General features: G+C 72.5%; 52 protein-coding genes and 2 tRNA genes (1 of these 54 cut by a window edge). 28 read left to right on the forward strand and 26 right to left on the reverse strand.

Annotation, left to right across the window (positions count from 1 at the left end; all coding sequences use genetic code 11):
• The 4 genes from GJR97_RS08700 to GJR97_RS08715 form a co-directional block, all read right to left on the reverse strand.
• A protein-coding gene (locus tag GJR97_RS08700; protein ID WP_154346082.1) for an FHA domain-containing protein FhaB/FipA crosses the window boundary here: on the reverse strand, positions 1-221 show its 5' end (the start). Its footprint begins 313 nt before the window's first position; the window shows 221 of its 534 coding nt (coding positions 1-221); the start codon lies at positions 219-221; its stop codon lies off the left edge, out of view.
• Positions 218-964 carry a DUF3662 and FHA domain-containing protein gene (locus GJR97_RS08705; protein WP_324613304.1) on the reverse strand — a complete coding sequence of 249 codons (747 nt, stop codon included), beginning with the start codon at positions 962-964 and terminating at the stop codon, positions 218-220. The genes GJR97_RS08700 and GJR97_RS08705 overlap by 4 nt, the downstream gene beginning before the upstream one ends.
• 99 nt (positions 965-1,063) lie before the next feature.
• Positions 1,064-3,586 (reverse strand): glycoside hydrolase family 65 protein, encoded by a 2,523-nt coding sequence (locus tag GJR97_RS08710; protein WP_154346083.1) that lies wholly within the window; start codon positions 3,584-3,586, stop codon positions 1,064-1,066.
• Entirely contained in the window at positions 3,583-4,383 is an 801-nt protein-coding gene (locus tag GJR97_RS08715; protein ID WP_324613353.1) for an HAD family hydrolase, read from the reverse strand. The genes GJR97_RS08710 and GJR97_RS08715 overlap by 4 nt, the downstream gene beginning before the upstream one ends.
• A gap of 282 nt (positions 4,384-4,665) precedes the next feature.
• Between GJR97_RS08715 and GJR97_RS08720 the strand changes: the two genes are divergently transcribed.
• Positions 4,666-4,752 (forward strand) — tRNA-Leu (locus GJR97_RS08720).
• A gap of 94 nt (positions 4,753-4,846) precedes the next feature.
• Here the strand turns inward: GJR97_RS08720 and GJR97_RS08725 are convergent.
• On the reverse strand, positions 4,847-5,386 hold the full coding sequence (locus GJR97_RS08725; protein WP_154346084.1) for a YaeQ family protein: 540 nt from the start codon (positions 5,384-5,386) through the stop codon (positions 4,847-4,849).
• 60 nt (positions 5,387-5,446) lie between these two features.
• On the opposite strand from GJR97_RS08725, the gene GJR97_RS08730 reads away from it, so the two are divergent.
• From GJR97_RS08730 to GJR97_RS08750, 5 genes are all read left to right on the forward strand, one after another.
• Entirely contained in the window at positions 5,447-6,118 is a 672-nt protein-coding gene (locus tag GJR97_RS08730) for a phosphatase PAP2 family protein (protein WP_154346085.1), read from the forward strand.
• 66 nt (positions 6,119-6,184) lie between these two features.
• Positions 6,185-8,056 (forward strand): substrate-binding and vWA domain-containing protein, encoded by a 1,872-nt coding sequence (locus tag GJR97_RS08735; protein ID WP_229276117.1) that lies wholly within the window; start codon positions 6,185-6,187, stop codon positions 8,054-8,056.
• Positions 8,057-8,065: 9 nt separating this feature from the next.
• Positions 8,066-9,121, forward strand: a complete 1,056-nt coding sequence (locus GJR97_RS08740; protein WP_154346086.1) for a hypothetical protein — start codon at positions 8,066-8,068, stop codon at positions 9,119-9,121.
• Between the two features lie 116 nt (positions 9,122-9,237).
• A tRNA-Gly gene (locus GJR97_RS08745) sits at positions 9,238-9,313 on the forward strand.
• Positions 9,314-9,426: 113 nt separating this feature from the next.
• Positions 9,427-10,062 carry a DUF333 domain-containing protein gene (locus GJR97_RS08750; protein WP_154346087.1) on the forward strand — a complete coding sequence of 212 codons (636 nt, stop codon included), beginning with the start codon at positions 9,427-9,429 and terminating at the stop codon, positions 10,060-10,062.
• On the opposite strand, the gene GJR97_RS08755 is transcribed toward GJR97_RS08750, so the two are convergent.
• Positions 10,059-10,403, reverse strand: coding sequence for a YbaK/EbsC family protein (locus GJR97_RS08755; protein ID WP_154346088.1), 345 nt, complete (start codon positions 10,401-10,403; stop codon positions 10,059-10,061). The two genes, GJR97_RS08750 and GJR97_RS08755, sit on opposite strands and share 4 nt — an antisense overlap.
• Positions 10,404-10,521: 118 nt before the next feature.
• Between GJR97_RS08755 and GJR97_RS08760 the strand changes: the two genes are divergently transcribed.
• Positions 10,522-10,809 (forward strand): SHOCT domain-containing protein, encoded by a 288-nt coding sequence (locus tag GJR97_RS08760; RefSeq protein WP_154346089.1) that lies wholly within the window; start codon positions 10,522-10,524, stop codon positions 10,807-10,809.
• A 74-nt stretch (positions 10,810-10,883) separates the two neighbouring features.
• On the forward strand, positions 10,884-11,546 hold the full coding sequence (locus tag GJR97_RS08765) for a DnaJ family domain-containing protein (protein WP_154346090.1): 663 nt from the start codon (positions 10,884-10,886) through the stop codon (positions 11,544-11,546).
• Between the two features lie 42 nt (positions 11,547-11,588).
• On the opposite strand, the gene GJR97_RS08770 is transcribed toward GJR97_RS08765, so the two are convergent.
• Entirely contained in the window at positions 11,589-11,978 is a 390-nt protein-coding gene (locus tag GJR97_RS08770) for a DUF2255 family protein (RefSeq protein ID WP_154346091.1), read from the reverse strand.
• 37 nt (positions 11,979-12,015) lie between these two features.
• A complete protein-coding gene (locus GJR97_RS08775; protein WP_154346092.1) occupies positions 12,016-12,738 on the reverse strand; it encodes an SOS response-associated peptidase in 723 nt (240 codons plus the stop codon).
• Between the two features lie 255 nt (positions 12,739-12,993).
• Here GJR97_RS08775 and GJR97_RS08780 point away from each other — a divergent pair, with 255 nt between their 5' ends.
• Positions 12,994-14,766: an LVIVD repeat-containing protein gene (locus GJR97_RS08780; protein WP_154346093.1), complete on the forward strand. Its 1,773-nt coding sequence runs from the start codon at positions 12,994-12,996 to the stop codon at positions 14,764-14,766.
• Between the two features lie 115 nt (positions 14,767-14,881).
• On the opposite strand, the gene GJR97_RS08785 is transcribed toward GJR97_RS08780, so the two are convergent.
• Positions 14,882-15,535: a DUF305 domain-containing protein gene (locus tag GJR97_RS08785; protein ID WP_154346094.1), complete on the reverse strand. Its 654-nt coding sequence runs from the start codon at positions 15,533-15,535 to the stop codon at positions 14,882-14,884.
• 264 nt (positions 15,536-15,799) lie between these two features.
• On the opposite strand from GJR97_RS08785, the gene GJR97_RS08790 reads away from it, so the two are divergent.
• Genes GJR97_RS08790 through GJR97_RS08805 form a run of 4 tightly spaced genes read left to right on the forward strand, consistent with a single transcriptional unit; the run spans position 15,800 to position 20,695 of the window.
• The gene (locus GJR97_RS08790; protein WP_229276119.1) at positions 15,800-17,080 is read left to right on the forward strand and encodes an ABC transporter substrate-binding protein; all 1,281 of its coding nucleotides are present in this window, start codon (positions 15,800-15,802) and stop codon (positions 17,078-17,080) included.
• Positions 17,077-18,099 (forward strand): carbohydrate ABC transporter permease, encoded by a 1,023-nt coding sequence (locus GJR97_RS08795; RefSeq protein WP_324613305.1) that lies wholly within the window; start codon positions 17,077-17,079, stop codon positions 18,097-18,099. The genes GJR97_RS08790 and GJR97_RS08795 overlap by 4 nt, the downstream gene beginning before the upstream one ends.
• Positions 18,096-19,007, forward strand: a complete 912-nt coding sequence (locus GJR97_RS08800) for a carbohydrate ABC transporter permease (protein WP_154346096.1) — start codon at positions 18,096-18,098, stop codon at positions 19,005-19,007. The genes GJR97_RS08795 and GJR97_RS08800 overlap by 4 nt, the downstream gene beginning before the upstream one ends.
• Positions 19,004-20,695, forward strand: coding sequence for an amylo-alpha-1,6-glucosidase (locus tag GJR97_RS08805; RefSeq protein WP_154346097.1), 1,692 nt, complete (start codon positions 19,004-19,006; stop codon positions 20,693-20,695). The genes GJR97_RS08800 and GJR97_RS08805 overlap by 4 nt, the downstream gene beginning before the upstream one ends.
• A gap of 42 nt (positions 20,696-20,737) precedes the next feature.
• Here GJR97_RS08805 and GJR97_RS08810 read toward each other — a convergent pair whose 3' ends face one another.
• Complete coding sequence (locus tag GJR97_RS08810; protein ID WP_154346098.1) at positions 20,738-21,394, reverse strand: GntR family transcriptional regulator; 657 nt, start codon at positions 21,392-21,394, stop codon at positions 20,738-20,740.
• A 132-nt stretch (positions 21,395-21,526) separates the two neighbouring features.
• Between GJR97_RS08810 and GJR97_RS08815 the strand changes: the two genes are divergently transcribed.
• From GJR97_RS08815 to GJR97_RS08835, 5 genes are read left to right on the forward strand one after another with little or no spacing between them, the layout of a single operon-like run.
• Positions 21,527-23,596: a beta-galactosidase gene (locus GJR97_RS08815; RefSeq protein ID WP_324613306.1), complete on the forward strand. Its 2,070-nt coding sequence runs from the start codon at positions 21,527-21,529 to the stop codon at positions 23,594-23,596.
• Between the two features lie 10 nt (positions 23,597-23,606).
• Positions 23,607-25,034: an aminomethyl-transferring glycine dehydrogenase subunit GcvPA gene (gcvPA, locus tag GJR97_RS08820; protein ID WP_154346099.1), complete on the forward strand. Its 1,428-nt coding sequence runs from the start codon at positions 23,607-23,609 to the stop codon at positions 25,032-25,034.
• The gene (gene gcvPB, locus GJR97_RS08825; protein ID WP_154346100.1) at positions 25,031-26,605 is read left to right on the forward strand and encodes an aminomethyl-transferring glycine dehydrogenase subunit GcvPB; all 1,575 of its coding nucleotides are present in this window, start codon (positions 25,031-25,033) and stop codon (positions 26,603-26,605) included. The genes gcvPA and gcvPB overlap by 4 nt, the downstream gene beginning before the upstream one ends.
• A 1-nt stretch (position 26,606) precedes the next feature.
• Positions 26,607-27,743: an ATP-NAD kinase family protein gene (locus GJR97_RS18735; protein ID WP_324613307.1), complete on the forward strand. Its 1,137-nt coding sequence runs from the start codon at positions 26,607-26,609 to the stop codon at positions 27,741-27,743.
• Positions 27,733-28,491 (forward strand): SDR family NAD(P)-dependent oxidoreductase, encoded by a 759-nt coding sequence (locus GJR97_RS08835; protein WP_154346101.1) that lies wholly within the window; start codon positions 27,733-27,735, stop codon positions 28,489-28,491. Before GJR97_RS18735 ends, GJR97_RS08835 begins: the two co-directional genes overlap by 11 nt.
• Before the next feature lie 58 nt (positions 28,492-28,549).
• On the opposite strand, the gene GJR97_RS08840 is transcribed toward GJR97_RS08835, so the two are convergent.
• The 3 genes from GJR97_RS08840 to GJR97_RS08850 all read right to left on the reverse strand — a co-directional run bounded on the left by GJR97_RS08840 (position 28,550) and on the right by GJR97_RS08850 (position 31,033).
• Positions 28,550-28,720 carry a hypothetical protein gene (locus tag GJR97_RS08840; RefSeq protein ID WP_154346102.1) on the reverse strand — a complete coding sequence of 57 codons (171 nt, stop codon included), beginning with the start codon at positions 28,718-28,720 and terminating at the stop codon, positions 28,550-28,552.
• 104 nt (positions 28,721-28,824) lie between these two features.
• Positions 28,825-29,835 (reverse strand): SDR family oxidoreductase, encoded by a 1,011-nt coding sequence (locus tag GJR97_RS08845; RefSeq protein ID WP_154346103.1) that lies wholly within the window; start codon positions 29,833-29,835, stop codon positions 28,825-28,827.
• A gap of 115 nt (positions 29,836-29,950) precedes the next feature.
• Entirely contained in the window at positions 29,951-31,033 is a 1,083-nt protein-coding gene (locus GJR97_RS08850) for an SDR family NAD(P)-dependent oxidoreductase (protein WP_154346104.1), read from the reverse strand.
• A 78-nt stretch (positions 31,034-31,111) separates the two neighbouring features.
• Here GJR97_RS08850 and GJR97_RS08855 point away from each other — a divergent pair, with 78 nt between their 5' ends.
• A complete protein-coding gene (locus GJR97_RS08855; protein WP_154346105.1) occupies positions 31,112-31,699 on the forward strand; it encodes a TetR/AcrR family transcriptional regulator in 588 nt (195 codons plus the stop codon).
• On the opposite strand, the gene ligD is transcribed toward GJR97_RS08855, so the two are convergent.
• The 5 genes from ligD to GJR97_RS08880 form a co-directional block, all read right to left on the reverse strand.
• Positions 31,696-33,006 carry a DNA polymerase domain-containing protein gene (gene ligD, locus GJR97_RS08860; protein ID WP_229276121.1) on the reverse strand — a complete coding sequence of 437 codons (1,311 nt, stop codon included), beginning with the start codon at positions 33,004-33,006 and terminating at the stop codon, positions 31,696-31,698. The two genes, GJR97_RS08855 and ligD, sit on opposite strands and share 4 nt — an antisense overlap.
• A gap of 9 nt (positions 33,007-33,015) precedes the next feature.
• Positions 33,016-34,023, reverse strand: coding sequence for a hypothetical protein (locus tag GJR97_RS08865; protein ID WP_154346106.1), 1,008 nt, complete (start codon positions 34,021-34,023; stop codon positions 33,016-33,018).
• An 86-nt stretch (positions 34,024-34,109) separates the two neighbouring features.
• The gene (locus tag GJR97_RS08870; protein ID WP_195760646.1) at positions 34,110-34,619 is read right to left on the reverse strand and encodes a hypothetical protein; all 510 of its coding nucleotides are present in this window, start codon (positions 34,617-34,619) and stop codon (positions 34,110-34,112) included.
• 67 nt (positions 34,620-34,686) lie between these two features.
• Positions 34,687-35,856 (reverse strand): trans-sulfuration enzyme family protein, encoded by a 1,170-nt coding sequence (locus tag GJR97_RS08875; RefSeq protein ID WP_229276123.1) that lies wholly within the window; start codon positions 35,854-35,856, stop codon positions 34,687-34,689.
• 95 nt (positions 35,857-35,951) lie between these two features.
• Positions 35,952-36,953 carry a TIGR00341 family protein gene (locus GJR97_RS08880; protein WP_324613308.1) on the reverse strand — a complete coding sequence of 334 codons (1,002 nt, stop codon included), beginning with the start codon at positions 36,951-36,953 and terminating at the stop codon, positions 35,952-35,954.
• A 98-nt stretch (positions 36,954-37,051) separates the two neighbouring features.
• Here GJR97_RS08880 and GJR97_RS08885 point away from each other — a divergent pair, with 98 nt between their 5' ends.
• From GJR97_RS08885 to GJR97_RS08900, 4 genes are all read left to right on the forward strand, one after another.
• Positions 37,052-37,969: a DNA-3-methyladenine glycosylase family protein gene (locus GJR97_RS08885; RefSeq protein WP_324613309.1), complete on the forward strand. Its 918-nt coding sequence runs from the start codon at positions 37,052-37,054 to the stop codon at positions 37,967-37,969.
• Positions 37,970-38,103: 134 nt separating this feature from the next.
• Positions 38,104-38,940 (forward strand): universal stress protein, encoded by an 837-nt coding sequence (locus tag GJR97_RS08890; protein ID WP_154346107.1) that lies wholly within the window; start codon positions 38,104-38,106, stop codon positions 38,938-38,940.
• Between the two features lie 3 nt (positions 38,941-38,943).
• Positions 38,944-40,368, forward strand: a complete 1,425-nt coding sequence (locus tag GJR97_RS08895; protein WP_154346108.1) for an MBL fold metallo-hydrolase RNA specificity domain-containing protein — start codon at positions 38,944-38,946, stop codon at positions 40,366-40,368.
• Positions 40,369-40,427: 59 nt separating this feature from the next.
• Complete coding sequence (locus GJR97_RS08900) at positions 40,428-40,853, forward strand: pyridoxamine 5'-phosphate oxidase family protein (RefSeq protein WP_154346109.1); 426 nt, start codon at positions 40,428-40,430, stop codon at positions 40,851-40,853.
• 58 nt (positions 40,854-40,911) lie between these two features.
• Here GJR97_RS08900 and GJR97_RS08905 read toward each other — a convergent pair whose 3' ends face one another.
• Genes GJR97_RS08905 through GJR97_RS08915 form a run of 3 tightly spaced genes read right to left on the reverse strand, consistent with a single transcriptional unit; the run spans position 40,912 to position 45,105 of the window.
• Positions 40,912-41,829 (reverse strand): carbohydrate kinase family protein, encoded by a 918-nt coding sequence (locus tag GJR97_RS08905; RefSeq protein ID WP_229276124.1) that lies wholly within the window; start codon positions 41,827-41,829, stop codon positions 40,912-40,914.
• Positions 41,830-41,873: 44 nt separating this feature from the next.
• The gene (locus GJR97_RS08910; protein ID WP_154346110.1) at positions 41,874-43,115 is read right to left on the reverse strand and encodes an MBL fold metallo-hydrolase; all 1,242 of its coding nucleotides are present in this window, start codon (positions 43,113-43,115) and stop codon (positions 41,874-41,876) included.
• Positions 43,108-45,105 (reverse strand): gluzincin family metallopeptidase, encoded by a 1,998-nt coding sequence (locus GJR97_RS08915; RefSeq protein ID WP_154346111.1) that lies wholly within the window; start codon positions 45,103-45,105, stop codon positions 43,108-43,110. The genes GJR97_RS08910 and GJR97_RS08915 overlap by 8 nt, the downstream gene beginning before the upstream one ends.
• A gap of 152 nt (positions 45,106-45,257) precedes the next feature.
• On the opposite strand from GJR97_RS08915, the gene GJR97_RS08920 reads away from it, so the two are divergent.
• Entirely contained in the window at positions 45,258-47,816 is a 2,559-nt protein-coding gene (locus tag GJR97_RS08920) for an HAD-IC family P-type ATPase (protein ID WP_154346112.1), read from the forward strand.
• Here the strand turns inward: GJR97_RS08920 and GJR97_RS08925 are convergent.
• Entirely contained in the window at positions 47,737-48,177 is a 441-nt protein-coding gene (locus GJR97_RS08925) for a hypothetical protein (protein WP_154346113.1), read from the reverse strand. The two genes, GJR97_RS08920 and GJR97_RS08925, sit on opposite strands and share 80 nt — an antisense overlap.
• An 85-nt stretch (positions 48,178-48,262) precedes the next feature.
• Between GJR97_RS08925 and GJR97_RS08930 the strand changes: the two genes are divergently transcribed.
• Positions 48,263-49,246, forward strand: coding sequence for an acetylxylan esterase (locus GJR97_RS08930; protein WP_154346114.1), 984 nt, complete (start codon positions 48,263-48,265; stop codon positions 49,244-49,246).
• A 15-nt stretch (positions 49,247-49,261) separates the two neighbouring features.
• Here GJR97_RS08930 and GJR97_RS08935 read toward each other — a convergent pair whose 3' ends face one another.
• Together GJR97_RS08935 and GJR97_RS08940 are read right to left on the reverse strand one after the other, a co-directional pair.
• Positions 49,262-49,480, reverse strand: a complete 219-nt coding sequence (locus GJR97_RS08935) for a hypothetical protein (protein ID WP_154346115.1) — start codon at positions 49,478-49,480, stop codon at positions 49,262-49,264.
• A gap of 79 nt (positions 49,481-49,559) precedes the next feature.
• Complete coding sequence (locus GJR97_RS08940) at positions 49,560-51,143, reverse strand: molybdopterin-dependent oxidoreductase (protein ID WP_154346116.1); 1,584 nt, start codon at positions 51,141-51,143, stop codon at positions 49,560-49,562.
• Positions 51,144-51,292: 149 nt separating this feature from the next.
• Between GJR97_RS08940 and GJR97_RS08945 the strand changes: the two genes are divergently transcribed.
• Positions 51,293-52,144, forward strand: coding sequence for a DNA/RNA non-specific endonuclease (locus tag GJR97_RS08945; protein ID WP_154346117.1), 852 nt, complete (start codon positions 51,293-51,295; stop codon positions 52,142-52,144).
• Here the strand turns inward: GJR97_RS08945 and GJR97_RS08950 are convergent.
• Positions 52,107-52,682: an RBBP9/YdeN family alpha/beta hydrolase gene (locus GJR97_RS08950; RefSeq protein WP_324613312.1), complete on the reverse strand. Its 576-nt coding sequence runs from the start codon at positions 52,680-52,682 to the stop codon at positions 52,107-52,109. The genes GJR97_RS08945 and GJR97_RS08950 overlap by 38 nt on opposite strands.
• Positions 52,683-52,757: 75 nt before the next feature.
• Between GJR97_RS08950 and GJR97_RS08955 the strand changes: the two genes are divergently transcribed.
• Entirely contained in the window at positions 52,758-54,302 is a 1,545-nt protein-coding gene (locus GJR97_RS08955; RefSeq protein ID WP_154346118.1) for an FAD-dependent monooxygenase, read from the forward strand.
• A 19-nt stretch (positions 54,303-54,321) separates the two neighbouring features.
• Here the strand turns inward: GJR97_RS08955 and GJR97_RS08960 are convergent, their stop codons facing one another.
• Positions 54,322-54,669 (reverse strand): hypothetical protein, encoded by a 348-nt coding sequence (locus tag GJR97_RS08960; protein WP_154346119.1) that lies wholly within the window; start codon positions 54,667-54,669, stop codon positions 54,322-54,324.
• A gap of 87 nt (positions 54,670-54,756) precedes the next feature.
• Here GJR97_RS08960 and GJR97_RS08965 point away from each other — a divergent pair, with 87 nt between their 5' ends.
• The gene (locus tag GJR97_RS08965) at positions 54,757-55,725 is read left to right on the forward strand and encodes an EamA family transporter (RefSeq protein WP_324613313.1); all 969 of its coding nucleotides are present in this window, start codon (positions 54,757-54,759) and stop codon (positions 55,723-55,725) included.
• Positions 55,726-55,790: the final 65 nt, after the last annotated feature.

Genomic DNA, 55,790 nt, shown 5'->3' on the forward strand with positions numbered 1-55,790 from the left:
CCGCCCGTGGGCGCCGGGGCCGGCTTCGAGACCGCGGCGGTCGGAGCGGTCGCGCTGGCCGACGGGGCGGCGCCTGCGGAGGCGGCCGCGGCATCCGGCTGCAGCTTCCGGACGCGCTGGCCGAACAGGTCGCTGCGCAGCGCGTAGACGATGGCGAACACGAACACCCACAGCAGCAGCAGGAAGCCGAGCTGCAGGACGAGCAGCGTGAGTTCACTCATCGATCGGGCCCCCAGAATCCGCCGTCGTCGCGGCGCGGGGCAGCCGGATCGACGCGGGAGGCCGCGGTGTCGGTCGGGTCGGCTTGGGCGAGCACCCGGAACACGATACGCGAGCGACCGATCGTGATGACCGAGTCGGGCTCGAGCACCGACTCCTTGACCGCGCGGCCGTCGAGCTGCGTGCCGTTCGTGGAGCCGAGGTCGCGCACGCGGGCGCGCTGGCCGTCCCACTGCACCTCGGCGTGGCGGCGCGATGCGCCCGAGTCGTCGAGCGTCAGGTCGGCCTCGCTGCCGCGGCCGATGACCGTGCGGCCCTTGAGGATCGGATGCCGCCGGCCGTCGACGTCGAGCACGGGGGTCCAGGCCACGCGGCCCTTCACGTTCTGCGACTCGACCTGCACCATGCCCTCCGACAGGCCCGGGTCGGCGTGGAGCACGATCGCGATCCCCCCGGCGAACTGGAAGCGCTGGTTCGCAGCGTGCTTCTGCACCAGGTCGGTGAGCTCGTCGATGAGTGCCGGGCCGAGCGAGTCCATGCGCTGGTGGTCGGCGGGAGACATCCGCACGATGAAGCGGTTCGGCACGAGGACCCGGTCGCGGGAGACGACGGCCGCCTTCGTGTCGATCTCGCGCTTCAGTGCCGCCGTGATCTCCACGGGCTGCAGCCCCGAGCGGAAGGTCTTGGCGAACGCGCCGTTGACCGCGCGCTCGAGACCCTTCTCGAAGTTGTCCAGTAGGCCCACAGGTCTCCCGTCCGGTGCGTTTTCGACTCACATGCTAACCGCAGGCCGTGCCAATGCGCCGGGGCCCGGCGCGAACGATGCGGTTCCGAGAGCTTCGACTCAGTCGAAGGCCGCGGCCTGTTCCTCCTCGTCCATGTCGAGCGACAGCGTCGGGATCGACGCCGTGAGCAGCGTGCCGTCGGCACGCCGTGCACCGCGGACGTTCTGCATCGTCGGGGCACCGACGCGCCGCGCGCCGTGGCCGTCGAGGCGCACCGTCACGGGCGTGTCGGCGGTCACGACGACCTCCTCTCCGCGGACCTCGAGCAGCAGCGAGGCGTTCGGCCCGCCCGTCTCGAGCTGGAACCGGATGGCCTCCTCGGTCAGGTCGACCCTCACCCGCGCCCCGCGGATGGTGAGCCGGAACGAGAGCCGCTCCCAGCCGTCGGGGAGCCGCGGGTCGAACGTGAACCGGCCGTTGTGGTCGCGGAAGCCGCCGAAACCGGACACCAGTCCCGCCCAGACGCCGCCCGTGGAGGCGACGTGCACGCCGTCGGCCGCGTTGTGGTGCAGGTCGGCGAGGTCGACGAACAGCGCCGAGCGGAAGTAGCGCAGCGCCAGCTCGTGGTAGCCGACCTCGGACGCGATGATCGACTGGACCACCGCCGACAGCGTCGAGTCGCCCGTGGTGAGCGGGTCGTAGTACTCGAAGTCGGCCAGCTTCTCCTCGGTCGTGAAGCGGTCGCCCTGGAGGTAGAGGGCGAGCACGACGTCGGCCTGCTTCAGCACCTGGAAGCGGTAGATGACGAGCGGGTGGTAGTGCAGCAGCAGGGGGAGCCGGTTGTCGGGCGTGTGCTCGAGGTCCCACAGCTCCTTCTCGAGGAATGCCGCGTCCTGTGGATGCACTCCGAGCATCTCGTCGAACGGGATGTGCATGTACGCCGCGGCGCGGCGCCAGCCGGCGACCTCGGCGGGCGTCACGCCGAGCCGCTCGACGAGGCGCTTGTGCGCGTGCGGGTCGAGCACCTGGAGGTTGTCGACCGCCCCGGCCGCGGCAGCGAGGTTCGCGCGCGCCATGACGTTCGTGTAGAGGTTGTCGTTCACGACGGTCGTGTACTCGTCGGGGCCGGTGACCCCGTGGATGTGGAAGACGTCGTCGGTGTTCGTGCGCCAGAAGCCGAGGTCCTCCCACATGCGGGCCGTCTCGACGAGGATGTCGATCGCGCCGCGCGCGAGGAAGTCCTCGTCGCCCGTCGCGGCCACGTACTGGCAGAGCGCATACGAGATGTCGGCGTCGATGTGGTACTGCGCGGTGCCGGCCGCGTAGTACGCGCTCGACTCCTGGCCGTTGATGGTGCGCCACGGGAACAGGGCCCCGTGCTGGTTCATCTCGAGCGCGCGGGCGCGGGCGGGCTCGAGCATCCGCTGCCGGAAGCGCAGCACGTTCCGCGCCACGATGGGCGCGGTGTAGCTGAGGAACGGCATGACGTAGATCTCGGAGTCCCAGAAGTAGTGGCCGCCGTAGCCGGAGCCCGACACGCCCTTCGCGGCGACGCCGCCGCCGTCGGTGCGCGCCGTGGCCTGGACGAGCTGGAACAGGTTCCATCGCGTCGCCTGCTGGAGTTCGGGCTGCCCGGCGATCTCGACGTCGGAGCGGGCCCAGAAGTCCTCGAGCCAGGAGCGCTGCTGCGCGAACAGCTCGGCCACGCCGATCTCGACTCCCCGGTCGAGCGTGCGCTCGGAGCGGTCGACGAGTTCGCGCGCCGGGACCTTCCTGGCCGTGTGGTAGCTGACGAGCTTCGTGATGCGGATCGGCACGCCCTGCCGCGCGCGGACGCGGTAGATGTGCTTGGCCAGGTCGTCGCCGATCGAGCTGCTCTCGCTGAACTCGTTGTCGGTCGTGATCGAGTGCTGCGCGCCGACCGCGATGGCCATCTTCGAGTTCGTCGTCTGGTAGCCGAGGACGTAGCGGCCGTCCTCCGACTTCTTCTGCACGCGCGGCTGCAGCACGCGCTCGGTGAAGGTCTCGGCCTTGCGCGGGTCGAACGCGCCGGGCGCCTCCGTCACGCCGCCCCGGTACTCGTCGCGTCCGTCCTGGCGGTTCAGGATCTGGCTGGAGATCGTCACCGCCGCGTCGGCGTCGAGGAGCTCGACCTCGTAGTCGATGACGCCGAGGTGGCGGTCGGTGAAGCTCACCATCCGGCGGCTCGTGATGAGCACGCGCTTGCCCGACGGCGTGCGCCACTCGATCCGGCGGCTCAGGACGCCGAGTCGGAAGTCGAGCCGGCGCTCGTACCCCATGATCTCGGCCTCGGTGAGGACGAGCGGCTCGTCGTCCACGTAGAGGCGGAGGACCTTGGCATCCGGCGCGTTCACGATCGTCTGCCCGACGCGCGCGAACCCGAACGCCTCCTCGGCGTGCCGGATCGGCCACGTCTCGTGGAAGCCGTTGATGAACGTGCCGTGCACGTGGCCGTCCCGGCCCTCCTCGACGTTGCCGCGGAGGCCCAGGTAGCCGTTGCCGACTGCGAAGAGGGTCTCGGTGCGACCCATGTCGTCGACGCCGAACTCGGTCTCGACGAGCGCCCACTCGTCGACCGGGAAGATCGTGCGGTTCAGCGGATCGGTGTCGGCGAACCTCATGCGCGGTCCTCCTGTTCTGGTGCGGCTGGTGCTGCGGCAGTCGGGGTCTGCGGGTCGGCTGCGTCGTTGAGGATGGCGGATGTCTCGCCCGCGCGGTCGAGGGCCGGGATGAGCTCGTCGAGCTCGTCGACGATCACGTCGGCCCCGAGCTCGGTGAGCGCCTCGCGTCCGACCCCGCGGTCGACGCCGACGACGAGCGCGAACGGACCGCTCGCGCCGGCCTTGACGCCGGATTCCGCGTCTTCGATCACGGCGCACTCCTCGGGCGCGAGGCCCAGGAGCTCGGCGGCGCGCTCGAACATGTCGGGCGCCGGCTTGCCGACGATGCCCTCGCGGGCTGCGACCGCGCCGTCGACCACGACCTCGAAGCGCTCGGCGAGTCCCGCCGCATCGAGCACCGCGGGCGCGTTCTTGGAGCTCGACACGACCGCGACGTCGCCGCCGGCGCGCTCGATCGCGTCGAGCAGCGCGACGCTCGCCGGATACGGCTCGACGCCCTCCTCGGCGAGGGTCGCGTTGAAGGCCTCGTTCTTCCGATTGCCGAGCCCGTGCACGGTCTCCTCGGTCGGCGCGTCCGACACCTCGCCCTCGGGCAGGCGGATGCCGCGGCTCTCCAGCAGCGACCGGACGCCGTCGTAGCGCGGCTTGCCGTCGATGTAGGCGAAGTAGTCGGCGTCGCGGTACGGCTCGGCCCCGTGCTGCTCGAGGAACGGCGCGAACAGGCGCGCCCACGCGTGCATGTGCACGACCGCGGTCGGCGTCAGCACCCCGTCGAGGTCGAACAACCAGCCGCGGATGCCGCCGAGGTCGACGTCGTGGGGATCGACGGGCGCGTGCGCGTCGCGGGGGTGGGTCACGGGCGATCCTTTCGATCGGGGGCGGGTCGGGCGCCGGTGCCGTGGTGCAAGGCTAAGCCCGCAGTCGTCGGCGGCGCGAGATGCGGTCCCACTTCCGAGCGGATGCCAAGGGACTCCGGTGGCCGCTCGAGCCCCGTCGCTCGCGGCATCCGGACGATTCGGGCGCGTCGAGGACCTGTGTTAGTCTCGGTTGGCTGGTTCGCACCTCGTGCGAAGCGGTATGCGCAAGTGGCGGAATAGGCAGACGCGCACGGTTCAGGTCCGTGTGCCCGTGAGGGCGTGGGGGTTCAACTCCCCCCTTGCGCACCACCGAGGAACGGCTCGATCCATATGGGATCGGGCCGTTTTCGCGTTCCCGTCGCGACCGGGTGGCACGCCGTCTCGGGCGAGCACCGTCCGCCGGCTAGCCCGCCCGCTGCTCGTGGATTCCCGTGCTGAAGCTCGACCCGTTGAGCTCGAGGTACGCATGCCGCTCAGTGATCGAGATGGTCATCGCGTTCCGGCGCTCCAGCACCCCCGCGACATCGTCGACGAATCCCGGATCGAAGCTGACCAGCGGGATCTCCTCGGCGCGATGGATCCGCTTCCCCGCCCATGCCGCGGCGACCTTCGATGGATCGCGGTGCGTGTACACCGCTGCGCGGTCGGCGAGCTTGGCCCCGCGGTGGAGCCGTTCGGCGTCCGGCGCGCCGACCTCGATCCACGCGACCATGCGCCCGGTGTCGTCGCGCACGAGCACCGCGGGCTCGTCGGTGGCGGCGATCCCCTCGCTGAACGCGATGCCCGGCTCGTACTCGAGGCAGTAGGCGAGCAGGCGGGTCACCATGAACGCGTCCGTCTCGGAGGGGTGCCGTGCCACGCGGAGGGTCAGGCTCTCGTAGCGGCCGCGGTCGACATCCGCCAGCTGCACATCGAACGTGTGGATCGTCGCACCGAGGGCCATGGTCCCCGAGCCTACGGGCGCGGCAGGGGAATCCTTCCGCCGCGCGATTATGCTGCGGGCATGCGCCCGTTCCTCCGCTCGTTCGTGCTGCCGGCGCTCGGAGCGATCGCGGTCCTCGCGGCGGCCGGTCGGGCAGTGCGGCGCATCGGTGGCGTCGACCCCGTCGAGGACCGGGCGGTGCGCGCACTCCAGGCGAGGTCCGGCCACCGGCCGGACGACGCCGACCCCGAGGCGCGGGTCGAGCCGCCGGGGCCCCGTGAGCCGCTCGATCGGGTCACGCGCCCACTCTCGTGGTACTCGGGGGTGCCGCAGACGATCGCGAACGGCGCGATCTGGTGCGGCGTGACCTGGCTGCTCACGCGCGATCGGCGCTCCGCCGTCGCCCCCGGCGCCGCGCTCGCGCTCGAGACCGCCTGCTTCGTGGCATCCGCCGCCCTCGTCGGGAGGCCGCGACCCCGGGCCGTGTGGCGCCCCGAGCAGCCGCACGCCACGTCGTCGTTCCCATCCGGACACACCGCGGCATCCGTCGCGCTGCACACCACGCTCGCCGACCTGCTCGACCGGTACGGAGTCCGGGGCGCCCGCGTCCTCGGACCCCTGCTCCGGTACGGGATCCCCGGTGCCGTCGCGTTCTCGCGCGTGCACCGCGGGCAGCACCACATCACCGACACGGTCGCGGGCGCCGTGCTCGGGCGGTGGAGCGCAGGAGTCGTGCGGCGGGCGCTGCTCTGACGTCTCGGCCGGCGCGAGCGTCCCGACCGTGATGCGATCGATATTCGCGCGACCTACCCTGTTCACATGGCACCCGTTCCGCGGCGCACGGCCGCTCGACCCGCGATCACGTCGACGACTCGCCGGGGGGTTCGCGGCGGGCTCGCGGTGGCCGTCGTCGCCGCGATGACGGTGACCCTGAGCGCGTGCACCTTCGGCCAGGACGACGTCGACCGCGGCCCGATCGACGGCGGCGACTTCGCCGACGACGGCTGCACGAGCCTCGTCGTCGCGACCTCGTCGGAGAAGGTGAACATGCTCGACGCCCTGGCCGCGGCGTTCAAGGAATCGCCGGAGCACGCGGCGCTCGACGAGTGCGCGACGGTGCGGCCGGTCAACGTGTCGTCGGGCGACGCGACCCGGTTCCTCACCGCGGGCGGCGACTGGCCCGAGGAGGACACGCGTCGTTGGCCGACCCTGTGGTCGCCCGCGTCCACGGTCTGGACCGAGCGGGTCGCGGCCGCGTCATCCGCCTCGCTCGTCGGCGACCCGGTGTCGTTCACCCACACGCCGATCATCTTCGCGATGCCCGAGACGATGGCGAAGGCACTCGGCTGGCCGGACGCCGAGATCGGCATCTCGGACTTCGAGCGACTGTGCTCCGACCCCGCCGGCTGGAGCAGCGCGGGCAAGCCGATCTGGGGTTCGTTCAAGATCTCGAAGACCAACCCGAACACGTCGACCACGGGCCTCTCGGCGATCCTGATGCAGTCGTACGAGGCGACCGGCAAGACGGCCGACCTCACCGCGGGCGACGTCGCGGCCGCCGAGGAGTTCTCGCGGGTGTTCGAGGAGTGCGTCATCCACTACGGCGACACCACCGGCAAGGTGCTGACGACGCTCTACGACGAGACGCAGAACGGCGCCGGCGGTTCCGGCTACGTCTCGGCCGTGGCGCTCGAGGAGACCTCGATGCTCAACTACAACCAGGGCAACCCGGACTCGCACACCGTCCAACCCGGGGAGACGCTGACGCCGCCGAAGGAGAAGCTCGTCGCGATCTACCCGTCGGGCGGGTCGATGTGGTCGGACAACCCCATCACCGTGCTCGGCGCCGACTGGGTGACCGAGGTGCAGCGCACGGCGGGGGAGGCGTTCGTCGACTTCCTCGACACCGAGCCGGCCCAGCGCATCCTGCCGGAGTACGGATTCCGTCCGCTCGACGAGTCGGTGCCGCTCGGCGACCTGTTCACCGAGCAGTACGGCGTCGATCCCGCGGGGCCCGCGATCACGCTGCCGCGTCCGGCCGTCGACGTCGTGTCGGCGGCGCTCGACCAGTGGACGCAGATCCGCAAGCCGTCGTCCGTGCTCGAGCTGATCGACGTCTCAGGATCTATGGACGACGGGATCGGGGACGGCCGGTCGAAGCTCGACGGCGCGATCGACGGCGCCCAGACGACGCTGGGCCACTTCCGCTCGACCGACGAGGTCGGCATGTGGGCGTTCACCACCGGCGTGGACTCCACGGCGGGCGAGAACCTGATCGTGCTGCGGGACGTCTCGGCGCTCGGGTCCGATCGCGAGACCTTGAGCGCGTCGATCGACGACCTGCGCTACGCGAATCGCGAGGGCACGCCGCTGTACGACGCGATCGCCGTCGCCTACGACGAGATGACAGCGCGCGCCGAGCCGGGTCGCATCAACGCGATCGTCGTGCTCTCGGACGGACAGGACACCGACTCGTCGATCTCGATCGACTCGCTGATCGCGAAGATCGGCGGATCCTCGCGGGAGGGCGGCGACGCGGCCCCGGTGCGGATCTTCCCGATCGCGTACGGCGAGGGCGCGGACACGGGCTCGCTGCAGCGGATCGCCGAGGCGACCGGCGGCCAGTGGTTCGACGCCTCGGATGCCGCGAAGATCGACCTCGTGTTCGCCTCGGTCATCAACAACTTCTAGGGGCGGCCGATGGATGCCCGGTTCTTCGCCGCCGCCGACGGATACGTCGACGACGCATCCGACGCGCTGCAGACGTCGCCGGTCTACGTCTCGACCGAGGTGGGCGGTGCGTCGGCCCTTCGGGACGCGCTGCTGGCGCAGGTCGGGGACGACTCGATCGGGGTCGCGGTGTTCTCCGACAACGCCGCGCTCGAGGCACCCGGGCCCGAGATCCTGACCCGCCTCGCCGAGACGACGGAGTACGACACGATCATCGTCGCGGTCGGCGACGACCTGTCGGCGGGTTCGTACGTGCTCGACGAGGGCGAGGCGATGCAGATCGCCAACCAGGCGGAGTCCGGGGCCGACAGCCTCGAGGTCGCGCTCGCCGAGACCGTTCAGGGCGTGCAGGCCGCTGCCGAGCCCGCCCCCCTGGTCGGCGGCGGAGACGGCGGCGGTGGGATCGTCCTGGGGCTCGTGCTCGGCGCGGCCGTACTCGTCGCGGGTGCCGGAGCGGCGATCGGGGCGATCCGTGCACGCCGGCGCCGCGCCCGCGGTGCCGGCGACGGGCGGCTCCCCGATCCGATCCGACGGCATGTGGCGACCCTGCGGTCGCTCGCCGCCGAGTACGCGCAGGTCGGTGCGCGCGGCAACGCCGGCGCGGCGCAGACCGCGAACGACGTCGCGAGGATCGCCGTCAACGTCGAGGAGCTGTTCGCGAGGCTCGACCGCGCGGGCGGCGGCCAGCGCGGGATCGCCGCCATCGAGTACGACGACAAGCTCCGCAAGCTCACCGCTGCGCTCGACCGCGACTACCTGCTCGACATCCTCACCCACCCGCACCTCTGGGACGACCCCGACGAGCGCGTGCGGGAGGTGCGCGACGCGGTCGTCGCCGTCTCGGACGAGCTCGTGCAGAACATCAAGCAGGTCAACGCCCGGCGCGGGCTGCACTTCCAGGTGTCGCTCGACGGCCTCATCGGCGGGCGCAAGGAGTTGCGGGAGTGGGAGCGCGCATTCGAGCGTGCGGCGGGCGAGCGCGCGGCTGGCGACGGCGAGGGTCCCCCGCCGGGGGCGTCCCGCTGAGGCGCCCGCAGGCACGGGTGGCCGGACGGCGTCGGCGGTCATCGACCGGGCCGCAGGTCATGTAGGCTCGACCAGCCGGGCGCGAGCGCGGCACCGGAGCGGCGGAGCCGCCCCATGCGGATGTAGCGCAGTTGGTAGCGCGTCACCTTGCCAAGGTGAAGGTCGCGGGTTCGAACCCCGTCATCCGCTCCACGTCGATGCCCCGCCCGATCGTCGTCGTTCGCGACGCCGCGGAGCCCGTTCGTCGATCGCGCCGTCTAGTCTGGGGCGGGTCGACACGCCCGCGAACTGGGAACGAGGTGCGCATGGGACGGATCAGCCGGATGATCGGCGTCGGCCTGCTCGCCGGGGCGAGCCTCGGGCTGGCCGCCTGCTCGGAATCCCCGGCGCCTCCGACGGCGAGCGACCCCGCGACATCCGCCGCCGACATGGCCGAGGCCGCCGCGTACTGCGAGCAGGAGGGCGGCGAGGTGCAGCAGCGCCAGCCGGCCTGGCGGACGAACCTGGATGAGGACGACTGGGTGCCCCTCGGCGACCCGATCGCGGTCTGCCGCTTCCAGACGCTCGAGGACGAGGCCGACTCGAGGATCTACGTCGACCTCGTCACGATCTCCTCGGACGAGCCCACGCTCGCCGCGCTCGCCTACCTGTCGCGGACCGGGATCCCCGACGATCCGCCCGGCAACCCCGCCTCCGCGCTCTGCTCCTCCCTCGGCGGGACCACGAGCTTCGGCCCGAGCGCCGGCGGCGGGGGACTCACGGCGGCGGACGACCCCGACGATCCCGTCGTGGCGCCGTGCACGTTCGCCGACGGGTCGTTCATCGACGAGTGGGGCATCGCGTACTACGCCGAGGGGACCGTGCGCGGCATCGACCTCTCCAGCGTGTTCCGCTTCGACGGGTCGACGCTGCCGGAGGTGTTCCGAACCCCGTCGCGCTAGGCCTGCGCCAGCGACAGCACTTCCGCACGCGGGAGGCCGGCGAGGAACGGACCGGGCACGAGCAGCTTCGACCCGCGTATGCCGCTGCCGACGATCAGGCGCTCGTGCGTCGCGACCGTCTCGTCGACGAGGATCGACCAGTCGGCGGGCAGGCCGATCGGCGTGATCCCGCCGTACTCCTGCTCGCAGAACGCCGCCGTGTCGGCCAGGCCCGGATCGATGTCGGCGACGAGCACGTCGGCGGCCGCGGCATCCGTCGCCTGCAGGGTCGCCAGCGTCGGCGGGGCGAGCAGGTCGGGCGCGTCGAGGGCGGGTCCGAATTCGAGCGTGCCGAAGCGCATGGTGCTCAGGCTACGACGGATGCCGGGCCGAACGACCCTGTGCCACGGGACGCGATGCGGTTGGCTGGGAGCACGTGCCGGCTCGTGGAAGTCGGATGTCGATGGGGAGGTGGCGTCGATGATGTGGGACTACGGCTTCGGCGGATGGTGGATGTGGCTCCCGGGCCTGCTCTTCGGCGCGCTCGTCATCGGCGGGATCGTCGTCCTCATCGTGCTGCTGGTGCGGGCCGCCGGGTCGGGCGGGAGCGCGTCGGCCGGCGGTGCCGGCGTCGCCGCCGGGTCGCACCCGGATCGGGCGAAGCAGATCCTCGAGGAGCGGCTCGCCCGCGGCGAGATCACGCCGAACGAGTTCCGTGACGTGATGGCGACCCTCGACGAGGCACGCGGCGGAGGTCATCAGGGGTAGCACGCGGCCTGCGCCGTTGCGACGGATCGACCTACCATCGATGCACCGGCCGGATCGGACGGAGGCGACGGCAGATGGTGGACGATCCGCGACGCGACGCGTGGCACTACCGCCTCGAGCGCTGGGAGCGCGAGGCGGCGCGTGCGCGAGGCGAGACCGCCGACGAGGCGGCCTCCGGTGCCGAACCGGCGGATGCCCCGGGGCCGGCGGAGTCCGTCGAGCCGAAGTCGGAGCGTCCCGCCGACCGGTCGACGGCCGGGTCCCTCGCCGCGGAGCGTGCGGCCTACGTCGAGGTCGTGATCCAGCAGGCGATCCGGCGCGGCGAGTTCGACGACCTGCCCGGGGCGGGCAAGCCCCTCGAAGGGCTGGGTCGCCACGACCCCGACTGGTGGATCCGCCGCAAGATCGAGACCGAGCGACTGACCGGGCTCGGGCCGCCCGCGCTCACGCTCCGCGTCGAGTCGGCCGAGTTGCACGACCGCGTCGACCGCATGCATCGCGAGCAGGACGTGCGCGACGCGCTCGCGGAGTTCAACGCACGCGTGGTCGAGGCGCGTCGCCAGTTGCTCGGCGGCCCGCCGGTCGTCACGCCGACGCGCGACGTGGACGCCGAGGTCGAGGCGTGGCGCGCCCGCCGCGAGCAGCGGCATCGGCTGGCCGCCCGGGAGGCGGAGCGGCGGCGGGTCGAGGAGGACGCCGAACGGCGGGCGCGCCGGCGCTGGTGGCGGCGCGGCTGAAGCGCAGCCGGGAGCCGGGCGGCCCCGAGGCTGCTGCCGCGCTCAGTCGAGGGCGTCGAGTCGGAGGGTCACCCCGCGGACGTCCTCGCCGAGCACGGTCGCCGTGACGTGCGCTGCGTGGTGCGGGCCGTACTTCCGCGTGTACTCGGCGTCGAGCGCCTGGTGCAGGGCGGTGTCATCGGCCGGCACCGGGACGAAGGCGACGTCGCGGATCACCCCGGCCGACTTGATGCGACCGACTCCGGCCTCCTTGGCGCGTTTGTACCATCCGTTCTCCGGCCCGTAGGCGGAGCGGATGAAGAGCTCGTCGCCGACGCGGGCGATCCACACGGTCGTGAACGGGCGAAGCGATCCGTCGTCGCGCACCGAGGCGACCTCGAGTTGGTCGGCGGCGCCCACGCGGTCGAGTTGGTCGTCGGTCCAGTCGTTCATGTTCGGTCCTCTCTCTTACGGGAGCGGGCGGCTGAGCTCACCGCAGCGTCGGCTCGCCGCCGAGCGGCTCGATGAGCGTCGGGTCCTGCGGGTCGATGCGGCGGTGGTTGTTCACGCGGGGGTCGACCTCGTGCTCGGAGATCGTCGGCGCGACGCGATCGGACTGCGCGATGAGGAAGTCGACCATCGCCGACGCGTCGGCGGGGGAGAGCTTCTCGGGATCGAGGTAGCGGTCGATCGCATCGAGCGGGAGGTACACGGGCATCCGGTCGTGCACCTCGCCGGAGGCGTCGCGCGCCTCACGCGTGATGATCGACGTCGACACCTCCCAGGTGCCGTCGTCGAGCCTGCGCGCGGTCGAGATGCCCGCTGCGGCGAGCAGTTCGCCCGGGCCGTGCAGGTAGTGCGCGCGCTTCTTCCCGGGCTCGCCCGTCCACTCGAAGTAGCCGCGCATCGGCACGATGCACCGCCCCGAGGCGAACGCGCCCTTCCAGAGCCCGTTCGTCGCAACGGTCTCGAGGCGGCTGTTGAACTGCGGCCGCTTCGACTCCTTCATGAAGGCGGGGTGGAAGTCCCACCGGGCGGGCTCCAGCCGCCGGACGAACTCGCCCGTGTCGGAGCGGGCGCGCTCGCGCACGATGGGCACCGTGTCGGTCGGCGCGAGGCTGTACGACGGTCGCCAGTCGGTGAAGTCGTTCTCGGCGTCGAAGACCGCGGTGAGGTCGTCGGCCTGCTGCGACACCACGAAGCGTCCGCACATGTGGATCCCTCCCGATCCGGATGGATCGAGCCTACGTGGGCCCGACGACGGCGTGAACCCGGCTCCGGTTCGGATCGGGCCGATCGGCCCCCGAAAACGAATCCTGTTCTAAATGCGTTCGCATCGGTAGCGTGAGAGCAGAGATCGGCCCGTCCGGGCCGGCGAGCCGCACGACGACGTGCGGCTCGTCCTTCGGAGGGTGCCGTTCATGCATGTGAAGCACGATTCGTGAAGCGAAGAGAGAGGGCACCACCGATGAGATCCTCACCCAGACCCGTGCCGTGGCGCAGACGAGCGCTCGCGGCATCCGGAGCACTGCTGCTCGGGGCGTCGCTGATGACGGCCACCGCTGCAGCAGCCGGAGACGACCCGCGCGAGGGCCTCGGCGGGGGCCTGTACGACGCCGAGATCGCCGCGAGCGGTGTCGAGCTCCTGGAAAGCCTGCCCATCCCGGCGGGCTTCGTCATCAACTCCGACCTGGCGTTCACCGGCGACAAGGCCGTCGTCGGCAGCTTCTCCGGCTTCCAGGTCTTCGACATCTCGGATCCGGCCGCGCCGGTGCTCGAGACGGCATTCGTGTGTCCCGGCGGACAGGGCGACGTGTCGATCCACGGCGACCTGATGTTCATGTCGGTCGAGGCGAGCAACGGCCGCATCGACTGCGGAACGCAGGGCACCTCCGGCTCCGTGGACCCCGATCGCTTCCGCGGGGTCCGCATCTTCGACATCAGCGACCTCTCGAACCCGGTGCAGCTGCCGGGCGTGCAGACGTGTCGCGGGTCGCACACGCACACGATCGTGACCGACCCGGATGACGCGGAGAACGTGTACATCTACAACTCGGGCACCTCCGGCGTTCGTTCGCCCCTCGAACTCGAGGGCTGCGAGAACGCGGCGCTGACCACCGACCCGGTCACCGAGGGCAACCCCACGCAGTGGCGCATCGACGTCATCCAGGTGCCGCTCGCGGCGCCCGAGACGGCGGCGATCGTCAGCCAGCCGCGCATCTTCACCGATGTCGAGACCGGCGCGTACAACGGACTGCAGAACACCCTGCCGGGCACGGAGCTGCACCCGAGCGGGAGCTTCTACGGCCCGACGCCGAACACCAACACGTGCCACGACGTGACGGCGTTCCCCGAGATCGGGCTCCTCGCGGGCGCCTGCCAGGGCAACGGCATCCTCGTCGACATCAGCGACCCGGTGAACCCGGTTCGCATCGACGCGGTCGCGGACCCGAACTTCTCGTACTGGCACTCGGCGACGTTCAGCAACGACGGCTCGAAGGTGATCTTCACCGACGAGTGGGGCGGCGGCACCGGAGCCCGATGCCTCGCCGAGCACGAGCCGTCCTGGGGTGCGAACGCGCTGTTCGACATCGTCGACGGCGAGCTCGAGTTCGCGAGCTACTACAAGCTCCCGGCCGCGCAGACGACCGCCGAGAACTGCGTCGCGCACAACGGCTCGATCATCCCGGTCCCCGGCCGAGACGTCATGGTCCAGGCCTGGTACCAGGGCGGTGTGTCGATCTTCGACTTCACCGACACGGCGAACCCGGTCGAGATCGCGTACCTCGACCGAGGCCCGATCAACCCGAACCAGCTCGCGCTCGGCGGCTACTGGTCGACCTACTGGTACAACGGCAACGTGCTCGGCAGTGAGATCGCACGCGGCTTCGACTCCCTGGCACTCGCGGAGACCGGCATGATGTCGGCCAACGAGATCGCCGCAGCGGGCGAGATCGAGCTCGACGTGTTCAACGCGCAGACGCAGGCGATGCTCGTCCACGCGCCGAGCTTCGCGGTCGCCGGGTCGTACGTCGACCAGGCGGAACGGTCGGGCGACCTCGACGCCAAGCAGCTCGAACAGGTCCGCAAGCACCTGGCCGAGGCTGCCGCGCTCGAGGCCGACGGATCGAGCAGCAAGGCCGTGGCCGCGCAGCTCGACAACGCCGTCAAGAAGTCGGGCGCCTCGTCCGACTCGGCGGTCGTGCAGGCGATCCTCGCCCTGAAGGCGACCCTCAGTTGATCCCGGTGGAGGGGAGGCCGGACGGGCTCCCCTCCACCGCAACGATGCCCGGCGGTCTCGAGGGACCGCCGGGCATCGTCGTGCGTCGTGGGCGGCAACGCCGGGCCGTGGTGCGCTACGAGTCCAGTGCGGCGAGCATCTGCTGCATCCGGGCGATCTCGATGCCCTGGTCGCCCTCGACGTCGTTGGCGAACCGGCCCATCGAGATCTCCATCGCACCGCCGGCCGCGCGGAGGTCGGCGACCATCTCGAGCGCGCCGTTGTGGTGCTGGATCATGTACTCCAGGAACAGTCGCTCGAAGTCCTCGCCGGTCGCACCCTCGAGCTCCGCGAGCTGGTCCTCGGTGAGCATGCCGGGCATCGACCCGGCCGCATGGCTCATGTGATCGCCCTCGAGCGGCGTGCCGCGGTCACGCAGCCAGTTCGCCATCAGCTCGATCTCGTCCTCCTGGCCGACCCGCATCCGCTCGGCCAACAGCCGCAGATCGCGATCGCTCGTGCGTTCGTCGACCCACTCGGTCATCGTGATGGCCTGATCGTGGTGCACGATCATCATCTGCATGAACGCGATGTCGGCGTCCGTGTGCTCCGGCTGCTCGATGTCGGCCGCCTCCTCGGGCGACAGCGTGCGGTTCTCCTCGCCCGGCGCGCCGAGCTGGACCACCGGGCTGGTCGGCGCGGGGGTGTCGTCGCCCGGCGTGCAGGCCGTCAGGCCGAGCGCGAGCAGGAGTGCTGCCGCAACACCGTAGGACCGAGCCGAAGCCGTCATCCGAGTACCTCATCCACGTCGAAGGGAACGTCACGCGTGCGGCAGGGGCGCCCCGCCGCGCTGCGGGTCACGTCAGGCTAACCCGGAACTCCGGCGCACGCGACCGGCGGGTCCGAGGCCATTCGCCCGCAGTCGCTCGCACGACCGTTGTCGATTCGAGACTTGACCAGAACTGCGTTCTGTATACAAAATACTGAGTGCCGGGATGCTCCCGGCGATCAACGATGACGGAAGAGGTGGGGCGCCATGCGCCGTGCGAACTCAATGACGAGACGTCTGCTCGCGGTCGGAGCGGCCGGCGCGATGACGGTGGGCCTCGCGGCCTGCAGCGGTGGCGGGGGAGGCGCCGACGAGGACACCGTCGTGTGGTCGACCTGGGGCACCCCAGAGGAACTCACGCGCTTCGAGGAGTTCAACGAGGAGTTCATGCAGCGGCACCCGGACATCACGGTCGAGCTGCAGCCGGTGGCCAGCTACGGCGACTACCACTCGAAGCTGCTCGCTCAGCTCACGAGCGGCACGGCACCCGACGTCTTCTACATCGGCGACGACAAGATCGGCCAGTTCGTCGACGCCGGCGTGCTCCTCCCGCTCACGGACCTCATGGAGTCCGACGCGAGCCTGACCGACCCCGACGACTTCTTCCCCGGGCTCTTCGGCGCCGCCGAGACCGACGGCGAGATCTACGCCGCTCCGAACGACTCCAACCCCGACGTCCTCTGGTACGACATGCAGGCCCTCGAGGCTGCGGGCATCACCGAGGACCCGGCGACACTCGCAGAGAACGGCGAGTGGACCACCGAGAAGTACCTCGAGATGAACGACGCGCTCGCCGAGGCGGGTCTCGTCGGTTCGATGTTCTGGAACTACTGGGCCACGCACTACAGCTGGATCTCCGCGCAGGGCGGCACGGCGTACGACGAGTCCGGCACGTTCGTCGGCAACGACGATACGGCGACGGTCGACGCGGTCGAGACGCTCGGCGACTACTTCCAGGACGGCACCTTCGTCGTCGCCGACACCATGCCGGAGGGCGCCGGCGCCGACAGCGTCTTCGTGACGCACGAGGCCGGATTCTTCGCCCAGGGCCGCTACACGATCGGCACCGTCTCGAGCGCGGGCGAGCAGGACAGCTACGACATCGTGCGCTGGCCGACGCCCGACGGCCAGGCCGCGCCCACCGGCGTCGCCACGTCGTACCTCGCCATCAACGGCAAGACGGATGCCCCGGACGCCGCATTCACGTTCTGGACCGAGTTCCTCTCGGCCGAGGGACAGGTCTTCCGCCTCTCCGGCGGCGGGAACGCCGTGCCGTCCATCGCCGGCGCCGACGAGGTCGTCCTCGAGGACGGCTACCCCGCCCACGCGCAGACCTTCCTCGACATGCGCGACATCGGGTTCGAGGACTACGCGCCCGAGGCCCGCATCCCCGGCCTCTCCACGGACATCAGCGACCTGTTCCTGAAGCTCTACGAGGGCAAGTCCGACGCGCAGTCCACCCTCGACGAGGTCGCAGCCCTCGTCGCGGAGAAGACCGCGGAGTGAGCTCACCCATGGTGATCACCTCGGGCGGCGCGACCGGGACCCCGGTCGCGCCACCCGCGCCCTCGGCGGAACGCGGGGCTCCGCTGGGAGCTCCGCCCCGCCGTGCTGCGCCCCTCGGTCCCCGCCGCGAGGCCGCCTGGCGACGTCGCGACCGCCGATGGGGCTACGTCTTCGTCGGGCCGCAGCTGATCGGCATGGCGGTGTTCGTGCTGCTGCCGTTCGTGGCGAGCCTGGTGCTCGCGTTCGCGTCGTGGGACGGCCTCACCGAGCTCGAGTGGGTCGGCTTCGCCAACTTCACCGCGCAGCTGCAGGACGAGCTGCTGCTGCGCTCGATCGTGAACACCCTGCTCATCGCGCTCATCACGGTGCCGGTCGGGCTCGGCCTCGCGGTCGTCGTCGCCGTCGCGCTCGAGAAGCTGCGCACCCGCACGCTCTACCTGATCCTGTTCTTCGCGCCGGTCGTGACGAGCACCGTCGCCGTCGCCATGATCTGGCAGCAGCTGTTCCGCGCCGACGGCGTGCTGAGCGGCGCGATCGCGAACGTCGTCGGCATCGACCCTCCGGACTGGCTCGGCGACCCCCGCCTCGCGCTCATCGCCGTGTGCATCGTCTCGATCTGGTCGTCGCTCGGCCTCAACGTGATCATCTTCCTGGCCGGCCTGCAGAACATCTCGCCGTCGGTCATCGAGGCGGCGCGCATCGACGGCGCGGGCGCGTGGCGGCTCTTCCGCAGCATCCGCCTGCCGCTGCTCTCGCCGATCGTGTTCTTCTCCTCGATCGTCGCCTTCATCTCGTCGCTGCAGACGTTCGACACCGTATTCGTGCTCACCGCGAACGCCGGCCCGGACAACGCGACGCGGACGATCGTCTACCACATCTACGACCTGGGCTTCGGGCGGTTCGAGTTCGGACCCTCCAGCGCCGCCTCCGTGATCCTGCTGCTGCTGACGCTCGTCATCACCGCGATCCAGTTCGGCGCGCAGAAGAAGTTCGTGCACTACGAGGACGCCGACGCATGACCGCCGCAGACATCGAGACGACGCTCGTCGGCCGCCCCGACCTGGAGCGCCCGCGTCGCGGGCCCGCCGCCGGTCGCAGCAGGCGCGCAGTCGGCCGGGTCGCCATCCACGTCGCCCTCGTCGTCGCGGGCCTCGCGATGGTGTTCCCGTTCCTGTGGATGCTGCTGACCTCGTTCAAGACGCTGCCGCAGCTGCTGCAGGACCCCCTGAGCTTCTGGCCCGACCCGTGGACGATCGACAAGTACGTCGACGCGTGGAACGCCGTGCCCTTCGGCCAGGCCTACCTGAACAGCATCTACATCTGCGTGCTGGCCGTCGTCGGCACACTCGTCACCGCGGCCATGGCCGGGTACGCGTTCGCGCGCATCCGCTTCCGCGGCAGCCGGGTGCTGTTCATCCTGTTCCTCGCGACGCAGATGATCCCGAAGCAGGTCACGCTCATCCCCTTCTACCTGCTCATGGCGAAGTTCGGGTGGGTCGACTCGCACCTCTCGCTCATCGTCCCGGCGATGCTGGTGAACCCGTTCGCGGTCTTCCTCATGCGGCAGTTCGTGCTCAGCCTGCCGAAGGAGCTCGAGGAGGCGGCGCTCGTCGACGGCGCGGGTCGCTGGCGGACGTTCTGGAGCATCATCCTGCCCAACCTTAAGCCGGGCCTCGGCGCGCTCAGCATCATCGTGGCGCTCGACGTCTGGAACAGCTTCCTGTTCCCGCTCGTGCTGCTGAACTCGCCCGACCTGTTCACGGTGCCGCTCCTGCTCGCGAGCTTCAGGGGACAGTTCGGCTCGGTCGACTACGGCCTGGTGATGGCGGCGTCGGCGCTCGCCACCATCCCGATGCTGGTCGCGTTCGTCATCGGGCAGCGTCGCATCCTCAACAGCATGGCCGCGTCCGGCCTGGGCGGCCGATGAGCGGGGCGGATGCCGCGGTGCTCGCCGACCTCGCGGGGGAGCACCTCGACCTGGTCCGGGCGCCGTTCACGCTGCCGCGTTCGCGCCTGATGGCGTTCCGCGCGGCGGCCGGGCCGGACGGCGCGCTCCGCGTGCACACGTCCGAGTACGAGCGGGGCCTCGAGGAGTGCCGCGTGCTCGACGCGCTGCTCGTGCGCGGGTCGGACGGCGAGGTCCTGCCGGTGACGCGGGTGCGGCCGCACGAGATCGTGCTCGCCGACGGGGCCGCGGGCGTCACCTTCGCCGGCACCGATGCACTCGCCGTGGGCGTCGCGCCCGGCGTCGAGGCGAGCGTCGAGTGGGACGCGGGGCAGGGGCCGCAGTCGCTCCGGGTCGGCGGGCGGCACGCGGCATCCGTCGTCTTCGACGTGGACGCCGACCGCACGGTCGAGTTCGCACGGTCGGCCGAGTACGCGTCCTTCCGAAGCGCGACCGAGTCGACCTGGCTCGACTGGTTCGATCGCTGCCCGGTCGTGCGCGACGACCTGCAGGCGATGGCGGCGTTCTGCTGGTGGGTGCTCGGCGCGAACATCGTCGAGCTCCCGCAGCTCGGCGACGCGCGCGCCGTCGTGCCCTCGAAGATCGGGTACGTCGGGCTCTGGCAGTGGGACGCGTACTTCATCGCCGTGGGGCTGCGGCATGGCGACCCCGCGCTCGCGCGGGAGCAGCTCGACCTCGCGCTCCGGTTCCCGACCGCCGACGGCCAGCTGCCCGACGTCGTGCACGAGCTCGGCGTGCTCGCCTCGAGCGACGACCTGCCCGCATCGGATCGCGAGACGCTTCGCCGCGCCGGCTCGGCGGTCGCCGACCCGGCCGCGCCCGTGCCGCTCACCAAGCCCCCGCTCACGGCATGGGCCCTGCGCAAGGTGCTCGAGGCCGAGCCCGCCGACGACTGGGCACGCGGGCACCTCGAGGTCGTCCGACGCTCGCAGGACTGGTGGTTCGCCCACTCCGACCTCGACGGCGACGGGCTGCCCGAGTACGGGCACCCCTACTCGTCGGGACTCGACGACAGCCCCGTCTTCGACGGACCGCTCCCGACGACCTCGCCCGACCTCGCCGCGTTCCTCGTGCGCCAGGACCTCGAGCTCGCCGACCTGGTCGAGCGGCTCGAGGGCGACGCAGCGGCCGCGGCGCGTCACCGCGAGCGTGCCGCGCGCACGCTCGACCTGCTGCTCGGCCTGTGGGACGACGAGCGCGGACTCTTCCGCGCGCGGGCGGCCGGCGAGCCCGTCGCGAGCGACACGATCGTCGGGCTCATGCCGCTGCTGACCGGCGGACTGCCCGACCGGATCAGGGACCGCCTCGTCGGGGCGCTCGACGAGCCCGATCGGTTCGCGACGCCATGGGCGATCCCCACGGTCGCCGTCGGCGACCCCGCCTTCTCGCCCGCGCGGATGTGGCGCGGACCCGTCTGGGTCAACGCGAATGCGCTCGTGGCCGAGGGCCTCGCGGCATCCGGACGCCCCGATCGCGCCCGCGACCTCGCCGAGGCGACCGTGCGGCTCGTGCAGCACGGCGGCGGCCCCCATGAGTACTTCGACCCGTTCACGGGCCAGCGCGCTCCGACCGCGACGACCGCGTTCGGCTGGTCGGCGGCGCTGTTCATCGACCTCGCGGTCGCGCTCTCGCGGGGCGACCGCGCCTGAGGACGGAGGCCGCGCATGACGGTCCGTTCGGTTCCGGCCGGGTCAGGCGCTGAAGTAGGGGCTCGACGCGTTGTCGAGGATCCGGCGCATGCCGTTCATCCAGTTCGCCTTCAGGGCCACGGATGCCGCCGGCACGTCGCCGTCGGCGAGGTGGCGGGCGATCTCGGCGTGCTCCGCCGCGACGCGCTCGACCATGACGTCGTTCGGGACGAGCAGCGACTCGTACCGGTGGAACGCGCCCCTGGTGCTCTCGATGACGTCGAGCAGCCGGCGGTTGGGGCAGGCGGAGAGCATGATCGCGTGCCACTCGTCGTCCTTCGTGACGACGAGCGCGTGCTCGACGACCTCCTGGTGGAACTCGGCCGAGATCCGGGTGAGCCGGCGACCGATCTCCCGGAGCTCGTCGCGCGGGCTCAGCTCGAGCGCGAGCGACTCGAGGGCGGCCATGACGGGCGCGAGCTCCTCGAACTCCGTCGCGGAGAGGGGCACGAACCTGAAGCCCTTCCCGTTCTCGCTGGTGATCTGCCCCTCGCTCTCGAGGGCGATCAGCGCTTCGCGGAGCGGCGTGCGGCTCACGCCGAGCTCCGCGGCGAGCTGGACCTCGTTGATGCCCTCGCCCGGGCTCACGAGCCCGGAGCGCATCCGGGCGAGCAGTTCCTCGCGGACTTGGGAACGCAGGTTCTTGCGCTCGATCGCCATCCATCCTCCAGCCGGTCGGCCGACGCCGTAAGCCTAGGGCTTGACCCCGTTCGACTTGCGGCTTAGCGTGTCTGTATACAGAATACAGTGCGCAGGCAGACCTGTACAGAGCCCCGACGGAGAGGACACGACGTGACGGACGCGACCCGGAGGCACCTCCGCCTCGACGCGCTCGCCTACGGCGGCGACTACAACCCCGATCAGTGGCCGGAGGCGGTCTGGCACGACGACGTGCGCCTCATGCGCGAGGCCGGCGTCAACCTCGTCAGCCTCCCCGTGTTCTCGTGGCCGCAGCTCGAGGTCTCGCCCGGCGCGTACGACTGGGCCTGGCTCGACCGGGTCATCGAGGTCCTCTGGGCCGGAGGCATCCGCATCGATCTCGCGACGGCCACCGCGACGCCGCCCGCCTGGCTCGTGCGCCGGCACCCCGAGATGCTCCCGTGGGACGCCGACGGCCGCCGTCTCGAGTTCGGATCCCGCCAGGCGTACTGCCCGAGCTCGCCCGTGTGGCGCGAGCACGTCGCCCGCATGGCGCGCGCCATGGCCGAGCGCTACGGCGAGCACCCGGCGGTCGTGCTCTGGCACGTCTCGAACGAGTACGGCGACCACGTGGCACGCTGCTGGTGCCCCGAGTCGGCCGCGCACTTCCGCCGCTGGCTCGAGGGGCGCTACGGCGACCTCGACGGGCTCAACGAGGCCTGGGGCGTGAACGTCTGGGGCCAGCGCTACACCGCGTGGGACGAGGTCGAGCCGCCCCGCCGAGCGACCGGCCCGGTCAACCCCACGCAGCTGCTCGACTTCGAGCGCTTCTCCTCCGACGCCCTGCTCGAGCTGTTCCGCATCGAGGTCGACGTGCTCCGCGAGGTCACGCCCGACCTGCCGGTGACCACGAACTTCATGAGCCTGTTCCGCGAGCTCGACTACTGGCGCTTCGCCGAGGTCGAGGACCTCGTCACCGACGACGCCTACCCCGACCCGGCCGACCCGCGCGCCCACGTGCCCGCCGCGCTCAACTACGGCCTCATGCGCTCCCTGAAGGGCGGGCAGCCGTGGCTGCTGCTCGAGCAGGCCGCCAGCGCGGTGAGCTGGCGCGACGTCAACGTGCCGAAGGCGCCCGGGCGCATGCGCATCGACAGCCTCCAGGCGATCGCGCACGGTTCCGACGGGGCGATGTTCTTCCAGTGGCGCCAGGCCCGGTACGGCCAGGAGAAGTTCCACTCCGCGATGCTCGGCCATCGGGGCGAGCACTCGCGCACGTTCCGCGAGACGGCAGCCCTCGGCCGCGAGCTCCGGCGGCTCGCGCCCGTGAAGGACACGCGCGTCCGCAGCCGGGTCGCGCTCGTCGTCGACTGGGACGCCTGGTGGGGTTCGACCGCGACCGAGTCGATGCCCTCGCAGTGCCTCGACTGGCTCGCGCAGGCGCGGGCCTGGCACGCGGCGCTGCACGCACTCGGGCACGCGGTGGACACGGTGCGCGCCACCGGCCCGTTCGACGCGTACGACCTCGTGGTCGTCCCGAACCTCTACGTCGCGGATGCCGCGCAGGCGGCCGCGCTCGCCGGGTTCGCCGCCGACGGCGGCACCGTGGTCGTCGGCCCGTTCTCCGGCGTGGTCGACGCGACCGAGAAGGTCCACCCCGGCGGCGCACCCGGCCCCCTGCGACACCTCCTCGGCATCGAGGTCGACGAACCGTGGCCCGTGCCCGACGGGGCGCACGAGCGGGTCGAGCTCGACGGGCGGGCCTACGACGCACCCGTGTGGACGGAGTGGATCGAGCCGGGCGCCGAGGCATCCGTCGTCGCGCGCTTCGCCTCGGGCGCGCTCGCCGGTCGCGCCGCCGTCACGCGACGCGGGCATGGCGACGGCAGCGCCTGGTACGTCGGCACCGCGCTCGCCGAGGACGGCCTCCTCGCCGTCATGCGCCTCGCGCTCGCCGATGCCGGGCTCCCGGCCCGCGAGCGGATCGTCCCCGACGTCGAGGCCGTCACCCGCTCGAGCGCCGACGTCGACTACACGTTCGTGCTGAACCACGGCGCCGCCGTCGCGGTCGTCGACGTTCCGGCGGGCGCCGAGGACCTGCTCGGCGACCCCGGAACGCGCACGGGTCCGCGCCTCGTCGTCCCCGCCCTCGGCGTCGCCGTGCTCGCGACGCCGCGGGCCGACGAGCCGCCCTTCATCACCCTGTCCGAGACCACCGAGTGAGGCACCACCCATGACCGACCCCCACGTGCATCCGTACATCCCCAACACCGCGCCGGAGGTGCGGGCCGAGATGCTCGCCGCCGTCGGCGCGGCGTCCGTCGACGAGTTCTACGCCGACGTGCCCGACGGCCTGCGCCTCGGCCGCGCCCTCGACCTGCCCGAGCCGTTCGCCGCCGAGCAGGACCTCGAGCGGCACGTCTCCGGCCTCCTCGCGCGGAACGTGCCGACCACCGAGCGCCTGAGCTTCCTCGGCCAGGGCACCTACCAGCACGCGGTCCCGGCCGTCGTCGACGAGGTGATCGGGCGCAGCGAGTTCCTCACCGCCTACGCGGGCGAACCGTACGAGGACCACGGCCGCTTCCAGGCGCTGTTCCAGTACCAGTCGCTCATGGGCGAGCTGCTCTCGATGGACGTCGTGAACGTGCCGACGTACGACGGCTTCCAGGCGACGGGGACCGCGCTCGCGATGGCGGGGCGGATGACCGGGCGCCGGCGCGTGCTCGTCGCGAGCGACGTGCTGCCCGCCAAGCTCTCCAAGGTCCGCGACTACGTGCGCGTGCACCTCGACCTCGAGCCGGTCGTCCCGGTCGACGGCACGGCGGATGTCGCGGCCGTGACCGAGCGGCTGGGTGACGACGTCGCCGCGGTCTGGGTCGAGACGCCGAGCCGGACCGGTGCGATCGAGCACCGGCTGCAGGCCCTCGCCGACGCGGCGCACGCCGCGGGAGCCGTCCTCGTCGTCGGCACCGACCCCGTCGGGTACGGCGTGCTCACGCCGCCGGCCGAGCAGGGCGCCGACATCGTCTGCGGCGACATCCAGTCGCTCGGCCTGCACCAGTGGTACGGGGGCGCGCACGCCGGATTCATCGCCGTGCACGACGACCCGCGCTTCGTCATGGAGATGCCCTCGCGGCTCTTCGGCCTCGCCACGACCGACGTGCCCGGCGAGGTCGGCTTCGGCGACGTCGCGTACGACCGCACCTCGTTCGCGCACCGCGAGGAGGGCAAGGAGTGGGTCGGCACCGCAGCCGCGCTCTGGGGCATCGCCGCCGGCGTGCACCTCGCGCTCATGGGCCCGCAGGGCATGCGCGACCTCGGCGAGGTGCTCCTCGCCCGGACCGCGTACGCGCAGCGCGCGCTCGCCGCCATCCCCGGCATCCGCCTCACCGACGGCGCCGCGCACCTGCGCGAGTTCGCGATCGACGTCGCCGGCGCCGGGCTCACCGCGAACGGCATCGTCGACGCCCTCCGGGCCGAGGGCATCGAGCCCGGCGTGCCCGCGGGCGAGCACGAGCTCGTCGTGTGCGTCACCGAGATGACCTCGCAGCGCGACATCGACCGACTCGCCGCCGCCATCACCGGACTCGTCGCGGCCTCGGCCGCCGAGTCCGCCGACACCCTCGACACCGTCGCCATCCCCGAGGAGCACCGCGCATGAGCCTGCCCATCGCCCCCAAGCCCGCCATCCGCCGCTTCCACCAGGCCCGCTGGGACGAGCCGGTGATCTTCGAACTGTCGACGCCGGGGGAGCGCGGCGTCCTCGTCACGCCGATCGAGCCCGGCGTCCGGGACGCCGTCGGCGACGTCGTCGCCGACCTGCCCGAGGGACTCGCGCGACGCACGCCGCCGGCACTGCCCGAGATGGGGCAGATGCGCGTGCTGAAGCACTACCTGCGCCTCTCGCAGGAGAACCTGGGCGCCGACCTCAACGTCGACGTCGGCCAGGGCACGTGCACCATGAAGTACGCCCCGAAGGTCAACGAGCGCATCATCACGACGCCGAAGCTGGCCGCGATGCATCCGCTGCAGGACCCCGCCGACGCGCAGGGCGCGCTCGAGATCATCTGGCGCACCGAGCGGATGATGGCCGAGATCTCCGGCATGGACGAGGTCTCGCTGCACACGCAGGGCGGCTCGGCCGCGATCTGGGCGAACATCGCCATGATCCGCGCCTTCCACGAGGCCAACGGCGAGGGCGAGCAGCGCCGCGAGGTCGTCACGACGATCTTCAGCCACCCGTCGAACGCCGCCGCCGCGAAGGCCGCCGGCTACGACGTGATCACGCTGCACCCCGACGCCGACGGCTACCCCGACCTCGCCGCGCTGAAGCGCGTGCTCTCGTCGCGCACCGCGGCGATCATGGTCACCAACCCGGAGGACACCGGCATCTACAACCCGGCGATCCGCGAGTGGGTGGATGCCGCGCACGGCGTCGGCGCCCTGGCCTCGTACGACCAGGCGAACGCCAACGGCATCCTCGGCATCACGCGGGCGCGCGACGCGGGCTTCGACGTCTGCCACTTCAACGTGCACAAGACGTTCGGCACGCCGCACGGCTCGGGCGGGCCCGGGACGGGCGCGAACGCCGTCAGCGCCGCGCTCGCGCCGTTCCTGCCCGGCCCCCGGGTCGTGCGGGAGGGCGACCGGTACTCCGTCCGGGAGGCCGGGCCGCTGTCGATCGGCGCCATCGGGCCGTTCCACGGCGTCGTGCCGAACATCGTGCGTGCCTACGCGTGGATCATGGCGCTCGGTGCCGACGGCCTGCGCGCGGTCGCCGAGACCGCGGTGCTGAACAACAACTACCTGATGAAGCGGATCCTCGAGATCCCCGGCGCCTCCGCGCCCTACGCCACCGGCCGGCGCCGGATCGAGCAGGTGCGGTACTCCTGGCAGGAGCTGTTCGAGCAGACCGGCGTGGGCTCCGAGGAGATCGGCGTGCGGGCGAGCGACTTCGGCATGCACTACTGGACGAGCCACCACCCGTACGTCGTGCCGCAGCCCTTCACGCTCGAGCCGACCGAGTCCTACTCGAAGGCCGAACTCGACGAGTACGCCGACGTGCTCGCCGAGATCGCGCGCGAGGCGCGCGAGACGCCCGAGGTCGTGCGCACGGCGCCGCACAACCAGACCGTGCACCACACGCACCACGACGACCTCGACGACCCCGACCGGTGGGCGATCACGTGGCGCGCCTACCGCCGGAAGTACCCGGACGCCGTCGGGGCCTGACGTGATCGGCCTCATCGTGAACCCCGTCGCGGGGATCGGCGGCCCGGCGGGGCTCGCCGGCAGCGACGGCGCGGACGTGCAGCGTCGGGCCGCGGAGCGCGGCGCGCGCTCGCGCGCCGCCGAGCGGGCCGAGCGGGCCCTCGCCGTCGTCGCCGCCGGCAGGCCCGACGAGCACGTGGTGACCGCGGCCGGTCCGATGGGGGAGGACGCAGTGCGATCGGCCGGGCTCCGGCCCATCGTCGTGTGGCATCCGCGCGACCCGAGTTCGTCGTCCGACACCACGGATGCGGCGCGGGCGCTCGCGGATGTCGGCGTCGAGCTCGTGCTGTTCGCCGGCGGCGACGGCACCGCCCGGGACGTCGCGGCCGGACTCCCCGAGGCGGCCGTCGCGCTCGGCATCCCCGCGGGCGTCAAGATGTACTCGCCGGTCTTCGCGGTCGGTCCAGGTGCTGCCGGCGCGCTCGCCGCGGCCTGGCTGGACGAGCGCGGCCTGCCGACGGCCGAACGGGAGGTGCTCGACGTCGACGAGGAGCAGTTGCGCCGTGCTCGCGTCGAACCGCGACTCCACGGCACGCTCCGCGTGCCCTATCGGGCCGGTCGCACCCAGGCGCGCAAGGCGGCGACGCCGTCCGACGAGCAGGCCGCGGTCCGGACCGCGGCCAGGGGCGCGGCGTCGCGACTGCGGCCCGGCGTCCGCTACCTGCTCGGACCCGGCGGCACCATGGCCGAGGTCGCGCGCGAACTCGGCGTCGAGAAGACGCCGTTGGGCGTCGACGTCGTGCTCGACGGCAGGGTCGTCGTCGCCGGCGCCTCCGAGCGCGAACTGCTCGACGAGGTCGCGAACGGGCCGGCGCAGGCCGTGGTCTCCATCATCGGCGGGCAGGGGTTCCTCCTCGGCCGAGGCAACCAACAGCTCTCGGCGCGCGTCGTCGAGGCGATCGGCGACGACCCCGTGATGGTCGTCGCCCCCGAGCAGAAGCTCATCGACCTCGGGGGGCGTCCGCTCCTCGTCGACACCGGAGACGCGGCGGTCGACGCGCGGCTCACCGGGTTCGCGAGCGTCGTCACCGGACCGACGACCACGAGCATCTATCCGGTCCATGCACCAGAGAACGAAGGAGCAGTCCATGCGACTTGAGCACAAGCAGGCCATCGTCACCGGAGGAGCGGGCGGCATCGGCCGTGCGACCGCGAAGGCCCTCGCAGCCGAGGGCGCCGCGGTCGCGGTCGTCGACCTGAACGGCGAGGCAGCCGAGGCGGTGGCCGCGGAGATCCGCGACGCGGGGTTCACTGCGATCGCCGTGCAGGCCGACGTCTCGAGCGAGGCGGACATCGAGCGGGTGGTCGAGACGACCGCGGCCGCGTTCGGCGGCGTGAACGTCGTCTTCAACAACGCGGGCATCATCCGTCGAACCACCGCGATCGAGACCTCCGTGGAGGAGTGGGATCGCGTCTTCGGCGTGAACGTCCGCTCGATCTTCCTCATGGCCAAGCACGTCGTGCCGGTCATGGCCGCCGCCGGCGGCGGCTCGATCGTCAACACCGGGTCTGGCTGGGGGCTGAAGGGCGGTGGGCAGGCGATCTCGTACTGCGCCTCGAAGGGGGCGGTCGTCAACATGACGCGCGCGCTCGCCATCGACCACGGTCCGCAGGGCATCCGCGTGAACTCGGTCAACCCGGGCGACGTGAACACCGGCATGCTCCGGGACGAGGCGAGCCAACTCGGCCAGGACGCCGACGCGTTCCTCGCCGAGGCGGCCGACCGGCCGCTGCGCCGCATGGGCGAGCCGCGCGAGATCGCCTCGGCCGTGGTGTGGCTCGCCAGCGACGAGTCGAGCTACGTCACCGGGTCCGCGCTCGTCGTCGACGGCGGCGGGATCGCGTAGCCGTCGACGGGCTTCGACGGGTGCTCGGGGGCTACGCGCCCCGGGCGCCCGCGGACGCTCAGCGCCCCCCGAAGTCCTCCTCGTCGTCCTCGGGGTCGGCGACCTCCTCCATCACGAACTCGACGTCGTCCTCGCCGACGCCCTCCGCCTCGAGCTCCTCCTCGTATTCGACCTCGGCCTCCTGGCCCCGGCTGAACGGGCCCTCGAGCGGATCGACGAAGCTGGTCATGGCATCCCCCTTCGGCTGGCCCTCCCGGTGGTCGGGTGGCCGCGTGCCCTCAGGCTAGACCCGGGACCCTGTGCTGCGGAACGGGGTCGCAGGAACCTCGCACGTCACCGGCGCGGGAGTGCGAGGATCCGCTCGAACGCGGCATCCGTCACCCGGTCGACGACCTGCAGTCCGGGGTGCGCGTCGTGGAACTCGACGATGCGCCGAGCGCCCTCGTCGAACGTGATCGTCGTGCGGAACTCGGGCACGAGCGCCTTCACCTTCGCGTTGTCGAAGACCATCGAGTGCGCCTTGTCCCCGAGGAGACCGGGCCCCCAGTCGGGGTGCAGGGCGGCGATGGTGTCGGACGCCACGTGCACGAGCTCGGCGTCGGGTGCACCCGACGCATCGGCGAGCCAGCGGTAGATCTGGTTCCACGTCGGCGCGTGGTCGCCCGTGATGTGGAACGCGTCGCCGACGGCCATCGGGTTGCCGAGGAGCCCGACGAACGCGACCGCGAAGTCGTCGTGGTGGGTGATCGTCCAGAGGCTCGTGCCGTCGCCGTGGACGACCACGGGTCGCCCGGCGCGCATGCGCGCGAGGTCGGTCCAGTGCCCGAGCGTGGGGATCAGCGTCGCGTCGTACGTGTGCGATGGGCGCACGATCGTCGCGGGGACGCCGCGTTGGCGCACGGCGTCGACGAGCAACTGCTCGCACGCGATCTTGTCGCGCGAGTACTGCCATTCGGGATTCACGAGCGGCGTGGACTCGGTGACCGGCAGGCGGCTCGGCGGCGTCTGGTAGGCCGACGCCGAGCTGATGAAGACGTACTGGCCGATCCGCCCCTCGAAGAGGTCGAGGTCGGCCTGCACGTGCTCGGGCGTGAAGGCGAGGAACTCGCAGACGACGTCGAACTCGAGCGGGTCGGCCGTGCCGCGGCCCAGCGCCGCGCGCACGGTGTCGGGGCGACGGATGTCTCCGACGACCTGCCGCACGTCGGCCGGGAGCGGCCGCAGGCTCGACGAGCCGCCCCGGTTCAGCACGGTCACGTCGTGGCCCACCTCGACCGCGCGTCTCACGCAGGCGGAACTGATGACGCCGCTGCCGCCGATGAACAGGATCCGCTTCGCGCTCATGGCCCCATGGTGTCACCGCACCTCGGGGTCGCGCACGACGGGTGCGGCGCCGGAGCGGGGGTGTCGCCCCGCTCCGGCGCCGCGGTCCGGGTCGCGGCGCTCGGCCGCTGCCGGGTCAGGCAGCCGACCAGCCGCCGTCCGACGCCAGCACGACGCCGTTGATGTTCACGCCGTCGTCGGAGAGCAGGAAGGTGATCGACGCGGCGAGGGCCTCGGCCTCGGCGGCATCCGGAAGCACCGCCATGGCCTGGCGCACGCGCTGCGCGCCGAGCGGCGATGCGAACGTCGCCTCGATGTTCGTGATGGTGGGGCCGGGTGCGACGGCGTTCACGCGGAGGCCGCTCGGGCCGTACATGAACGCGGTCGACTTGGTGAGGCCGACCACGGCGTGCTTCGAGGCGGTGTAGGCGACGCCCGCCGCGGAGCCGCGGAGGGCCGCCTCGGACGCGGTGTTGACGATCGAGCCGTAGCCCTGTGCGAGCATGCCGGGCACGACGGCGCGCATGAGCTTCATGGTGCCGTCGACGTTCACGCGCATGACGCGCTCCCACACGGCGTCGGTGAGCTCGCCGATCGGGGTCATGTCGTCCATGATTCCGGCGATGTTGGCGAGGCCGTCGATGCGGTCGCCTGCGGCGGCGAGGATCTCGGCGATCTTCGCGTCGTCGGTGATGTCGGCGACGAGCGTCACGACGTCGGCGCCGTCGTGCTCGGCCGCGAACTCGTCCAGGCGCTCCTGCGAGACGTCGATGGCGACGACCTTGCCGCCCTCGCGCACGATGCGCGAGGCGGTGGCCCGGCCGATGCCCGAACCGGCGCCGGTGACGATGACGGTCTTGCCGGTGAAGCGGCCCTGGTCGATGCGCTCGACCCACTCGGGGCGCTCGACGGCGTCGTCTGCGGCGTCTCCGGGCTCCGCAGTGTCGGTCGCCTCGGTCGCGGGGGCGGATGCCGCGGGCGCGCCGGCCGGGACGTCGCCCGCAGCGGCGCGCGCGACGAGCTGGTCGACCATCTCCTGCGAGAAGGACCCCTTGCTGAGCTTGATGAGGCGCTTGAGCGCGAGGCGGTGCACCGGACGGAGGACGTCGGGGTCCTGCCCGGCCTGCGAGAGGAGGTCGCGGATGATGGGGCCGCCGACGGGGTCCTCGAGCCAGGTCTTGATCGAGGAGTCGCCGGTGAGGGGCTTGCTGGGGCTCATGAGGGGTTCCTTCTGTTTCTCTCGGTCCGTGTCCGCGGAGGACACCGGACAGCTCTGTCCGGTAGTAATCTAGCACCCATGTCCGAGAGTCCACAGGGAGAAGGTCCCAGGCCGCGCAAGCCGAACCTCGGCCCGAGCGCGGGGCCCGCCAACCGTCGCGCCCTGCTCGCCGCCGCGCGCGAGATCTTCGCCGCCGACGGCCTCTCCGCACCCTTCAGCGCGATCGCCAAGCGCGCCGGCGTCGGGCAGGGCAGCCTCTACCGGCACTTCCCCGACCGCCTCTCGCTCGCGGTCGCCGTCTACGAGGAGAACCTCGACGAGCTCGAGGCCGCGGTCGCCCCGCCCGACGCCGGACTCGACGCACTCCTCCAGGGCGTGATCGCGCAGGCCATCGTGTCGACGGCGCTGATCGACCTCATCACCGCCCACCCGCACGACCCGCGCGTCGAGCGGCTCGGGGGCCGCGTCCGCGACATCGCGGTCGCCGCCGTCGAGCACGAGCGGGCTGCAGGCAGGTTCGGCGAGCACGTCGACGTCGAGGACGTGCTCCTCGCGATCTCGATGCTCGCCGGCCTCGTCGCACGGACCGAGCCGGCCGAGCGCGCCGCAACCGCCGACCGGGCGTGGGAGCTGCTGCACGCGGCGTTCGTGCCGCGCACGGCCTAGGCGCCGGCTCCCTCCGACGCGGCGTCGCCTGCGGGACCGACCCGCCCGCCTCGATCGGGCCCGTCGGAGCCGCCCGGCCACCGCCCGGCCCACGGGTCGTAGTCGGCGAGCAGCGGGCCCTGCTCGGGACGCTGCGCCTCGGGCACGTGCTGGAGGTTCACCCGCACGCGATACCAGAGCGAGCTCGACCCGCGCATGCCGTCGACGAGCACGTCGGCGGGCGCGAGGTGCGCCACGACGACGGGATTCGCCGCCTTCCAGCGTTCGAGCGCATCGAGCGCCTCGGGCTTCGTCTCGGTGCGGGCGACCTCGATGAGCGGCATCGTCGAGACCCGGCGGCCCGATCCGTCGCCGCGCGATGCGCCACGCGGGGCCTTCTCCGCGGGGCCGAGCTCCTCCGCCAGGCGGAGCAGCCCCTCGAGCGACCCGACCGCGTCGTCGATCCCATCGTGCGGGTCGCCGCGCTCGCCGAAGCGCTGGAGCACCGTCGAGACCGTGAACTCCTCTGGTCGCCTCGAGCGCACCTCGTCCCAGTCGAGCGGCGTCGAGACCCGAGCGTCGGGCAGCGGGCGAACCGAGTAGGCGGATGCCACGGTGCGGTCCTTCGCGTTCTGGTTGAAGTCGACGAACACGCTCTCGCCGCGCTCCTCCTTCCACCACCGGGCCGACGCGAGCCCGGGCGCCCGCCGTTCGACCTCGCGCGCGAGCGCCTCGGCGGCGAGCCGCACCTCGCGGAAGTCCCAGCGGGGCTCGATGCGCACGAGCAGGTGGATCCCGCGCGAGCCGGACGTCTTCGGCCAGCCGACGAGCCCGTGGTCTTCGAGCACGTCGCGCGCGACCATCGCGACGTCGACGATCTGCGACCAGTCGACGCCGGGCATCGGGTCGAGGTCCACGCGGAGCTCGTCGGGGTGGTCGAGGTCCTCGGCCCGCACGGGGTGCGGGTTGAGGTCGAGGCATCCGAGGTTCACGACCCAGGCCAGGCCGGCGGCATCCCGCACGACGGCCTCCTCGGCCGAGGTGCCGCGCGCGTACTGCAGCGTGGCGGTGTCGATGAAGCCGGGGTGGTTCTCCGGCACGCGCTTCTGGAAGAACGGCTCGGCGTCGATGCCCTTCACGAACCGCTTGAGCACCATCGGCCGGCCGCCGGCGCCGCGGAGCGCGCCGTCCGCCACGGCGAGGTAGTACTCCACGAGGTCGAGCTTGGTCAGGCCGGGCTCGGGGAAGACGACCCGGCCGGGATGGCTGACGCGGACCTCGTGGCCCCCGACCTCGAGGACCACGGCGTCGTCGCTGCGCGCAGGCATGACACCACGCTAGGGGGTGACGGCCGTCGGGGCGCCCTCCGGTCCGCCGGAGTCCGCGCCCGAGTCGCCGGCCCGGGGCGGGTCCACCCGGTCGCCCGGTTCGTCGTCGTCACGTGCCGAGGCGGTGTCGTCGTCGCGCACCGGGGCGCGTCGCAGCTGCAGGAGGATCGCGGCGGCGAGGCAGGATGCCCCGACGAGCGCGAGCAGCGAGCCGACCGACGAGACGTCGCCGTCGACGGCCGCGAACGCGTCGGCGAGGTTCAGCCCGATCGCGAACCCGGCCCACCAGAGGAAGAACGTCGTCGCGTGGATGAGGAGCAGCCCGACCGTGACCACGTCGTGCGTCGTCACGAGCCCGCGCCGCGAACCCTGGATCGCGACGATCGACCCCGCCACGGTCGCGAGCGTGGCGCCGAGTGCCCAGACGAACGGCCCGCCGTCGATCACCCCGTACTGCTCGACCAGGATCCCGTAGATCTGCGCGAGCGAGAGTTCGGGCACGGCCGCCATCGGATTCCAGACGAGGAGGTGCAACGTGCCGAGCGCGATCACCGCGAGCTCGGCGGCCGCGAGGACCGCGACCGCGATCGCCACGCGATCGGTGCGGCTCGGATCGCCCCGGCGCTCGGACAGGCCGAGCGCGATGATCGCGTAGCCGCCCACGGCGGCCGCGAGGGCGAGCAGGATCAGGAACGGCGAGTCGCCGACGCCGGTGAACTGCACCGCGATGGGAGCTGCGACGGCCGCGACGACGGCGGTCCACCGCCGCCATGCCCGCGGCTCGCCGGCGGTGATGAGCAGCAGCAGGCCGAGCGGGAGCGCGCCCCACACCGCGACGACCTCGATCACGTCGGACAGCGTGCCGACGATGGTGCGCTGGGCCGCCGAGGCGAACCCCGGCACGGCGAGGTCGACCGACACGCTCGTCGCCGCCATCACGACCGCGACCGCGAGGAACGATGCACCGGCGCGGGCGCGCCGTCCGGCGAACACTCCGTTCCGCGGCATCCGGGTCATGACGACCTCATCTCGTGTCCGGCAGCAGGTGCTCCCGTCCCCACCATGGCACGGATCACGGGGCGGCGGAAGCGCCGCGGACGCGCTCAGGTCGAGCGTGCGGTGCCGGCCTCCGGGGCGTGGTCGCGATGCACGCTCGCGTGCGCCCACGGGTGCAGGATGTCGAGTTGCACCATGGTCGCCGCGAGCTCGACGAGCCCCAGGCCGAAGTACACCGCCTGCAGCGGACTGAACGGGATGAACACCATCTGCACGAAGACCCAGACGACCATCCCGAAGCCGGCGACGGCGCACGCGATCATGGCCCAGCGCATGCGCCGCGAGAGCATCACGAACGCGACGACGTGCGTGCCGCCGACCACGATCGCGAGCACCAGCCCGGGGACGAGGAACGACGAGAACGGCGAGCCCTCGAGGTACTCCGGCGGGATGGCGATCACGGTGCCGCCGAAGTCGATCACCCCGCCGAGCACCAACGCCGCGCCGCCGAACACGCTCGTGATGCCCACGAAGATCTGGATCGTGAGCAGCACGCGGCGCGCGATGCCCTGCGTCGTCATCGTCGCCACCCCCTTCGACGTGGGCAGGATCGGCACCAGCCTGCCCGTCCCCCGGCCCGCACGACGGGGCCGAAGGTCATGCGGATGCCTCGGGCCCCCGCCGTCAATAGCCCGCCGCAGCGGGCGGGACCGACCTGGGCGGGGGGTCGGGCGCACCGTCGTCGCCCGGATCGGTCGCACGTGCGAGCGCCTGCTCCAGGTCGCGCGCGAGGTCGTCGACGTGCTCGAGTCCGACCGAGAGGCGGATGAGGCCCTCCGGGATGGTCTGCGCCTCGGCCGGCCAGCGCCGACGGCGTTCGAGCTGCGACTCGACGCCGCCGAGGCTCGTCGAGTGCACCCACACCCGGGTCGACGTGGCGACGCGCTCGGCGGCATCCGCGCCGCCCCCGATCACGATCGAGACGATCGTGCCGAAGCCGGGGTAGCGGACCTCCTCGAGCGCGGGGTGGTCCGCGAAGCGGGCGGCGAGCTCGCGCGCATTCGCCTGCGCGCGTTCGAGTCGCACGGGCAGGGTGCGCAGGCCGCGCAGCGCGAGGAACGCGTCCAGCGGGCCGGGGATCGCGCCGCCGAGGCTCCGGCGGGTCGCGATGCGGTCGCGCAGGTCGTCGTCGCGCGCGATCACCGCGCCCATGACGACGTCGCTGTGGCCCGAGATCGACTTCGTCGCCGAGTGGACGACGAGGTCGGCGCCCGACTCGAGCGGGCGCTGCAGCAGGGGCGTCGCGAACGTGTTGTCGACCGCGAACAGCGCGCCGGCCTCGCGTGCGGCCCGACCGATCGCGTCGAGGTCGGCCACCTCGAGCGCGGGGTTGGTCGGCGACTCGACCCAGACGAGGTCCGCGCCCCTCGCGGCATCCGCCACCGCCTCGGCGTCGCGGACGTCGACGAAGCGCACCGAGACGTCGCGGGTCAGGGCGAGGTCGTCGAGCAGCCCGATCGTGCCCGTGTACGAGTGCCGCGGGGCGACCACGACACCGCCGGTCGGGACGAGCGCGAGGACCGCCGAGATCGCGCCCATGCCCGACGCGAACGCCACGCATCCACCGCCCTCGAGGGCGCCGAGCGCCTCCTCGAACGCGGTCCAGGACGGGTTGCCGTAGCGGCCGTAGGCGGTCGGTCCGCCCTCGTGGAACGTCGACGCGAGGTGCACGGGGGTGCTCATCGGGCCGTCCGGCTCGCGGGACGGCCGACCGGCGTGCACCGCGACGGTCTCCGGGTGCATCCGGTCGTGCGGATCCTCGCCCGTCGGGCGTGCCTGCGGTCGGTCGTGCATGGTGGTCCCTCCTCGACGCTCCATGTCGATCCTCGCTCATCGGCGGCGGCGGTGACGACCTCGCGCACGCCCGTCGCGGGCCCCCGGACGCGGCGTCAATCCCGCTCGACGACGGGATGCACCACGGCGTCGGTGACGTCCACCTCGACCCCGACGAACGAGGGCACCTCCGACTCGAGCGCGTCGCGGAGCGCGGAGACCGGGGGGATCCGGCCGCCGGGCGCCTGCACCGAGATGCGTGCGACGAGGCTCTTCCAGGTGACGCCGTCGACCTCGCCCTCACCGTCGGACAGCCAGTCGTTCGCGGTGGACTGGATGCGCGCCGTCCAGGTCGCCTGGGCGACGATCACGAGGGTGTTCAGTCCGAGGGGGATCAGGGTCAGCACGGTGAGCACCGTCACGATCGTGTACGCGCGCCGACGTCGGCTGGGCAGGGCGAGCGCGTCGCGCGAGTAGCCGGCGAGCGTGAACACGATCGCCCCGGCGATGATGAGCGCGACGACGTTCGAGAAGAACAGCAGGAACGCGCCGAACGCCCCGTCGAGGTCGCCCTGGCCGAGCGTGACGCCGACGACCGCGAGCGGCGGGACCAGCGAGATCGCGATGGCGACGCCCGGCAGGACCGCGCTGAGGTCCTTCCGGCTCATCGCGAAGGCTCCGGCGACGCCCGTGGCGAGCGCCGCGACGAGGTCCATCAGCTGCGGCGACGTGCGGCCGCTGATCTGGGAGTTGCCGCCGAGGTTGGTGCCGGTGGGGAGCACGATCGAGAACGCCGCGCCGATGAGGATCACCGCGGCCACGGCGCCCGAGACCCAGACGACGGATGCCACGACCATTCGCGCCCGTCCGGTCACGATCCCCGCGGCGATGCCGAGGATCGGCGTTCCGAGCGGGGCGATGATCATCGCCCCGATCACGGTGGCCGTCGAGTCGAGGAGCACCCCGGCTGCGGCGATGATGCCCGACAGCACGAGCATGATCACGAAGCCGCTCCGCTTGCCCACCCGATCGCCCGACCCGAGGTCGAGCTGGTCGAGCAGGTCGGTGAGCGGGTTGCGCTGCAGCGTCGGAAGCAGCAGCGCGGTCAACTTCGCCACACCCGGATGATCCCACCGGGCGCGCCCCGCGACAACCGTCCGCGCCGCGGAGGCGGCGCCGATCGGGCGGAGACGGTGGCGGGGCGCACACTGGAGGGGTGAGTCCCGACCACGCGCTCGACTGGCGCGCCCCGCACGAGACCGACGTCGCGCAGACGATCGGCGTGCTGCGGAGGGGTCCCGGCGACCCGACCTTCACGCGCACGCCCGACGGCGCGGTCTGGCGTGCGACGCTGACCGACGCCGGGCCGGCGACGCTGCGGATCGTGCAGCGCGATGTCGACCTGGTCCGCGTCGAGGCATGGGGACCCGGCGCCGGCGCCGCCGTCGACCTCGCCCCCTCGATGCTCGGGGAGCGCGACGACACCACGGGCTTCCGCACGGGCGTCGAGGAGCTCGACGCGGCGCACCGGCGCAACCCGGGGCTGCGCGTTCCGCGCACCGCCCGCGTGATGGAGTCGCTCGTGCCCGCGATCCTCGAGCAGAAGGTGATCACGGTGCAGGCGCACGCGTCCTGGCGCCGGCTGGTGCTCGCGTTCGGCGAGGCGGCGCCCGGCCCCGTGCCCCGCCCCATGCGGGTCGCGCCCTCGGCCGACGGATGGCGCGCCATCCCGGTCTGGGAATGGCACCGGGCCGGCGTCGATCCGAAGCGCGCGGCGGCGATCCAGCGCGCGGCCGCCCGTGCACCCCGCATCGAGGAGGCGGCCGACCTCGCGCTCGCCGATGCCGCCGCCCGACTGACCGTGTTCCCGGGCGTGGGAGCGTGGACGGCCGCGGAGGTCGCGCAGCGCGCGTTCGGCGACGCCGACGCGGTGTCGGTCGGCGACTACCACCTGGCGAACTACGTCGGGCACGCGCTGTTCGGGCGCGACATGACCGACGACGAGATGCTCGAGGCGCTCGCGCCGTGGGCCGGCCAGCGATACCGCGTGATCCGGCTGATGATGGCGGCGGGACTGCGCGGGCGACCGCGGCGAGGGCCGCGGATGTCGTTCGTCGACCACCGCGGGCGGTGAGCGGTGAGCGACGCGCGGCGAGCGCCGGTCAGCGGCGGCCACCGCCCGAGTGACCTTGGGCCCGACGGGGGCGACCGCCCTCCGGGAGGCTGGGTGCAGGCCGTCGGAGTACGGGCACGAAGGGGTGATCGGACGTGTTCACGCAGATCGTCGTCGGATGGGACGGGTCCCCGAACGCGGAGGCAGCGCTGGAGTGGGCGGCGGCACGCGACGACGCGGCACCCCTGCTGATCGTGCACACCGTGCCGGGCGCGGACACGTCGAGCGAGTACCTGCGAGCCACCGGGGACCTTCCCGAGGCGAGGGTCGAGCTGATCGACCGGGCCGAGCGGCTTCGCGTCGAGCATCCCGGACGCACGGTCGACACGCTCACGGTGCACGGCCGCCCCGACAAGGAGCTCGCCACGTACCTCGACGGCAGCTCACTCGTCGTGGTGGGCGGGTCGCAGAGCGGGCACGAGACCGCGTGGACCCTCGGCGCCCGGCTCGCCGGTCGTCGCGGACGCGGTGCCGTCGCCGTCGTCCCGCCCGACTGGGAGGCCGTGGAGCGCCGCGCGGTGGTGGTCGGCGTCGACGGGTCGGATGAGGCGCGGGCGGCGATCCGCGTCGGAGTCGACGAGGCCGCTCGTTCCGGGCGACCGCTCGAGCTCGTCCACGCGTGGGTCGTGCCGACCAGCTGGAACTCGGCCTACGTGGAGTACCTCGGCGACGTCGCCCTCATGGAGGAGATGCGACGCGACGTGCTCGACGAGGCCGTGGAGTTCGCCCGTTCGCTCGGCGGTGCTCCGTCCGGGCGCCTCGAGCGCGGGTCGGCCGCGGCGGTGCTCTCCGAGTACAGCGACACCGCCGGCGTCGTGGTCGTGGGCAGCCACGCGGCGGGCGGCATGGCCCGCTTCCTCCTGGGCTCGGTGAGCCACGACCTGCTGCTGAGCGCCGCCGGTCCGGTCATCGTGGTCAGCGACGTCGGATAGGCCATGGGCCTGCGGAGCATCCGGTTCCTCGGTGCGGCCGACACCGTCACCGGGTCGCGCCACCTCGTCGAGTGCGACGGCGCGCGCGTGCTCGTGGACTGCGGGCTGTTCCAGGGCTACAAGGTGCTCCGCGCGCGCAATCGGCAGCCGTTCCCCGTCGATCCCGCGACGATCGACGCGGTGGTGCTGACGCACGCGCACCTGGACCACTCCGGGTACCTGCCCGCGCTCGTGCGCGACGGGTTCGCCGGTCGCATCCTCGCGAGCCCCGGCACCATCGAGCTCGCCGAGATCATGCTGGCCGACAGCGCGTACCTCATGGAGGAGGAGGCCCGCCACGCGGCATCCCGCCACTGGTCGCGGCACGCCGACCCCCGTCCGCTCTACACGTCGGAGGACGTCCGCCGGACGATGCCTCGGTTCGAACCGCTCGACTTCCACGAGTCGCGCCGCGTCGCCCCCGGGGTCGACGTGCGACTCGTGCACGCCGGGCACATCCTCGGTGCGGCGCAGGTGCGGCTGGAAGTCGACGGGGCGACCGTCCACTTCACCGGCGACCTGGGCCGCCCCGACGACCCGCTCATGCGGCCTCCGGAGCCGCTGGAGTCGACCGACGTGCTCGTCGCGGAGTCGACCTACGGCGACCGGGTGCATTCGGCAGGCGATCCCGAGCGTGCGCTCGGCGACGTCATCCGCCGCGTGACGCGGCGCGGCGGGGTGGTGCTCATCCCCGCCTTCGCGGTCGGCCGCACCGAGAGCGTGCTCCTGCACCTGTCGCGCCTCGCGGATCGCGGCGAGCTGCCCGACGTCCCGATCTACCTGAACAGCCCCATGGCGGTCGACGCCGTCGAGATCTACGAACGGCACCCCGAGGAGCATCGGCTCGGCCCGGACGAACTGCGCCGCATGTACGGCCTCGCGAGGCGGGTCACGTCGGTCGACGATTCCAAGCTGCTGAACCTGCGAGGGGGTCCGCTCGTGATCCTGTCGGCGAGCGGGATGCTGACCGGCGGGCGGATCCTGCACCATCTCGACGCGTACGGCTCCGACCCGCACAACGCGATCGTGCTGACCGGCTTCCAGGCCGGCGGCACGCGCGGGGCCGCGCTCCAGGCGGGTGAGCGCTCGCTCCGCCTGTTCGGCAAGGACCTCCCGATCCGTGCCGAGGTCGTGTCGATCGAGTCGATGTCGGCGCACGCCGACGCGGAGCAGATCCTCGGCTGGATGCGCGCGACGCCCGAACCGCCGGGCATGACGTGGGTCGTCCACGGCGAGGCGCACGCGGCCGACACGTTGCGTGCGCGGATCAGGCGCGAACTCGGGCGGGCGGCCCGCGTGCCCGACCACCACCAGGCCGCCGAGATCGTCCCGAGGTCGGCGCGTGCGGCGCCGATCGACGCGGTCGCGGCGATCGACGCGTCGATCTGACCGAGGCTCGCCGCCGCGATACGCTCCCGACCACCGGACGACACAGGAAAGGAAGGCCCATGGACGAACAGGACGACACGCGTCCCCCCACGCGGCACCTCAGCGAGGAGGAGTGCTGGTCGCGGATCGAGGCCGCGCCGTTCGGGCGCATCGCGGTGTTCGCCGCGGGCGAGGTCGACATCTTCCCGGTGAACCACATGGTCGACCACGACGGCGCCGATGCTCCGGCGATCGTGTTCCGCACGGCGGCCGGGACGAAGCTGCTCGAGCTCACCATCCACTCGCACGTCGCGTTCGAGGTCGACGGCTACACCGACGAGGACGCGTTCAGCGTCGTCGCCAAGGGCGAGGCGCGCCAGCTCGAGCGGCAGAGCGAGATCGAGCACGCCGAGACGCTCGGGGTGCACCCGTGGGCGCCGGAGTCGAAGGACCGGTGGGTGCGGATCCAGCCGACCGACGTGCGCGGGCGCGAGTTCCGGCGCTGAGGCGCTGCGCCTTCGGACGAGGCGGATGCCGCGGCATCCGCCTCGGGTCGGCGCAACCTCAGCCGACGAGCGGCTCGAGGGTCGGGTGCAGGTGCCGGGTCACCAGGACGGATGCCGCGTGCTGCGCGCCGACCTCCAGGGCGGCGTCGACGTCGGCCCCGCCGAGCATCGCGTGGAGCACGCCCGACATGAAGGCGTCGCCCGCGCCGTTGGCGTCGCGCACGTCGACGGGCACGGCGTCGACGCGGTGCTCGGTGACGGCACCGTCCTCCGAGGCCAGCGCCACGGCCCCCTCCGCGCCGAGCGTGCACACCGCGAGCCGTGCGCCGTCGTCGATCACGCGCCGCAGGAACGGCAGGGGGTCGCCGCCGAGCCGGTCGGCGTTGAGGAAGACCGCGTCGGCCGCATCGAGGAACGGGCGGTGGAACTCGCTCGTGCCGTCGTAGTCGTGCAGGTCGATCCAGATCGGCCGCCCCGAGGCGCGCGCGTCGGGGATGAGCCGGCGCGACCGCTCCGAGAGGTCGAGCACGATCGCCGCGGCGTCCTCCATCGCGGCGGTCAGTCGGTCGTCCTCGGGTGAGTCCCGGTCGTCGGGGGTCGAGAGGTAGATCGAGACGCGCTCGCCGAGCGGCGTCATGAGGTTGAGGTGCCGTTCGGTGCGCGCGCCGTCCACCACGTCGAGGTCGAGTCCGTCGACGCGATCGAGGATGCCGCGCAGGCGCTCGCCGTCGGGATCCGACCCGATCAGGGTGAACAGGGTGACCGGCCGTCCGAAGGCGGCGAGCCCGAGCGCTTTGCCCGCCGACGTGCCGCCGACCGTCTCGTGGTCGGCCAGCGCGAACTGCATGTGCGGCACGGGGGCGGGCAGATGCTCGACGTGCACGATCCGGTTCCACGACGCCGGCCCCGAGACCACGACCCTGCCGCTCACGCGCTGCTCCCGTCCGGCCGCGACCATCGCGACGATCGGTCCCATCCTGCCGTCGTCGCCGATCGTCCGCGAGCCGATGCTGCGACGGGTCAGGTGGACAGCGCGAAGTCGTATCGGATGACGCCGGACCGACCGGGGATGACGGACATCGGGGGCGGTGCGGGGGACGGCGGTCGGTCGCTCCGGACGAGCCGATCCGGGTCCGCGATCCTCGTGGAGAGCTCGTCGAGCAACTCCGCCTTCGGGATCTTCGTGAACCTGCCGTGCCGGGTCACCGAGATCGCCGCCCACACGTCGTCGCGGCCATCGGCGTTCAGCACGTCGTCGACGAACCTCACCGGGGTGGCGTTGTGGCTCCCGTGGTGACCCACCTTGTAGAACGTCGTCCGCGCCAGGAGGTCCCTCCGCACGTCATCGTCGAGGTTGACCTTCCACGTTCCCCACTGCGCGTCGCCCGGGAAGAGCAGCACGGCCTCGCCGACCTCGAACACGAGCATCAGGCTCGTGTTGTTGACGGCGCTCTCGAGCGCGACCGCGCCCATCAGCAGCGATCGCCGTGCGATCTCCCGGAGACGCTCCTCGACCCCGATCGGAAGCAGGTCGGGACGTGGTGCCGGGATCGGTTCGAACGGCAGGAGGTCCGACGCGTCGAGATCGGGTCCGCCGCCGTCGGCGACGTGGAGGAAGCTCTCGCCGGAGGGCGGGTTCATGTCCCGGATGACGTCTTCGTCGCGCGACGGGCCGAGGACGTGCACCTTGACCCCGGGCAGGACGTCCGCGGTGTCGAGCGTCCCCGGCGCGCGCTCCAGGAAGCGCCGCACCGCACCGCTCGATCCGCCCGCGAAGCCGCGATGCACCGTCGACATCGCCGCCTCGTTCGAGAGCGCGAGGGTGTTCTCGATGACGTGGTCGACCAGCTCGGTCTCGGCGGCCGACATCGCCGCGAAGCGCCCGGCATCCCGGTCGACGTGCAACGACTCGGCGAACGACGCCATCGTCTGGAGGATGTCGCGTGCGATCGGGTCGTCCGGATCCTCGGTCCAGGGCAGCCACACCTCGGACACGGCGACGCGCCGCCAGAGCTCGCTCGCGAAGCCCGACACGTGATCGCGGTGACGGTGCGTGATCACGACGACGTCGATCGAGGGCCCCGATCCGTCGTCGACGTCGGCGATGATCTGCTCGACGACGTCGTCGATGCTCCCCGCCGAACCTCGCTTGATCGAGCCGCAGTCGATCAGGACCTTCCGTTCTCCACCGACGGCGGGGATGCGGAGCAGGAAGCAGTCGCCGAAGCCGACGTTGTACATCGAGACCGTGACCTCATCCACGATCGGCTCCTCCCTCATCGGGCCGGTCGTCGCCCCGGCGAACGCTCCCCGACCTGTCGGGCCGGCGAACCGGCGCCATCTGGTGCACCAACGCGAAGTCGAACCGCTCCTGCATCCGGAGGGCGAAGCCCTCGTCGTCGCCGAACCAGGCCGACCGGGGGTCGCGTTGGTCGCATTGGTCGATGAACTCGGCGATCTCGGCCAGCCGCCCGGTCGGGGCTCCCTGATCGTCGACGCCGCCGGTGAGCGGCTTGGCGACGACGTAGCGAGGGGATCCGTCGCCCGAGAACACCACCGTGGTCCCGGCGCGGACGTCGAGTCCGCCGACCGGGTCCATCGAGTCGGCACCGCCGGCCTGCACGAACTGCGCGATCGCCTCGGTGAGCGGAAGGCCGTCGCCGCCGACCCTGAACACGAGGTCGAGGCCGTCCACCTGAATCGGCCGGTCCGTCGAGTCCGGCTCGAGCCCGAGCAGCGCGTGATGGCGCTGCCCGTAGGCGCGCACCTCGCGTTCGAGGGCGTCCCGCTCGTCATGCCGGCGTTCGAGGCGCTTCTTGATGCGCGCCGACGTGTCCGGGTCCTCGCCGGCCGGTGCCGCACCCCATTCGGCGACCTCGAAGGCGGCGAGCCTGTCGAGGACGGACGGGGCGAGCGGTTCCGGCGGATCACCGGCCGGGCTCGCGAGTCCCGGCCACAGCAGGGACTCCTCGTTCGCCGAGAACACGTCCTTCGGATGGATGCCGCGGGCCAGGAACGCGTCCACGAGGTTGGCGCGGAGGTCGTAGGGATCGCTGGGGTTGAGTTCGCGGTCCGCGGTGACCAGGGCCCGCAGGTAATCGCTGAACGTGATGTCGAGCGGGGGCAGGTAGTCGAAGGCCCGGATGCACAGGTCGAGGACGCGCTGCGCGGTGTCGCCGGCTTCGTCCGTGATCCGCTCGACCAATTCGGCGCCGAGGAAGCCCTCGCCCAGCAGCCCGGTTCCGCCGGTCGCGATCCGGATGAGGTCCTCGACCCGCGCGGAGTAGGTCGCGAAGAAGGCGTCGAACACCGCACGGACGAGCACGGCGCCGCGATCGTGCGGCTCGAAGGTGTCCTCGTAGGTGGCGATCTCGTCGATCCGGTCCCGCGCGCTCCGCAGCGCGCGGCCCGCGCCGGTCGAGTGACCGAACTGAGCCGCCAGCTCGAGCAGCGGTCCCGGCCGCGACAGGTCGGTGCGACCCGCCTGGACGGCGTCCGCGAGCACGCCGGGGAATCCGAAGTGCTGGAAGATCGCGACGATGTCGGCGATGGCCTCGTGGAACGCGTAGACGTCCTTGTTGGTGGCCTCGCGGAACCGCGGTCGCAGGTTGTGGACGATCGCGTGCGTGACCTCGTGGGCGATGATGTCGTGGGACAGGCACGTGAAGATCCACTGGTTGGGCAGGTTGCCGCCGGGGTCGTCGGGATCGGCCCGGAAGTACCCGAAGTAGATGGCGTTCGTGGCGGGGTCGAAGAACGCGTTGCGTCCACGGAATGCATGGGGGATGAGCGCGACGGGCTCTCGGAACTGCACCCGGCGCCCGAGGGCCCGCTCGAAGTTCGAGACCACCTTCATGGCGACGGCGTAGACCATCTGCTGGTGGAACTTCGGGTCGTCGACGGTCGGCGGCAGCCCGCCGCCTGCGACGAGGCTCGGGTTCTCGAGGTCGACCACTTCGTAGTACTGCTCGCGGGCGGCGTCGTAGTCGACCACGTCGAACAGCCGGCCGCGAAGCCGGACGTCGACCCCGAGGTGCTGGTCCACCTGGAGCGACTCGTGGGGGATCTCCAGCGAGATCCGGAACCGCCGCCGCCTTCCGAGTTGGGGATCGAACGCGTAGATCTGGAGCTGCCGGGACGCCAGCGTGCCGTGCCCGCGAGCGGTCGGCCGCGACGATCCGACGTCGCGGGGCATCTCCGGCGACCCGTACTGCTCGGATGGGACGGACGAGAACTTCGAGACGGATCGCATGATCGACTCCTTCCCCCGATGAGGTCGAGCGTATGGAGTCGGGCGACGATCCTCCACCGTTTCCGAGCGACTGCCGGGACCGAGCCCCATTCCGGATCGCATCGACGCGGTCGGGGCGCGTCGTCGAGACGATCGGGCGACCGGCGGCACCGATGCTGCGCCGTCGGACCGGGCTGTGGTGGGATGACCGGGTGGGCACCGGGGAGAGGGCCATCGACGAGCGCACCGACGGACTGAGCGCGGGCGAGGTCGCCGAGCGCGTCGCCCGCGGGGAGACCAACGCGTTCGAGAGCCCGACGAGCCGGAGCGCCTGGAGCATCGTCAAGGCGAACGTCTTCACGCTCTTCAACGGCATCATCGCGGCGTGCTTCGTCGCGCTGCTGCTCATCGGCCGCTGGCAGGACGCGCTCTTCGGCTTCAGCGCGATCGCGAACACGATCATCGGCTCGTGGCAGGAGTTCAACGCCAAGCGCGCCCTCGACCGGCTCGCGCTGCTGCACGCGCCGAGCGCCCGCGTCCGGCGCGACGGGCGCGAGCACGACGTGGCGCTCGCCGACGTGGTCCTCGACGACCGGCTCGTGCTGCGTGCGGGCGACCAGGTCCCGGCGGATGCGAAGGTCGTGGCATCCGAGCGCCTGCAGCTCGACGAGTCGATGCTGACGGGGGAGTCCGACCCGGTCGACAAGCAGCCGGGCGACGAGGTGCTGTCGGGCTCGATCGTGATCGGGGGCGCGGGGTCCGCGGTGGTCGACCGGGTGGGCGCCGACGCCTTCGCGAACAAGCTCTCGAGCGAGGCCAAGCAGTTCTCGCTCGTCGCATCGGAGCTTCGGTCGTCGCTGAACCGTCTGCTCGGATGGATCGCCTGGATCATCGGCCCCGTCAGCCTGCTCGTGCTCAACGCGCAGATGGTCGCGCAGGGCGGCTGGGCCGAGGCGATCGAGGCGGGACTGTGGGACGAGGCGGTCGTCGCCACCGTGGCGGCCGTCGTCGCGATGATCCCGCTCGGCCTCGTGCTGATGACGAGCATCGCGTTCGCCGTCGGCGCGGTGCGCCTCGCGAGCCGCAAGGTGCTCGTCCAGGAACTGCCGGCGGTCGAGGGCCTCGCACGGGTCGACCTGATCTGCCTCGACAAGACCGGCACCCTCACCGAGGGCGACATCGTCTTCGACGCGGCGCACCCGGTCGCGCTCGCGCCGCCCGACGGCTGGACCGACGTCCTCGCGTGGTACGGCGCCGACCCCGAGGCGAACGCGACCGCGCGGTGCCTCGTGGAGCCGTACCCGGTGCGGCGCGCGCTCGAGCCGCAGGCGCGCATCGCCTTCGCGTCGTCGCGCAAGTGGAGCGCGGTCGGCTTCCCGGGTGGGGGCACGTGGGTGCTGGGCGGGCCCGAGATGGTCTTCCCCGCGACGGATGCCGCCGGCGCGCCCGGCACCGAGGGGCTGCGCGACCGTGCGGCCGGGCTCGCCGCCAGCGGGCGCCGGACGCTGGTGCTCGCGCACAGCCCCGACGAGCTGACCGCCGAGCGCGCCGAGGCCGAACGCCTGCCGCGATCCCTGATGCCGGTCGTCCTGCTCACGTTCCGCGAGAACGTGCGCGGCGACGCGCGGGAGACCCTCGAGTACTTCGCCGAGCAGGGCGTGGCGGTGCGGATCATCTCGGGCGACAACCCGCAGACGGTCGCCGCGATCGCCCGCGAGGTGGGCGTGGACGCGCCGCACGGGATCGACGCCCGCACCCTGCCCGACGACCTCGACGAGCTCGGCGAGCTTATCGAGCGCGAGGTGGTCTTCGGCCGCGTGACGCCGACGCAGAAGCGCGACATCGTCACGGCGCTGCGCCGCCGCGGTCACACCGTGGCCATGACCGGCGACGGCGTGAACGACGCGCTGGCGATCAAGGAGGCCGACATCGGCATCGCCATGGAGTCGGGTTCCTCGGCCACCAAGGCGGTCGCGCGGCTGGTGCTCCTCGACGGACGGTTCTCGCACCTGCCGGGGGTGGTCGCCGAGGGTCGCCGGGTCGCGGCGAACATCGAGCGCGTGTCGATGCTGTTCCTCACCAAGACCGCCTACGCGACCGGGCTCGCCGTGCTGTTCGGGGTCATGCTGCTGCCCTTCCCGTTCCTGCCGCGGCAGCTCTCGGTCACCGACGCGCTCACGATCGGCTTCCCCGCGTTCTTCCTCGCGCTGATGCCGAACGCGCGACGCTACGTTCCCGGGTTCCTCCGTCGGTCGCTGAGCTTCGCGATCCCCGCCGGCATCGTCATCGCGCTCGTCCTCGCCCTCTACAGCCGCATGGCGACCGACGCCGGGATCCCGGAGGACGAGCTCCGGAGCGGCTCGACGCTGGTCCTCGGCATCGTCGGGCTCTGGGTGCTCATCGTGCTCTCGCGCCCCATCGACGGGTGGAAGATCGTCATCATCGGCGGGATGGCGATCGGGCTCGTCGCGATCTACGCGATCCCGCTCACCGCGGACTTCCTCGAACTCGTCGAGTTGAGCGAGATCACCGCGGTGCTGGCGCTCGCCGGGTCGCTCGTCGCGATCGCGGGCATCGAGGTGGTCCGGTTCGTGCACCGGCGGGCCGTCGCCCGGATGGCCCCGACGGTGCCGGCGGCGCTCGTCGCGGCGGTCAGGCAGACGGCTCCGGGCGTGCCGAGCGGGCCTCGCGGAAGTACCGAGCCCCCCGACCGGTCCAGAGCACGAGGATGACGGCGATCGGCACGAGCGCGCCGATGAGGGTCGACCCGATCGCGTCGGCGTCGCGCACGATGTCGAGCGTCGTCGTCGTCAGCGAGAGGGCCATGAGGACCGTGACGAAGATCCGCGCGGAGCGGCGCGCTCGGGTGAGCCCCGAGGCCATCGCGATGGTGAGCAGGCCGATCAGGATGAGCGCCGCGCCGAGCAGGGTGACCGGGAGCTGCTCGCCCTCCCGCTGGACCTCGGCGTCGTAGCGCGCGAGGACGAGCAGGACGCCGAGGGCGATGTCGAGGAGGCCGGCGAGGTAGGTGAGCACCACCACGGCGATGATGCGCTTGGGCGGGCGCGGCGTCGACCGCGTCTCGTCGCTCATGTCGGCCTCCCCGGTGCCCGCGATGGTCGTCAGCCTACGGGTACGCTGACGACCACCCCGGCCGCCACTCAGCGAGGAGACCCGCATGCCCTTCTTCGACCTGCCCGCCGCCGAGCTCCGGGCGTTCCGGCCCGAGGTGGCCGAGCCCGAGGACTTCGACGCGTTCTGGGCCGACACGCTCGCCGCGTCACGCGCCGTCGCGGAGCCGCCCCGGCTGACGCGGGTCGACTCGCCGCTCGCGCTCGTCGACGTCTACGACGTCGAGTTCTCGGGCTTCGGGGGCGACCCCGTGAAGGCGTGGTTCCTGGTGCCGGCGGATGCGTCGGGGCCCCTGCCCGCGGTCGTCGAGTACAACGGCTACGGCGGCGGCCGGGGCCTCCCGCACGAGCGGCTGCAGTGGGCGGCATCCGGGTACGCGCACTTCTTCATGGACACCCGAGGGCAGGGCAGCGCGTGGGGCACCGGCGGCGGCACGCCCGACCCGCACGGCACCGGGCCGTCGTTCCCGGGGTTCATGACCCGGGGCATCCACGACCCGGCCGAGTACTACTACCGGCGCGTCTTCACCGACGCGGTGCTCGCCATCGACGCCGTGCGCTCGCTCGACGCGGTCGACGCCGACCGGGTCGCCGTCACGGGCGGCTCGCAGGGCGGAGGCATCGTGCTCGCCGCGGCCGGGCTCGCCGAGGGGCTCGTGGGCGCGATGCCCGACGTGCCGTTCCTCTGCTGCTTCGAGCGGTCGGTGGGCCTGACCGATCGCGATCCGTACCAGGAGATCGTCCGGTACCTCTCGATCCACCGGGATGCCGCGCCGACCGTCTTCCGCACGCTCTCGTACTTCGACGGCGTGAACTTCGCCAAGCGCGCGAGCGCGCCCGCGCTGGTGTCCGTGGCGCTCATGGACCCCGTGTGCCCGCCGTCGACCGTCTATGCCGCGGTCAACCACCACGCCGTCGGCGCCGAGGTCGTCGAGTACGCGTTCAACGAGCACGAGGGCGGGCAGGGCCTGCACTGGCAGCGGCAGGCGGAGTGGCTCGCCGGCGTGCTGGCGGCGGGCTCGCCGGGCTGATCCCGGCGACGCCGATCAGAGTTCGCGCGCGACGTACCGCTCGATCTCCGCGTCGGATGCCGTGATCCCGGCGTCCGCCAGGCGGAGGCGGAGCTCGGCCTCCTCGTCGCGCGCGTGGCCGAGGCGCAGGTCGCTCCGCACCTGTTCGAGGATGCCGGCGATGCGGTCGGCGCGACTCGCGTCGCCCGCGCCCTCCTCGATCGGCTCGTCCTGGGTGTGCGGGGTCTCGGCCATGGTCCCTCCATCCGGCGACGCGAAGGCCGCCTTCCACGATGCTCGTCGCGAGCGCGGCATCCGTCGAGGCATTGACAGCTCACGTCACGGTGATCAGGGTGCGCTGCCAGCCCGTCGAGCCGTCCGGCGCGATCGGGGCGCGCTCCTCGACCTGGGTGCGCCCGTTCCGGTCGACGGCCCGAACCGTCGCGTAGTGCGTTCCGGGCGCGGCGTCCCAGTCGACCATCCACTGCACCCACGTGTCGGCGTTGATCGGCGTCGACAGCGTCGCCGTGCGCCACTCGCCGTCGTCGATGCGCACCTCGACGCGCTCGATGCCGACCGTCTGCGCCCAGGCCACCCCCGCGATCACGCCGGGTCCGGCCGGGACGGGGCGGCCCGGCTTGGGCGTGTCGATGCGGGAGGACATCTTGATCGGCGCCTCGGCGCTGTACCCGCGGGGCGTCCAGTACGCCTCGTCGTCGGCGAAGGTCGTGACCTGCAACCGGGTGACCCACTTCGTCGCCGAGACGTAGCCGTACAGCCCCGGCACCACCATCCGCACCGGGAAGCCGTGCTCGAGGGGCAGCGGCTCCCCGTTCATGCCGACGGCCAGGATCGCGTCCCTGTCGTCGTCGGTCAGCGCCTCGAGCGGCGTCGAGGCGGTGAAGCCGTCGACGCTGCGGGAGAGGACCATGTCGGCACCCGGCCGCGGACCGGCGAGGCGCAGGATGTCGCGCACGGGCACGCCGAGCCAGATCGCGGTGCCGACGAGGTCGCCGCCGACCTCGTTCGACACGCACGTGAGCGTGACGCCGTACTCGTCGAGCCCCATCGCCACGAGGTCGTCGAAGCCGAGCTCGATGGGCCGGTCCACCATGCCGTCGACGACGAGCCGCCAGGTCGACGGGTCCACCTCGGGAACGGTCAGGGCGGTGTCGACCCGGTAGAAGTCCGCGTTCGGCGTGATCAGCGGGCTGAGGCCCGGCACGTCGAGCTCGGCGCCGGCCGGCACGTCGACCACCGAGCGCGGCCCCGGGAGACGCAGCGCCTCGCGGATCGCCGCGATGGACGACGAGGCGGCGGTCGCCAGCCGGGCCCCGAGGCCGACGACGACGGCGGATGCCGCGGCGATGCCCGTCAGCGCGAGGAAGCCCCGTCGGTCGAGCCGGGGGTCCCGGTCGTCGCCCGCCGCATCGGTCGCGGTCGCGCCGTCGCGCCAGGTGCGGAGCCGGATGACGGCGGCGCGCAGCAGCAGGACGCCCGCGACCGCCCCGGCGACGGCGGGCAGCCACGACCAGCCCGACGCGCCGGCTCGCGTCGTGGTCGCGGCGACGGACGCCGCCCCGGCGAGCCCCAACGCCACCAGCCCGAGCGGCGGTCCGACGAGCTGCAGGACCCCGGCCGCCGCGCTCGCGACGACCACCGCGACGCCGAGACCGGCGAGCAGGATCGGCTTGTCGGCCTCGCCGAACGTCGAGATCGCGAACTCCTTCAGCGGTTGCGGCACGACGTCGATGACGAACGCGCCGACCGCGAGCACCGGGCTCGCCTCGCGAGCGACGAGCAGCGCGACGAGTTCGGCGACCGCGAGGAACGCGGCACCGGCGGCGATCCCGGCCACGCCGGCCCAGGCGACCCATCGCAGGCGGGCGCCGCGCCTCCGCGTCCTCGTGCGCGTCATGGTCCCCTCCGCAGCCGCGGGGAATCGGAAGCCCGCGTGGGAGTGGTTCGTCGCGGGCGGTGATCCGGTTGGGGTGACGTCGTGCGCCGCGGTGCGCCGGGCCGAGCGGAGGCCGGCCCGGTGTCGGCGGCGCGTGGTGTGCTGGACGCATGGGCTTCGATGCGCGGTTCCTGGGGGTCGAGGCGCCGATGCCGTCGGTTCCCGAGGCGGATGCCGCGGCATCCGTCGCCCTCGACCACCTGCACTTCACGATCGTGCTCGACACGCGCCGTCGGTTCGCGCGCATGACCGGCGTCAACGTCGACGGCGCCGCGCTCGTCGAGGTCGAACGGCGCGACGACTGGGAGTACGACGCCCGCATCCCGGAGGACTGGCAGGCCGGGCCCGAGGTGTACGCGCGCAACGACCTCGATCGGGGGCATCTCGTCCGCCGCCGCGACCCGGTCTGGGGTCCGCCCGAGGTCGCGGCGCGCGCGAACGCCGAGACCTTCCGCTACCCGAACGCGGCGCCGCAGCAGGCCGAGTTCAACCAGTCGCTCGAGCTGTGGAACGGGCTGGAGGACCACGTGCTCGCGTTCGCCCGCGTGCACGCGCAGCGGCTCAGCGTGTTCACCGCACCCGTGCTCGCGGTCGACGACCCGCCCTACCGCGGCATCCAGGTGCCGCTGCGGTTCGTGAAGGTCGTCGCCTGGCGTTCAGGCGACGAGCTCGCCACGGCCGGTTTCCTGCTCGACCAGGCTCCCGTCGTCGACCTCGACGATCCGATGCGGAGCAGGGCGGGCATCGCCGCGCGCGAGCGAGCGCGCGTCGCCGCCGGCGCGGCCGAGGTGCCCGACCTCGGCCCGTTCCGCACGTTCCAGGTGGCCGTCGCCGACATCGCGGCGATCACCGGGGTCGAGATGCCCCTGCTCGTCGCCGCCGACCGCATGACTCCGGCGCTCGCCGCCGACGGCCCGCGCGAGCTCACGCAGCCGGAGGACCTGCGGCTCGGCGCGCCGTAGTCGCGACGTCCTCCAGCACCTGCAGTCCCTCCGGCCATTCGCCGAGCCCGCTCGCGGCGTTCACGTGCCCGCGCGCCCCGAGGTCGACGAAGCCGGCGCCCCACGCCGCCGCGAACTCCGCGCTCCGCGCGAGTTCCGCGTAGGGGTCGTCCGTCGAGGCGAGCACGGTGGCCGGGAGGCCGAGCGGCGCGCTCGGGAGCGTGAACCCGCCGGTCACCGCCGCACGAGGGAAGGCAGGGCCCGACGGGTCGGGGGGAGCGACCAGGAAGGCGCCCGCCGTGCGCGCGGACGCGGCATCCGCCTCGATCGTCCAGTGCGCGACCGCGAGGCAGCCCAGGCTGTGCGCGACGAGCAGCGGCGGGGCCGGGCTCGCCGCGACCGCGCGGTCGATCGCCGCGACCCAGTCGCCGACCTCGGGCTCGTCCCACGACGCCGGGGCGATCCGGAGGGCCCCGGGCAGCGCGGCCTCCCAGCGCGACTGCCAGTGCTCCGGACCGGAGCCACCGATGCCGGGGACGATGACGAGGGGGTGGGTCACGGCGACAGCATGGCATCCCGGGCCGCGCCGGGCCGACGCATTCCGTCATCGATCGGGCGGTGACAGGCTGGGAGCATGGCGGAACCCGAGATCCTCCGCACCGACGTGCTCGTCGTGGGCGCGGGGCCGAGCGGGCTCATGGCCGCGGTGGTCCTCGCCCGCCGCGGCGTCGACGCGATCGTCGTGGACGGCAAGGACGGCCCCACGCACGAGTCGCGCGCACTGCTCGTGCAGGCGCGCTCGATGGAGCTGTACGACCAGCTCGGGCTCGCCGACCGGGTCCTCGCCGGTCGGGCCGAGGCGAGCGGCGCGGTGCTCGGGTTCCGGCATCGAGAGCTCGGGCGGATCCCGCTGCGACGGTTCGGCGAGGGGCTCACGCCCTTCCCCGACCTGACGGTCTTCGAGCAGAGCCGCAACGAGCGCCTGCTCGTCGATGCCCTCGCCGAGTCCGGGCGCGAGGTGCGCTGGCGCCACCGACTCGTCGCACTGCGGTCGCAGACCTCGCTCGTCTCCGCGACCCTCGACGGCCCCGACGGCGCCCTCATCGTCGAGGCGCGGCACGTCATCGGCGCCGACGGCGCGCACTCGGCCGTGCGCGAGCTGCACGGCATCCCCTTCGAGGGCGTGACGAACCAGCACACGTTCTTCGTGGCGGACGCGATCGGCGTCAGCGGCCTCGTCGAGGGCTGGGTGAACGTCCGCTTCGCGCCCGATGACCTGCTGCTGTCGTTCCCGATGGGCGGGGAGGGGCACCACCGCATCCTGGGCGTCGTGCGCGACACCGAACTCGAGGGTGCCGACGAGCTGTCCGAGAAGCTCCTGCGTTCGCGCCTCGCGCGCGGGTTCACGGTGGGCTACCGCTCGTCGACCTGGTTCGCGACGTACCGCCTGCACCACCGGGTGGCGGCCCGGTTCCGCGACGGGCGGTGCTTCCTCGTCGGCGACGCCGCGCACATCCACTCCCCCGTGGGAGGCCAGGGCATGAACACGGGCCTCCAGGACGCGCACAACCTCGCGAACGCGCTGGGCGACGTGCTCGTCGGCGGGATGCCGCCGACGCGCCTCGACCGGTACGAGGCGGAGCGCCGCCCGGTCGCGCTGAAGCTCGTCGCCACGACGGACCGACTGTTCGGGAACGTGACGTCGGAGTCGCGCCTGGCGCACGCCGTCCGCGGACGCATGGTCCCGACGGTCGGACGCCTGCTCGCGCCCGTGCTGCCGCGGATCCTCGGTGGAGACCGCGTGTTCGGCCTCATCTCGCAGATCCGCATCAGGTACCGGATGTCCGACCGGACGCCCTCGCGCTCGCAGGTGCGCGACGACGTCGTGGGCAAGCGGCTGCCGTACACCGGGGGCGACCCGTCGAACTTCGATGCGCTGCGCTCGTTCCGGTGGCAGGTGCACGGGTACGGCGCGCCGGCCGAGCTCGTCCGCGGCGTCGCCGCATCGCTCGGCCTCGAGCACCACGTCCTCCCGCCCGCGGCGGGACGGCTCCGCTCGGACCGGCTCTACCTCGTGCGCCCCGACGGGTTCGTGGCGGCCGAGGCGAGCACCACCGCCGGGCGTCGGGCGCGTCGAGGCGCGGTGCCGGCGAGCTTCCTCGAGCAGCTCGACGGCTGAGCGCGCGCGGCCCGACGGTTCAGCCCCCGGCCGGCGCCTCCTCCGAGGCGGCGACGGGCACCGGCGCGACGCGCGCGGTCCAGGCCGCCGCGTCGCGCGACATCGTCCAGGGCTCGGTGCGGCGCAGGCCGTGGCATCCGAGCACGACCTTCGCGACGCCATCGGCCAGGTCGCGCGACGACGGCGGGTTGATGCGGTTCAGCTCGTCGAGGCTGAACGCGTCGACCGCGATCGGCTCGATGCCTCCGGCCGTGTACAGCAGCAGGTCCCACGACTCGACGTCGTCGGTCACGACGACCCGCCGCAGCTCGACCCGCCCCGCGTGCTGCACCTCGTCGTCGGTCAGGCTTCCGAATGGCTTCGTCATCGTGCACCCCTGATCCCAGCCAACCGCAGCGCGGGTCGGCCGCGCGACAGGCGCGGGGGCGAGTCGCGCACCGCGTATCGTCGTCCCGTGACGCACGAGACCGACCCGGTGCCCGTCGGGGCACCCTCCGGCGCAGCCCTGGCTCGCCGTCGGTTCGCCGGAGCCGCGACGCAGCTCGGCACGGAGGTGTCGATCAACTTCGGCTCGTCGCTCGCCGGACTCGTCATCCCGGTCGTCGGTGCGTTCGTCGTCGTCGCGGTCCGCCAGCTGGTCATGGCTGCCGCGGTGCTCCCGTTCTACCGTCCGAAGCGCGCGAGCCTCACGTGGCGCCGGCTCCGCCCGGCGATCGCCCTCGGCGTCGTGCTCGCCGTCATGAACGTCTCGTTCTACGTCTCCATCGACCTGCTCGGTCTCGGCGTCGCCGCGACGATCGAGTTCCTCGGCCCGCTCGCGATCGCGCTGTTCGCCTCGCGCCGTGTGCTCGACGTCGGCTGCGCCGTCGCCGCCGGCGCCGGCGTCGTGCTGCTGATCGCACCGGGCATCGGGGCGGATGCCGCGGGCGGGCCGTCGGCGGCGGAGGCGGGCGTCGACCCCGTCGGCGTGCTGCTCGCGCTGACGGCCGCCGCCAGCTGGGCCGCCTACATCCTCCTCACGCGCCGCGTGGCGACGCGCCTTCCGGGGCTCGAGGGCCTCACGGTCGCGAGCCTCGTCAGCCTCGTGCTGCTGCTGCCCGTCGCGGCCTGGACGTTCGACCCGGCCGTCGTCGACTGGCGCGTCGCCGGACTGCTCCTCGGCGTCGGCGTGCTCAGCTCGGCGCTGCCCTACAGCCTGGACACCTACATCCTCCGTCGCATCACGCCGCGCCTCTACGCGATCATCACGAGCTTCGGGCCGGTGATCGCGGCGGTCTTCGGCGTGCTGGTCCTCGAGGAGTCGTTCACGCCGGTCGAGGCGATCGCGATCGTCGTCGTGTGCGGGGCCGCCGCCCTGGCGCTGGCCACGCAGCGGGATCGCCGGGTCAGCGACCTCGAGGCCACCGCCCAGACGATCCCCTGAGCCGACGCGGGACGAGCGACCCGTGCGCGCGCGTGCGCCGCGTCGTAGCGTGGGGAGCAGGTGCG

The sequence above is a fragment of the Agromyces kandeliae genome, assembly GCF_009674665.1.
Taxonomy (GTDB): domain Bacteria; phylum Actinomycetota; class Actinomycetes; order Actinomycetales; family Microbacteriaceae; genus Agromyces; species Agromyces kandeliae.

What these genes read in the sequence shown, in the direction of transcription:
- GJR97_RS08710 (WP_154346083.1), bottom strand. Translation starts at nt 3,586, where the DNA reads ATGAGGTTCGCCGACACCGATCCGCTGAACCGCACGATCTTCCCGGTC.
- GJR97_RS08725 (WP_154346084.1), bottom strand. Translation starts at nt 5,386, where the DNA reads ATGGCCCTCGGTGCGACGATCCACACGTTCGATGTGCAGCTGGCGGAT.
- GJR97_RS08730 (WP_154346085.1), top strand. Translation starts at nt 5,447, where the DNA reads ATGCGCCCGTTCCTCCGCTCGTTCGTGCTGCCGGCGCTCGGAGCGATC.
- GJR97_RS08735 (WP_229276117.1), top strand. Translation starts at nt 6,185, where the DNA reads ATGGCACCCGTTCCGCGGCGCACGGCCGCTCGACCCGCGATCACGTCG.
- GJR97_RS08740 (WP_154346086.1), top strand. Translation starts at nt 8,066, where the DNA reads ATGGATGCCCGGTTCTTCGCCGCCGCCGACGGATACGTCGACGACGCA.
- GJR97_RS08750 (WP_154346087.1), top strand. Translation starts at nt 9,427, where the DNA reads ATGGGACGGATCAGCCGGATGATCGGCGTCGGCCTGCTCGCCGGGGCG.
- GJR97_RS08755 (WP_154346088.1), bottom strand. Translation starts at nt 10,403, where the DNA reads ATGCGCTTCGGCACGCTCGAATTCGGACCCGCCCTCGACGCGCCCGAC.
- GJR97_RS08760 (WP_154346089.1), top strand. Translation starts at nt 10,522, where the DNA reads ATGATGTGGGACTACGGCTTCGGCGGATGGTGGATGTGGCTCCCGGGC.
- GJR97_RS08765 (WP_154346090.1), top strand. Translation starts at nt 10,884, where the DNA reads ATGGTGGACGATCCGCGACGCGACGCGTGGCACTACCGCCTCGAGCGC.
- GJR97_RS08770 (WP_154346091.1), bottom strand. Translation starts at nt 11,978, where the DNA reads ATGAACGACTGGACCGACGACCAACTCGACCGCGTGGGCGCCGCCGAC.
- GJR97_RS08775 (WP_154346092.1), bottom strand. Translation starts at nt 12,738, where the DNA reads ATGTGCGGACGCTTCGTGGTGTCGCAGCAGGCCGACGACCTCACCGCG.
- GJR97_RS08780 (WP_154346093.1), top strand. Translation starts at nt 12,994, where the DNA reads ATGAGATCCTCACCCAGACCCGTGCCGTGGCGCAGACGAGCGCTCGCG.
- GJR97_RS08785 (WP_154346094.1), bottom strand. Translation starts at nt 15,535, where the DNA reads ATGACGGCTTCGGCTCGGTCCTACGGTGTTGCGGCAGCACTCCTGCTC.
- GJR97_RS08790 (WP_229276119.1), top strand. Translation starts at nt 15,800, where the DNA reads ATGACGAGACGTCTGCTCGCGGTCGGAGCGGCCGGCGCGATGACGGTG.
- GJR97_RS08800 (WP_154346096.1), top strand. Translation starts at nt 18,096, where the DNA reads ATGACCGCCGCAGACATCGAGACGACGCTCGTCGGCCGCCCCGACCTG.
- GJR97_RS08805 (WP_154346097.1), top strand. Translation starts at nt 19,004, where the DNA reads ATGAGCGGGGCGGATGCCGCGGTGCTCGCCGACCTCGCGGGGGAGCAC.
- GJR97_RS08810 (WP_154346098.1), bottom strand. Translation starts at nt 21,394, where the DNA reads ATGGCGATCGAGCGCAAGAACCTGCGTTCCCAAGTCCGCGAGGAACTG.
- gcvPA (WP_154346099.1), top strand. Translation starts at nt 23,607, where the DNA reads ATGACCGACCCCCACGTGCATCCGTACATCCCCAACACCGCGCCGGAG.
- gcvPB (WP_154346100.1), top strand. Translation starts at nt 25,031, where the DNA reads ATGAGCCTGCCCATCGCCCCCAAGCCCGCCATCCGCCGCTTCCACCAG.
- GJR97_RS08835 (WP_154346101.1), top strand. Translation starts at nt 27,733, where the DNA reads ATGCGACTTGAGCACAAGCAGGCCATCGTCACCGGAGGAGCGGGCGGC.
- GJR97_RS08840 (WP_154346102.1), bottom strand. Translation starts at nt 28,720, where the DNA reads ATGACCAGCTTCGTCGATCCGCTCGAGGGCCCGTTCAGCCGGGGCCAG.
- GJR97_RS08845 (WP_154346103.1), bottom strand. Translation starts at nt 29,835, where the DNA reads ATGAGCGCGAAGCGGATCCTGTTCATCGGCGGCAGCGGCGTCATCAGT.
- GJR97_RS08850 (WP_154346104.1), bottom strand. Translation starts at nt 31,033, where the DNA reads ATGAGCCCCAGCAAGCCCCTCACCGGCGACTCCTCGATCAAGACCTGG.
- GJR97_RS08855 (WP_154346105.1), top strand. Translation starts at nt 31,112, where the DNA reads ATGTCCGAGAGTCCACAGGGAGAAGGTCCCAGGCCGCGCAAGCCGAAC.
- ligD (WP_229276121.1), bottom strand. Translation starts at nt 33,006, where the DNA reads ATGCCTGCGCGCAGCGACGACGCCGTGGTCCTCGAGGTCGGGGGCCAC.
- GJR97_RS08865 (WP_154346106.1), bottom strand. Translation starts at nt 34,023, where the DNA reads ATGACCCGGATGCCGCGGAACGGAGTGTTCGCCGGACGGCGCGCCCGC.
- GJR97_RS08875 (WP_229276123.1), bottom strand. Translation starts at nt 35,856, where the DNA reads ATGCACGACCGACCGCAGGCACGCCCGACGGGCGAGGATCCGCACGAC.
- GJR97_RS08895 (WP_154346108.1), top strand. Translation starts at nt 38,944, where the DNA reads ATGGGCCTGCGGAGCATCCGGTTCCTCGGTGCGGCCGACACCGTCACC.
- GJR97_RS08900 (WP_154346109.1), top strand. Translation starts at nt 40,428, where the DNA reads ATGGACGAACAGGACGACACGCGTCCCCCCACGCGGCACCTCAGCGAG.
- GJR97_RS08905 (WP_229276124.1), bottom strand. Translation starts at nt 41,829, where the DNA reads ATGGGACCGATCGTCGCGATGGTCGCGGCCGGACGGGAGCAGCGCGTG.
- GJR97_RS08915 (WP_154346111.1), bottom strand. Translation starts at nt 45,105, where the DNA reads ATGCGATCCGTCTCGAAGTTCTCGTCCGTCCCATCCGAGCAGTACGGG.
- GJR97_RS08920 (WP_154346112.1), top strand. Translation starts at nt 45,258, where the DNA reads ATGCTGCGCCGTCGGACCGGGCTGTGGTGGGATGACCGGGTGGGCACC.
- GJR97_RS08925 (WP_154346113.1), bottom strand. Translation starts at nt 48,177, where the DNA reads ATGAGCGACGAGACGCGGTCGACGCCGCGCCCGCCCAAGCGCATCATC.
- GJR97_RS08930 (WP_154346114.1), top strand. Translation starts at nt 48,263, where the DNA reads ATGCCCTTCTTCGACCTGCCCGCCGCCGAGCTCCGGGCGTTCCGGCCC.
- GJR97_RS08935 (WP_154346115.1), bottom strand. Translation starts at nt 49,480, where the DNA reads ATGGCCGAGACCCCGCACACCCAGGACGAGCCGATCGAGGAGGGCGCG.
- GJR97_RS08940 (WP_154346116.1), bottom strand. Translation starts at nt 51,143, where the DNA reads ATGACGCGCACGAGGACGCGGAGGCGCGGCGCCCGCCTGCGATGGGTC.
- GJR97_RS08945 (WP_154346117.1), top strand. Translation starts at nt 51,293, where the DNA reads ATGGGCTTCGATGCGCGGTTCCTGGGGGTCGAGGCGCCGATGCCGTCG.
- GJR97_RS08955 (WP_154346118.1), top strand. Translation starts at nt 52,758, where the DNA reads ATGGCGGAACCCGAGATCCTCCGCACCGACGTGCTCGTCGTGGGCGCG.
- GJR97_RS08960 (WP_154346119.1), bottom strand. Translation starts at nt 54,669, where the DNA reads ATGACGAAGCCATTCGGAAGCCTGACCGACGACGAGGTGCAGCACGCG.